The sequence below is a fragment of the Streptomyces sp. NPDC096339 genome (assembly GCF_044762985.1).
GTDB lineage: Bacteria > Actinomycetota > Actinomycetes > Streptomycetales > Streptomycetaceae > Streptomyces.
This window is the reverse complement of record NZ_JBIWFI010000003.1, coordinates 111,872-166,821: the sequence shown is the minus strand read 5'-3', so window position 1 is coordinate 166,821 and position 54,950 is coordinate 111,872. Positions and strand designations below refer to the sequence as shown.

Here is a 54,950-nt window from a genome sequence, read left to right as displayed (position 1 = left end):
CAGTTCCTGAGGGAGCGAACCTCCGCGCCGTCAGGCCCCGAACAAGCCCTGTTGTCCGCTTGATCCACTCCCGCCGTGCTGCGGCGGGACAAGTCCCAGGTGGGCCCATGCGGCGGGGGTCGCGACCCGTCCGCGGGGGGTGCGCGCCAGCAGCCCCTCGCGTACGAGGAAGGGCTCGGCCACCTCCTCCACGGTCTCCCGCTCCTCGCCGACGGCCACGGCGAGGGTGGACAGCCCGACGGGTCCGCCGCCGAACAGCTTGAGCAGCGCCTCCAGCACGGCCCGGTCGAGCCGGTCGAGCCCGCGCCCGTCCACTTCGTACACCTGGAGGGCGGTTCCGGCCACCTCGCGGGTGATCACCCCGTCGGCCCGCACCTGGGCGTAGTCGCGGACGCGGCGCAGCAGGCGGTTGGCGATGCGGGGGGTGCCGCGGGAGCGGCCCGCGATCTCGGCGGCGCCGGCGGTGTCGATCTCGACGTCGAGGAGGCCGGCGGAGCGGTGGATGACCCGTTCCAGCTCCTCGGGGGCGTAGAACTCCATGTGCCCGGTGAACCCGAACCGGTCGCGCAGCGGCGGCGGCAGCAGGCCGGCCCGGGTGGTCGCCCCGACCAGGGTGAACGGCGGCAGCTCCAGGGGAATGGCGGTGGCCCCCGGCCCCTTGCCCACGATCACGTCGACCCGGAAGTCCTCCATGGCCATGTACAGCATTTCCTCGGCGGGCCGGGACATGCGGTGGATCTCGTCGAGGAAGAGGACCTCGCCCTCCTGGAGGGAGGAGAGGATGGCGGCGAGGTCGCCGGCGTGCTGGATGGCGGGGCCGGAGGTGATCCGGATGGGCGCGCCCATCTCGGCCGCGATGATCATCGACAGCGTGGTCTTGCCGAGGCCGGGCGCACCGGAGAGCAGGACGTGATCGGCGGTGGCTCCGCGCTGCCTGGCGGCCTTGAGGACGAGGTCCAGCTGCTGGCGGACCTTCTCCTGCCCGACGAACTCCCCGAGGTCCTTGGGTCGCAGCGCCGCCTCGACGGCGGTGTCCTCGCCGTCCGCTGCGGGCGCGACAATGCGGTCGCTCTCGTCATCCCAGTTCACGGTGTCAGTCTGCCTTCTGCGTCTGTGCGGTGGTCTGTGCGGGGGCTGTGGCTGCGCGTGGGCCGCTGCGCGGAGCTGCTCCCCGCCCCGCCCTTTCTCCGTTTCCCGGGGCTCCGCCCCGGACCCCGGTCCTCAAACGCCGGACGGGCTGAAGTATCCGGCCCCGCCGGCGTTTGAGGCGCGAGGTCCGGGGCGGAGCCCCGGGGTCTTTGAGCCCCGCCGGCGTTTGAGGCGCGGGGTCCGGGCAGAGCCCGGGGAACGGTGGAAGGGCGGGTAGGGGACGGGCCCGTGCAGCGGCGAGCCCGTCAGCGCGCCCGGTTCAGGGACTGGAGTGCGGCCCGCAGGAGCTGCGGCACGGGGGCGCTGCCACCGGCGGCGATGGCGGCCTCCGCCTGCGGCGTCACCGCCGAGACGGCCTCCTCCGCCTCGCGGGAGGCGTAGCCGAGGCCGATGAGCGCGGCCGAGAGCTGCTCCGTCCACGGCGCCGGACCGGCCGCCGGCACCCGCTGGGCGCCGACGACCGCGGGGGCCGCGCCCAGCTTGCCCTTCAGCTCCAGCAGCAGCTTCTGCGCGCCCTTCTTCCCGATGCCGGGAACGGCGGTCAGCGCCTTCTCGTCCCCCGACTCGACGGCCAGGCGAAGCGCGTCCGGACTGTGCACCCCGAGCATCGCCTGCGCCAGCCTCGGCCCGACCCCGCTCGCCGTCTGGAGCAGCTCGAAGACCTGCCGCTCGTCGTCGTCGGCGAAGCCGTACAGGGTGAGCGAGTCCTCCCGGACGACCAGGGAGGTCGCGAGCTTCGCCTGCTCCCCCATGCGCAGGCCCGCGATGGTGTTCGGGGTGCACTGCACGGCCATCCCCACCCCGCCGACCTCGATCACGGCCAGGGTGGGGGTGAGCGCGGCGACGGGGCCGCTGACGAAGGCGATCATCTACATACGGCCTTTCGAGGCGTGCTGGGCGACCGCCTGCTGGAGGCGGTTTTGGGCGGGGGCCCGCCAGATGTGGCAGATGGCGAGGGCGAGGGCGTCGGCGGCGTCGGCGGGCTTGGGCGGCTCGGCCAGCCGCAGCAGCCTGGTCACCATGGCACCGACCTGTGCCTTGTCGGCCCGGCCGCTTCCGGTGACGGCGGCCTTGACCTCGCTGGGGGTGTGCAGGGCGACCGGTATCCCCCGGCGCGCCGCGCACAGCATGGCGACGGCGCTGGCCTGGGCGGTGCCCATCACGGTGCGGACGTTGTGCTGGCTGAACACCCGCTCCACGGCGACGAATTCCGGCTGGTGCGTGTCGAGCCATTCCTCGATGCCGCGCTCGATGGCGACGAGCCGGTGCCCCAGCTCGGCGTCTGCGGGCGTCCGCACGACGCCGACGCCGATCATGGTCAGGGGCCGTCCGGCGACTCCCTCGACCACGCCGACACCGCACCGCGTCAGCCCCGGGTCCACACCCAGTACGCGCACCGCGCGCCCCCCTTTCGCGGCTGAACCGCCGCCGCTCTCGCGGAGGTGGCCGATCGCCATCGTGGCTGCTCAATTGATGGTTGTGGTCCGAAATCGGGCGCACACCCGATTGACGCCGTCAGGCTATCCGCCTCCACTGACAATGCGACGGCGGGCCGACAGGGTGTGTCCTGTCGGCCCGCCGGTTCCGCTCTGCTCGCGGCAGCGTTACGCGTCGACCTTCTCCATGACCTCGTCCGAGACGTCGAAGTTGGCGAAGACGTTCTGGACGTCGTCACTGTCCTCGAGCGCGTCGATCAGCTTGAAGATCTTGCGGGCGCCCTCTTCGTCGAGCTCGACCTGCATGGTCGGGACGAAGCTGGAGTCCGCGGAGTCGTAGTCGATGCCGGCTTCCTGGAGCGCGGTGCGGACCGCGACCAGGTCGGTGGCCTCGCTGATGATCTCCCAGGTCTCGCCGTTGTCGTTGACCTCTTCGGCACCGGCGTCCAGGACCGCACCCAGGACGTCGTCCTCGGTGAGCTCGGCCTTGGGCAGCAGGATGACGCCCTTGCGGTTGAACAGGTACGAGACCGAGCCCGGGTCGGCCATGGAGCCGCCGTTGCGGGTCATGGCGACGCGGACGTCGGAGGCGGCACGGTTGCGGTTGTCGGTGAGGCACTCGATGAGCACCGCGACACCGTTCGGGCCGTAGCCTTCGTACATGATCGTCTCGTAGTCGGCGCCGCCGGCCTCGAGGCCGCCGCCGCGCTTGACCGCGGAGTCGATGTTCTTGTTCGGGACCGACTGCTTCTTGGCCTTCTGAACGGCGTCGAAGAGCGTCGGGTTGCCGTCGATGTCGGCACCGCCCATACGGGCCGCGACCTCGATGTTCTTGATCAGCTTCGCGAAGAGCTTGCCGCGCTTGGCATCGATCACGGCCTTCTTGTGCTTCGTCGTAGCCCATTTAGAGTGGCCGGACATCCGCCTGTCTCCTTCGCGTAACCAACAGTGTTCGTGCCCGATCCTACCGGGACCGGGTCACAGCCCAGCGCGCACCATGTCGACGAAGTACGCGTGAACGCGATCGTCGCCGGTCAACTCGGGGTGGAACGAGGTCGCAAGGACGTTGCCCTGGCGTACGGCGACCGTGTGGCCGTCGTACGTGGCGAGCACCTCGGCGGCGCCTCCGACGGACTCGACCCACGGGGCGCGGATGAAGACGCCCTCGACGGGGCCGCCCTCGATCCCCGCGAAGTCGATCTTCGCCTCGAAGGACTCGTTCTGCCGCCCGAAGGCGTTGCGGCGGACGATCATGTCGATGCCGCCCAGGGTCTCCTGGTCCTCACGGCCGTCCAGGAGCTTGTCCGCGAGCATGATCATGCCGGCGCAGGTGCCGTACACGGGCATGCCGGCTGCCACGCGCTCGCGCAGCGGCTCCAGCATGCCGAACAGCACGGCGAGCTTCGACATGGTCGTGGACTCGCCGCCGGGGATCACCAGGGCGTCGACCTCGGCGAGCTCCTCGGGACGCCGGACCGGCCTGGCCACGGCGTCAGCCGCGGCCAGGGCGATCAGGTGCTCCCGTACGTCGCCCTGGAGTGCCAGGACACCGATCACGGGTGTGTTCGTCATGAGGTGATTACCAGCCGCGGTTGGCGTAGCGCTCGGCCTCGGGCAGCGTGTCGCAGTTGATGCCGACCATGGCCTCGCCCAGGTTGCGGGAGGCGTCCGCGATGATCTTCGGGTCGTCGTAGAAGGTGGTGGCCTTCACGATGGCGGCGGCGCGCTTGGCCGGGTCGCCCGACTTGAAGATGCCGGAGCCGACGAAGACACCCTCGGCGCCGAGCTGGCGCATCAGGGCGGCGTCGGCCGGGGTGGCGACGCCACCGGCGGAGAACAGCACGACCGGGAGCTTGCCGAGCTCGGCTACTTCCTTGACGAGCTCGTACGGGGCGCGCAGCTCCTTGGCGGCGGCGTACAGCTCGTTGTTGTCGAAGCCGCGCAGCTTGGCGATCTCGTTCTTGATCTGGCGCAGGTGGCGGACGGCCTCGACGACGTTGCCGGTGCCGGCCTCGCCCTTCGAGCGGATCATGGCCGCGCCCTCGGCGATGCGGCGCAGGGCCTCGCCCAGGTTGGTGGCACCGCAGACGAAGGGGGTGGTGAACGCCCACTTGTCGGAGTGGTTGACCTCGTCGGCCGGGGTCAGGACCTCGGACTCGTCGATGTAGTCGACACCGAGGGACTGGAGGACCTGGGCCTCGACGAAGTGGCCGATGCGGGACTTGGCCATGACGGGGATGGAGACGGCCTCGATGATCTCTTCGATCATGTTCGGGTCCGACATGCGCGCCACGCCGCCGTCCTTGCGGATGTCGGCGGGGACCCGCTCCAGGGCCATGACGGCCACGGCGCCGGCGTCCTCGGCGATCTTCGCCTGCTCGGCGTTGACCACGTCCATGATCACACCGCCCTTGAGCTGCTCGGCCATGCCGCGCTTGACGCGCGAGGTGCCGATGGCCGACTCAGCGGACTGGGGGGTGGTGGGAAGCGTGCTCACGGATTGACCTCACTCGAAGGGAACTCGAAAAGGGGGCGGGTACTACTGGCAGAGGAAACCCCGGCTGACCAGGCCACTGCAAGGGCCAATATGGAGCAGGTGGCCCCTCGACTGGTCCATTGCGGTCCATTGCGGCCTGTCGCGGCCCGCCGTCACCCTGCTATGCGGGCCGGTCCGCGAGGTCGGCCGGAGGCTCGTCGTCCATCTCGAAGGCGAGCGGGAACGGGGCGTGCCCGGCCAGCCGGAACCAGCGCACCTTGCGGTGCCTGCGCAGGGCGCGTGCGGCCCGTACGGCGTCGTTGTGGAACCGGCGCGCCATCGGCACCCGCCGCACCGCCGCCGCCAGGTCCTCGGCGGCCTCCACGCCCCCCGGGGCCGCCTTCAGCACCTCGACCTGGTCGGCGTCGGAGAACACCGCCCGCAGGGCCTGGCTGAGCTCGCTCTCGGCGACCTCCCGGTTCTCCTCCTCGGCCTGCCGCGCCGCGTGCGCGGCCTCGTACAGCACCAGGGAGGACGCGGGATCCAGGGCCCCGGAGGTCGCCACCTCCAGCACCACGGAGGCCCGCCGTACGAGCTGCGCGTCGAGCGCGGCGCGCGAGGCGTCCATCCGCGAGTGCAGCCGGTCGAGCCGTCCTGCGGTCCAACTGAGGTAGACCCCGACCACTCCGAGAGCGAGGGCAATCCAGACAAGGGTTTCGATCACGGGCGGCGACTTTACCTTTCCTTGCCGCGCTCTCGGACGGGCCGGGTTCCCTCAGGTGACGCAGCGCGCTACCGCGTCCTCGATCTCCTCGGGCGCGGGTACGGGAGGGACACCCTCGGCCGCCCAGTGCGGGGCTGCCGCGGCGAGCTTGCCTGCAAGCTCCGTGGAAAGCGCCCTTCTGCCCGGCGCATCATGCGCCGTGGCGATGCGCCGACCCCATCGCACGGTGTCCACGACAGCGGATTTCACCGCCTCGTAGGCGAGGTAGTAGTCGAGATCGACCCGCCAGTTGCTGCGGCACTCCTCCGGCGCGGACCGGATCCACCCGTCGGTCACCAAGGTCCGTTCGGCCTGGGAGTACGACATCTTGTGGATGTGGTCGGCAAGGTCGTACACCGGATCGCCCCACAGGGAGAGCTCCCAGTCGAGAAAGGCGACGTCGCCTTCGTCGGTCAGGATCATGTTCTTTCGGTGGATGTCCGCGTGCAGGAGGCTAGATCGGCGCTCTGCCAAGCCTTGCGCCCTGTCCCGCAGCGGGCCGCACGGATCGTCGGGGACGCGCAGCGCCTCGTACAGCTCTCCGGCCCCTCGGTGGCCCCTTTGACGGATCTTGCCGAGGAGACCGAGCAGGCGCTCGGCGAAGCCTGCTGTGTCCCCGTCCCCCGGCCAGTGGCCCGGGACCGCGGGCAAAGCGGACAGCGGTACCCGCAGCAGGTCACCGAAGAACGATTCGATGCCCTTGAGCACCGCATCGGGCAGTGGCTTGCCCGGGGGGACGAGTTCGTCGATGCGTCGGCCCGCGACGAACTCGTGGACCTGGATATCGGGGCCGGTGCCCGCATGCAGCAGGCGTGGCGCCGACTTGACCCATGGAGCGATGGCCCTGAGCACCTCGGCTTCGGGCCAGAGTCGGAGGTCCATGGGCTCCGACTCCCCCGCACGGATGCGTACGATCACGGGGCCGGTGTCGGCCTGCACCTTGACATTGCGGTTGTAGTGTCCTGAGAGCTCGGTACCCCGCTCGCAAGCCTCTGCGTACAGTGCGACGGCGTCCACGGTCATCCCTCCCAGGGAGCGAGGATGGCGGCGACCCGGGTCTGAGTCAGATCCGCTGGCGATCCCCACACCCTGCGGGCTGCGTTGGCCTTCTTCGCAAGCCTCCCCAGGAGGAAGTCTCGCTCGGGCCGCGAGGCGGCCGCGAGCTGCTTGGAGTAGCGGACCGTGTCGACGATCGCCGATTTGATCCGCTCGTGAGCCATGTACAGCTCCAGGTCACCGAGGGGACCTGCCGTCGCCTGAGCAGGCAGCTGCTCCCGCCACCGATGGAACACCTCGGCCTGCTGGTCATGGGGATAGTCCATCTTGTGGAAATGGATCCCGATCTCGTACATCGGGTCACCCCACAAGGCGAGCTCCCAGTCGAGGAACCAGGTGACACCGTCGGTCACGATCATGTTCTTGCGGTGGAGATCGGCATGGAGGACGGAGAAGGGGCGCGGCGTGAGTGTGTCCCAGAGCGGCTCGACCACGGCCAGCGGGGTATCGGGGATCCCGAGGTCGGCAAAGGCTTCTCCGTATTCCGCGACGTGGGCCGAATACACCTCTTGGGTAAGGCCCGCCAGCAGTCGTCCGAAGGCACCGCTGTCGCCCGAGACGGGCCAGTGATCCGGTAGCCGAGGAGCCTTCTCCGGCGGCATGCGCACCAGCTGGTCCATCAGCTCGACCACGTCGGCCATCACGTTCGCGGGAACGGAACTGCCCCGTGGTGAGAACGTGTCGAGGACTCGGCCCTCGATGAAGTGATGGACCTGGAACCGCGGCTCTTCGGAAACGTGGCGCAGTTCCGGCACGCGGCCTACATAGGGCCGGATGCAGGCGAGGACGTCCTCCTCCCTCCAGAGCCGCACGTCCATGGTGTCGGCGGCCTCCAGGGGGATACGGACATTGACCTTTCCGTCGGCCGTCCTCACTCCCACATTGCGGTTGTAGTACCCCGCGGCGGCGTCATCCGCGGCGAGTGCCTGGCTGTACAGATCGACCCACGTCACGAGTTCACCTCGATGAACATAGACAGAACCTCTTCGGTGCGCCGTTCCAAGTCCTCTGCCGTGCCCAGAACCCGGAGGGATGGGCGAGCCCGCTCCGCTGCCGCCGCGATCTCCGGATCCGCCGGCCCGATCCGTTCCGATGCACGGTGGATGGCCAGGATCAGCGAAGGATGGACCTCACATTCCTCGAACTCCCGGGCCACGTGACGCAGAAGCTCCCGTGTCGCCTGCCCGTCTCCGCGCCTCAGATGGAGGAACGCCCTGAACGTGTCCGCCCGGGCGCGGCCCGATCGGTATCCGGCACGGTCGAGCGCCGCATTGGCGTTGGCTAAGGACAGCTCCGCCCTGTCCAGCTGTCCGAGCCGGATCTGCGCGGTCCCCATGGCTGTGTACACCTTGCCGATCTCGTGCTGAGCGCCGAGTTCCCTCTGCACTTCGAGCGCCACGCCCGCTTCCTGGACGGCTGCCTCGGGGTCGGTGACCACCAATAGTTCAGCCTGGTTCGTCCTGATGTTGGCGAGGCCGATCACCGCTTCTGCCGTGCGGTACTCGTCCTTCGCCTGTGCCATCAGCGCCTCGGCCCGGGTCTTCCCGATGCCCCCGACTCCTACGACGTTGAGAATCCTCGCGCGTGGCGAGATCCGCGTGAGCTCTTCGTCGTACACGGCGAGCAGGCCCTCACGGTTGAAGAGCTGGCGCTGTAACGGCCGAAACCCGTCGATAGCGCGGCCTGATGGACATGGCGACTCCCCCCGGCATCCCTGCTGTACGAGCTGAGGTTACCCACAGCGGGGAACTGTGCACGCGTCACGGATTTACCCCGAACGACCTTGGGAAGCCAGCCAGTTCACGAGCCGGCGGGAGATGCCCTAATCGCGGGAGAAGCCCAGCCTGGTGCGGAGCGGGACGCGTTCGTCCGTGGCCACCGCCGCCGCGCCGTCCGTGACCGTCTCGTAGACCGCCAGGATGTCCGCCCCGACCGTGGACCAGTCGAAGCGGCGGACGTGGGCCGAGCCGCGGGTGCTGAGTTCCTCGCGGCGTGCCGGGTCGCGCAGGAGGGCGATGGCGCCCTCCGCGAGGGCGTCCGCGTTCTCGTTGGCGAAGAGGTCGCCCGCGCCGCCCTGGTCCAGGACCTGCGCGAAGGCGTCCAGGTCGGAGGCGAGGACCGCCGCGCCCGCCGAGAGGGCCTCGACCAGGATGATGCCGAAGCTCTCGCCGCCCGTGTTCGGGGCGACGTACACGTCCACGCTGCGCAGCAGGCGGGCCTTGTCCTCGTCCGAGACCATCCCGAGGAATTCGACGCGGGAGCGGAGGTCCGCCGGGAGGGTCGCCACGGCCTCCTCCTCATCGCCGCGGCCCGCCACGAGCAGCCGTACGTCCGGGCAGGCCTCCACGATCTTCGGGAAGGCCGCCATCAGGACGGGCAGCCCCTTGCGGGGTTCGTCGATGCGGCCGATGAAGCCCAGGGTCTGGCCGGACCACTCGGGGTTCGGGTCGGCCTTGGCGAAGAAGTCCACGTCGACGCCGTTGGGGATGACGACCGCGTCCCCGCCCAGGTGCTCGACCAGGGTGCGCCGCGCGTACTCGCTCACCGCGATCCGCGCGCTGATCTTCTCCAGCGCCGGCTGGAGGATCGGGTACGCCGCGATCATCGCCCGCGAGCGCGGGTTCGAGGTGTGGAAGGTGGCCACGATCGGCCCCTGCGCCGCCCAGCAGGACAGCAGCCCCAGGGAGGGTGAGGCGGGCTCGTGGATGTGGATCACGTCGAAGGTGCCGTCGTGCAGCCAGCGGCGCACCCGCGCGGCGGAGAGGAATCCGAAGTTCAGGCGGGCGACGGAGCCGTTGTACGGGACGGGGACGGCCCGGCCCGCCGAGACCACGTAGGGCGGCAGCGGGGTCTCGTCGTCGGCCGGGGCCAGGACCGACACCTCGTGGCCGAGGCGGATCAGGTGCTCCGCCAGGTCGCGGATGTGGAACTGGACGCCGCCCGGCACGTCCCACGAGTACGGGCACACGATGCCGATCTTCACTACGGGCGCTCCCCTCGGTCGTCCAGGTCGTCCAACCACAGCCGCTGCAGCATGTGCCAGTCCTCCGGGTGCTCGGCGATGCCCCAGGCGAAGGCGTCCGCGAGCGCCTGCGTCATGGCGTCGGTCTTCTCGACCCGTGTTCCGGTCTTCGGCACCTCCACCTCGGGGTGGATCCGGCCGTACATCTTCGGCGAGTCCCCGTAGTACAGGGTCACCGGGAGCAATATCGCCCCGGTCTGCTGCGCCAGCAGCGCCGGCCCGGCCGGCATGCGCGCCGCCCCGCCGAAGAAGTCCACCTCGACCCCGGAGGCCGACAGGTCCCGGTCCGCGACCAGGCAGATCAGGCCACCGGAGCGGAGCCGGCGGGCGAGGGTGCCGAAGGCGGCGCCGCCGCTGTGCGGCAGCACCTCCATGCCCAGGCTCTCTCGGTAGGCCACGAAGCGGTCGTACAGCGATTCCGGCTTGAGGCGTTCGGCGACCGTGGTGAAGGGGGTGCCAAGGTGGCCGGTGACCCAGGCACCGGCGAGGTCCCAGTTGGCCAGGTGCGGGAGGGCCGCGATGACCCCGCGCCCGGAGGCGATGGCCTCGCGGAGGATGTGGTCGTCCTTGAGCTGGACGTCCTCGCCGAACCGTTTCGGATCCATCGTCGGCAGCCGGAAGGACTCCATCCAGTACCGCATGTACGAGCGCATCCCGGCCCGCGACAGCTCGCGCAGCCGCTCGGGCGTGGCGTCGGGGACCACCCGGGCCAGGTTCGACTCCAGGCGCAGCACGCTCTTGCCGCGCCGCTTCCAGGCGTAGTCGGCGATGCGGCGGCCGAGGGCCACGGCGGCCGGCTCGGGCAGCTTCTTCACTCCGGCCCAGCCGAGCCCGTACACCGCGTCGACCAGCTTGTCCTGTGCCTTGCCCATCAGGCGGCACCGCCCTCTGCGTGGGAGGCCGCCGCGTCCGCCTCCGCCGACTCCCGGCGTACGGTGACCACGCGCTGGATCAGCGTGACGAGCGAGCCCACCGCCACGGCCCACAGCGCGATCGGCAGCAGCACCCCGATCCAGGAGGGCACGCCGAAGGTCTGCAGCCCGGACAGACCGGCCGCGACCAGCGAGATCACCAGGCGCTCGGCCCGTTCGACGAGCCCGTTGACGGCCACCGGCAGGCCGATCGACTCGCCGCGGGCCTTCGTGTACGAGACCACCTGGCCGCTGGCCAGACAGAAGATCGCGACCGCGCACAGCGCGTTGTCGTTCCCGGAGCCCGCGTACCAGAGCGCGAGGCCGCCGAAGATCGCCGCGTCCGCAACCCGGTCGAGGGTGGAGTCGAGGAACGCGCCCCAGCGGCTGGAGATCCCGGCCTGGCGGGCCATGTTCCCGTCCACCAGGTCGGAGAAGACGAAGACGGTGATGGTGATGGTTCCCCAGAAGAACTCTCCCCGGGGGAAGAAGAACAGCGCTCCGGCCACCACACCGGCCGTGCCGATCAAGGTCACCGCATCCGGGCTCACCCCCCGCCGGAGCAGAAAAGCGGCGAATGGCGTGAGAACACGCGTGAAGAATGCACGCGCGTACTTGTTCAGCATGGCCTTCCCGGAGGGTCGCTGGGCCGCGCGGCCACCACGGCCACCGGCTGGCCCATCGTAGCCGGCACGCCGCCCCGGGGACGCCGCGCACCCACCGGTTCCTTCCGCTTCGGGATTCCGTCCCGCCCCGTGCCCCTGACGGGGCCCTCTCGGGTACGACGTATGGACGCGGTGTGACAGCGGTGCAAAGCTCGAAGGACACCCACCTCCTCACCGTCACCACCGGGAGGCACGAGAATCATGGGAGCCACATCACACCAAGCCGGAGCCGCCGGCAGGGCACTGACGGCCGACCGGCCGACCTCCATACGGAACGTCGTGCTGGTCGGCCACAGCGGATCCGGCAAGACCACGCTGGTCGAAGCCCTCGCCCTGACCGCCGGAGCGGTCAACCGGGCGGGCCGGGTCGAGGACGGCGGGACCGTCTCCGACTACGACGAGATCGAGCACCGCCGACAACGCTCCGTCCAGCTCTCCCTCGTCCCCGTCGAATGGGGCGGGATCAAGATCAACATCCTGGACACCCCCGGATACGCCGACTTCGTCGGTGAGCTCAGGGCCGGTCTGCGCGCCGCGGACGCGGCCCTTTTCGTCGTCTCCGCCTCGGACGGCGTCGACGGGGCCACCCGCATGGTCTGGGACGAATGCGAGGCCGTGGGCATGCCGCGCGCCATCGTCGTCACCCACCTGGAGGCGGCCCGTTCCGACTACACCCAGATGACGGCCGTCTGCGGCGAGATCTTCGGCGCCGACGACCCCGATGCCGTCATCCCCCTCTACCTGCCCCTGCACGGCCCCGCCGGCGCCGACGGCCACGCCCCCGTCACCGGTCTGCTCGGCCTGCTCTCCCAGCGCGTGTACGAGTACTCCTCCGGCACCCGCGTGGAACGCGACCCTGATCCGCAGGAGCGCGCCCTCATCGACGGCGCCCGTTCCCGCCTGATCGAGGGGATCATCGCCGAGAGCGAGGACGAGAGCCTCATGGACCGCTACCTCGGCGGCGAGGACATCGACCTCAAGACCCTCGTGGACGACCTGGAGCGGGCCGTCGCCCGCGGCACCTTCCACCCCGTCCTGATGGCGGCCCCCGCCGCCGACGGGGGCAAGCAGGGCCTGGGCACCGTGGAGCTCCTCGAACTGGTCACCGGCGGCTTCCCCACTCCCCCGGAACGCCCCGCCGTGAACGTCACCGCCCCCGACGGCTCCCCCCGCCCCGCCGTCACCTGCGATCCGGACGGGCCGCTCGTCGCCGAGGTCGTCAAGACCTCCTCCGACCCGTACGTCGGCCGCGTCTCGCTCGTCCGCGTCTTCTCCGGCACCCTGCGACCCGAGGCGACCGTGCACGTCAGCGGCCACGGGCTCGAAGACAGGGGCCACGAGGACCATGACGTCGACGAGAAGATCGGCGCCCTGAGCTCCCCCTTCGGCAAACAGCAGCGCGTCCTGAACCACTGCATCGCGGGCGACCTGGCCTGCGTGGCCAAACTCACGCGCGCGGAGACCGGCGACACCCTCTCCGCCAAGGACGACCCGCTCCTGATGGAGCCCTGGACCATGCCCGACCCGCTGCTCCCCCTCGCCATCGAGGCACACAGCAAGGCCGACGAGGACAAGCTGTCCCAGGGCCTGGCCCGGCTCGTCGCCGAGGATCCGACCATGCGGCTGGAGCAGAACCCGCACACCCACCAGGTCGTCCTGTGGTGTCTGGGCGAGGCCCACCAGGACCTCGCGCTGGAGCGGCTGCGCACCCGGTACGGCGTCCAGGTCGACGCCGTACCGCACAAGGTGAGCCTGCGCGAGACCTTCGGCGGGAAGGCCGCCGGCCGCGGCAGGCACGTCAAGCAGTCCGGCGGCCACGGCCAGTTCGCCATCTGCGAGATCGAGGTCGAGCCGCTCCCGCCGGGCAGCGGCATCGAGTTCGTGGACAAGGTGGTCGGCGGCGCGGTGCCCCGCCAGTTCATCCCGTCCGTGGAGAAGGGCGTACGGACGCAGGCCGCGCGCGGGGTGGCCGCCGGCTATCCGCTGGTCGACGTGCGCATCACCCTCCTCGACGGCAAGGCGCACTCGGTGGACTCCTCCGACGCCGCCTTCCAGACCGCCGGGGCGCTGGCCCTGCGCGAGGCCGCCGCCGAGGCCCGCATCGACCTGCTCGAACCGGTCGCCGAGCTCGCGATCCTCGTCCCGGACGAGTACGTCGGCCCGGTCATGAGCGATCTCGCGGGCCGCCGCGGTCGGGTCGTCGGCACCGACCAGGCCGGTCCCGGGCGCACCCGGGTCCGCGCCGAGATCCCCGAGATCGAGATAGGCCGGTACGCGGTCGAGCTGCGCTCCGTCTCGCACGGCACGGGCCGCTTCGCCCGGGCCTACGCCCGGCACGAGCCGATGCCGCCGCAGATCGCGGACAAGGTGCGCGAACAGACCGAGAAGGGAAGCAAACTGACATAGCGTCGGGAAGGGCCGCCCACCAACCCGCTTGCGGTGGGCGGCATTTCCCTGTCCCATGACCATGGGGCGGGAACCGCCGATAGGCTCGTCGGCGCACCAAAGAGCACGAACGCACAGCGATGGGGGCAACGGTGGCGGACGACGGATTCGACTTCAGGCCCGGGGCGCAGATTCCTCTCCAGGGGGGCGGCGGGCAGACGGCGGCGACCAACGCCCTGGCATCGGCCGCGTACCGCGACGGCGGCGGCGACACGAAACTCGAAGCGATCCTCACCGCCAACAGCGAGAACCACCCCGCGACGGTCAAGGCCGGCAAGATATCGCTCTTCGAGCCCAACCTCGGCGAGGCCTTCTGCCGTGCCGTCGAGGCCCGCACGCTCGGCTCCGCCCGCAAGCCGCTCATCCAGTCCTTCGGAGCCGACCCGCAGACGGTCGTCGAGCACTGCCTGGCGGCCACGCGCATCCGCAAGGAGCGCGACGCCAAGCTCCGGCTGATCATGCTGGTCTGCGGCGTGCTGTTCCTGCCGGGCCTGCTGCTGTGGCTGGGGCTCTTCCAGCTCCGCAAGACCCTCGCCAAGAACGAGGGCAAGCGCGCGTCGTGGATGGGCACGGCGGTACTGGTCGGCATCGCCGTGGTGGTGGCGGTCCTGATGTTCCGACTGCCGCTCACCGGCTTCCTCGGCCTCTACCTGCGCGGCATGGTGATCGCCCCGGCCCTCGGCTGGCTGCTCGCCCGCCGGCTGTGCGAGTCCACCGCCGCCGACCTGCGCTCCCGCTGGGACGGACTGCTGGCGGGTGACGGGATCGGCGCGAAGATCCCGGAAGCGGTGCCGGGCAACCCCGACGAGAAGGCCCGCGAGGACCTGCGCCACCAGCTCGCCAAGCTGACCGCGGAGGACCGGAGCAACCAGGTCTTCTACGCGGGCCCCAAGGGCATCCTCGGCATGGGCACCCGCTGGGGCAGCTGGCAGATGGCCGAGGAGCTCGCGCCCACGACCGAGGGCGCCGAGATCCACCCCTTCCGCAGCTGGGACGTCATACGCGCGATCGACACCCAGCTCCGCAAGCTGGAGCGCGGCCCCCTGCACACCGGTGGCTTCCCGACGGCCGCCATCCAGCACTGGATCGTCACGCCGATCGGCGAGGGCGCCGCGGAAGTGGCCCGCCCCGCCGGCGAGAACATCGACAACTTCCTGATCAAGCCGCACGAGATCACCCGGATCTGCAACGAGCAGCAGTTCAGCTCCGGCAACCGGCACTACCTGGGCATCCAGTACCCGCTCTGGGACGGCCAGCTCGTCATCAACATGCTGGTCACCGTCACCGTGCTCTACAAGACGCTGCGCGTGGACGTCACCGCGCACGCGCTGGGGCCCGTACACGGCCTGTTCACGACGAAGTCCAAGCCCCCGGTGGTCGAGGTCCCCAAGAGCATCCGCTTCTGGGAGACCGTCGAACGCCCGCAGCCGCTGGTGGACGCCGGCGAGGTCGTACGCCTCGCCGTCCGGGCACCGCTGACCTGGTTCCCGCCGATCCTGGACTACTTCGGCGGCAAGCTGGTCCTGCCCGAGCCCTTCGGCATCCGGCACGTGTGGGCCGGCTCGATGTGGCGCCACCGCTTCATGGCCGACGACGCCCTGCGCACGGTGGCCCCGGTGCTGCGCGCGGTCCACACCGCGACGTTCAAGGTCCTCGAGGAGAACGGCGTCGACATCGACCGCTTCACCAACCGCTCCTCGATCATGAGCGGCCTCATCCAGGAGCCGGCCCCGCGCAAGGCCGACGTCTACGACGCGTAGCGGGCGCGGGCCGACGGGCAGCGTGCGCGGGGCGACGGGCGGCCGGGCGGCCCGCGGGGCGGCCCGGTGGCACGGCGGCGTGCGGGGCGGCGGTCAGGGCCGCGCGGTGAGGCTCACTTCCGCGATGCGGCCGACCGCGTCGAAGTCGATCCGCACCGCGCCCCCGCCGGGCAGCTCGGCGACGACCCGGTCCCCGGTCTCGTGCACCGCAACTCCGTGGTGGGCGAAGTACCCGGTGACGACGCGGCGCGGGGCGTGCCCGATGAGCGAGGCCCCGGTGATGAGGGTCCGCGGCAGGGAGACCGGGTCCAGGGCGGCCCGGGGGACCTGCGGGTCGTGCGGCAGGAAGTACACACGTGTGCCGGGGCCGGCCTCGACGCCGATGTAGCCGGGTGCCTCGGCCACGCCCATCCCCGCGAACGCCAGGGTCTCCGCCGCGATCCGCGGGTCGGGGAAGCCCGAGAGGTCGAGGGTCTCCTCGGTGAACTCGGCTATGCCGTGGGCCCGTCCGTAGCGCTCGACGGCGGCCGCAAGGGCGACGGATTCGGTGCCGCGCAGCCCCGGATTGGCCCAGCCCCACATCCACGACCGCTCCTGCGAGTCGTAGGTGCCCAGGACCGAGACCCGCAGCGCGAGGCCGCCCTGGCGGTACAGGCAGGCCTCCAGGTCCGCCGTCCAGGGCCCCTCGGGCAGGAAGTCGGTCAGGGCTTGCAGCTGCGCGGCGCCCCAGGCCGCGTGCAGCTCCGCCTCGGACAGGAACTCGTCACCGAATCGCGTGATCATGGTCACCGACCCTACGCGGGCCGGTGCCGGGCGTGGCGGCCTGGGTAGGCTGGAGGTTCCGAGGCCGTCGTTTCCCCGAGGAGGCACCGTGACCGAGCGCAAACCGCCTGGCGTGGACATCGAATCCTGGGTGGACCGGCAGATCAGAGAGGCCTCCGACCGCGGCGAGTTCGAGGAGCTGCCGGGCTTCGGGAAGCCGCTGGCCTCGCTCGACGCGCCCTACGACGAGATGTGGTGGATCAAGGGGAAGATGCACCGCGAGGGCTTCGCCGCCCTGCCGCCCGCGCTGGCCCTGCGCAAGGAAGCCGAGGACGCACTGGCGGCGGCCCGCGCGGCGCGCTCCGAGCGACAGGTACGGGCGATCCTCACCGAGATCAACGAGAAGATCGCCGCGGCCCTGCGCATGCCGCCGCAGGGCCCGCCGCTGAACCTGACCGAGTACGACGTCGAAGGCGTCCTTGAGGAGTGGCGCGCGGCGCGCGCCGCCTGAGCGCTCCGCCCGCGCCCGGCCGCCGTCCGCTGCTCAGCCCGTGGGCCAGGCGTCCGCGAGCATCTGCCGGGTGTCCGCGAGGAGCTGCGGCAGGACGCGGGTGTGACCGACGATCGGCATGAAGTTCGTGTCCCCGCCCCAGCGGGGCACGATGTGCTGGTGCAGGTGCGCGGCGATGCCGGCGCCGGCGGCGCTGCCCTGGTTCATGCCGATGTTGAAACCGTGCGCCCCGGAGGCCTTGCGCAGCGCGACCATGGCCCGCTTTGTGAGGTCCGCCAGCTCGGCGGTTTCGAAGGCGTCCAGATCGGTGTAGTCGGCGACGTGCCGGTAGGGCACGACCATGAGGTGGCCGCCGTTGTACGGGTACAGGTTGAGCACCGCGTAGACGTGCTTGCCGCGCGCGACGATCAGCCCGTCGGTGTCCGACATCTCCGGAATCCCGCAGAAGGGACACCCGTCCCCGGCCTCGGGGCCGGTGGGCTTGTTCTCGCCCTGGATGTAGGCCATCCGATGCGGGGTCCACAGGCGCTGGAACCCGTCATGCGTGCCAACGCCGTTCTGCTGCTCCGGCTCACTCGTCATGGCGGCAAGCATATGACCTTGCCGGTACGGACGAAGAAGGCCCCCGGAAAGTGATCACTCTCCGGGGGCCTTCACAGCTGTCGGATCCGTCAGACCTGGACGCGGTCCGCGACGACCTTGGCCAGCTTGGCCAGTGCCTCGTCCTTCGGGATGCCGTTCTCCTGCGAACCGTCGCGGTAGCGGAAGGAGACGGTGCCCGCGGCCATGTCCTCGTCACCGACGATGATCATGAACGGGACCTTGAGCTTCTGGTGGTTGCGGATCTTCTTCTGCATGCGGTCGGAGGAGGCGTCCACCTCGACCCGCAGGCCCTGCTTCTTCGCCTCGGCGGCGAACTCCTGGAGGTACTCGACGTGCCCGTCGCCGATCGGGATGCCGACCGCCTGGACCGGGGCCAGCCACGGCGGCATGGCGCCCGCGTAGTGCTCCAGCAGTACGGCGAAGAACCGCTCGATGGAGCCGAACAGCGCGCGGTGGATCATGACCGGCCGCTGCCGCGAGCCGTCGGGCGCGGTGTACTCCAGGTTGAAGCGCTCCGGCAGGTTGAAGTCGAGCTGCACGGTCGACATCTGCCAGGTGCGGCCGATGGCGTCGCGCGCCTGCACGGAGATCTTCGGGCCGTAGAAGGCCGCGCCGCCCGGGTCGGGGGTCAGCGGCAGGCCCTGCTTCTCGGCGACCTGCTGGAGGACGGCGGTCGCCTCCTCCCACACCTCGTCCGAGCCGACGAACTTCTCCGGGTCCTTGGTGGACAGCTCCAGGTAGAAGTCGGTCAGACCGTAGTCGCGGAGCAGGTTCAGCACGAAGGTGAGCGTCCGGTCGAGCTCCTCGGCCATCTGCTCACGGGTGCAGTAGATGTGCGCGTCGTCCTGGGTGAAGCCGCGGGCGCGGGTCAGGCCGTGCACCACGCCCGACTTCTCGTACCGGTACACGGTGCCGAACTCGAACAGGCGCAGCGGCAGTTCGCGGTAGGAGCGGCCGCGCGCGTCGAAGATCAGGTTGTGCATCGGGCAGTTCATGGGCTTGAGGTAGTAGTCGGTACCACCGTCGAGCTGCATGGGGGGGTACATGCCCTCCGCGTACCAGTCCAGGTGGCCGCTCTTCTCGAAGAGGGCGCCCTTGGTGGCGTGCGGGGAGTAGACGAACTCGTAGCCCTCCTCCTCGTGCCGGCGGCGCGAGTAGTCCTCCATGGTCCGGCGGATGATGCCGCCGCGCGGGTGGAAGACGGCGAGGCCGGAGCCGATCTCGTCCGGGATGGAGAAGAGGTCCAGCTCGTTGCCGAGCTTGCGGTGGTCGCGCTTCTCGGCCTCGGCGAGGAAGTCGAGGTGGGCCTTCAGCTCCTCCTTCGACGGCCACGCGGTGCCGTAGATGCGCTGGAGCATCGGGTTCTTCTCGCTGCCGCGCCAGTAGGCGGCCGCGTTGCGCATCAGCTTGAACGCCGGGATGTTGCGGGTGGTGGGCAGGTGGGGACCGCGGCAGAGGTCCTTCCAGCACAGCTCGCCGGTCTTGGCGTCGAGGTTGTCGTAGATGGTCAGCTCGCCGCCGCCCACCTCGACGTTCGCACCGTCGTCGGTCGAGGCCGACCCCTTGATCCCGATGAGTTCCAGCTTGTACGGCTCGTCGGCGAGCTCCTCGCGGGCCGCCTCGTCGGTGACCACGCGGCGGGCGAACCTCTGCCCGCGCTTCTGGATCTCCTGCATCTTCTTCTCGATGGTCTTCAGATCATCGGGAGTGAAGGGCTTGGCGACGTCGAAGTCGTAGTAGAAGCCGTCACGGACCGGCGGGCCGATGCCCAGCTTGGCCTCGGGGAACAGCTCCTGCACGGCCTGCGCCATGACGTGCGCGGTCGAGTGGCGCAGGATGTCGAGGCCGTCCTGGGAGGAGATCTCCACCGGCTCGACGGTCTCCCCGTCCTTCACCTCGTAGCTGAGGTCCTTGAGCTCGCCCGCGACGCGCGCGGCGACGATGGTGCGCTCGCCGGCGAAGAGCTCCGCCGCCGTAGTGCCCGTGGCCACCACGCGCTCGTCCCGCTCGGAATCGCGTTGGATGATCACACGGACGTCTGACACCGGTCTCTCCTGACTCAGGGGGTGCGCTAGCGAACACTGCGCATCTGAATCGTACCGAGCGGAGCGGCCGCGCCGCTAAACGGTTACGGGCGGGCCGCCCGGTGCGTCCGCCGGCCCGTGGCGAGGCGTTTGTCCGGAAGCTGTCGAGGGGGCCGGAAGTATCGGTGCCAATCCGTGATCTCAGCCGACGTCCACGGGGCCGCTCACCTCCTAATCTGATCCCGTTCAAAACACCAGGGGGGTAGCAGTGAAGCTCAGCAAGCGTCTGGCCGCGGTCGCCGCGGCCGCGGTGGTCGGCCCGACGGTCCTCATGAGTACGCCCGCGATGGCCGACGAGACCGACCAGCCCGCAGTGACCGTTCCGGACAGCGAGCCGAAGGACGACGCCGCGTCGGCGCAGACGCCCGAGGTCCCGGCTGCTCCCGCGACTGAGGCCGCCCAGAAGCCGGCGGCGCCGGAGCCGGCGGCCCAGGGCCCCGAGACGAAGCAGCCGGAGTCCCAGAAGCCCGCGGGCGGCCAGACGTCGATCAAGGAGGCCGAGAAGCCGGCCGAGGACGAGTACGAACAGCCCAACGGCATCATCTCCGCCCCGGAAGTCACCATCCACGGCATCCCCGAGGGCGGGTTCAAGAAGGACGGCAGCTGGACGAAGCTGACCGTGCAGGTCGACAACTCCGGCAACCGCGCCGTCCCCAACTTCACCCCCAGCCTCAACGTGATGGAGTGGGACGGCGTCTTCACGACCTCCCAGGTCAAGGTCGAGCGGCTGGTCGGCGGCGTCTGGCAGCCCGTGAAGGCCGTCACCGGCGAGACCATGGGGCCCGGGTTCAAGTACTACCTCGGGACCACCGCCTCCGTGGCCGGCGAGGCGGACTACGCGGTGGAGGTGCGGATCGGCTTCGCCGCCGACACCCCCGCGCTCCCCTTCGAGATGTACTCCGACGGCACCAGCCGCAACGGCTCGGCCCTCAACGCCTCTCCCGCGACCTGGTACCAGACCAAGATCGCGGGTGCCAAGGAGGAGGAGGAGGGCCCGACCCAGCCGACGGTCATCGAGGGCCCCGCCCTCACCGTGACCGAGGCACCCGCCTCCATCACCGCCGGCGGCGGCTGGGCCAACATGACCGTACGCGTCGACAACACCGGCAAGGACGACTTGGAGGACTTCGCCCTGGGGATGCTGCTGGAGCGGCTGGAGCCCTCCGGGATGAACAGCGACCAGCTCGAAGTCGAGGTCTACAGCAAGGACGAGAAGGGCGTCCTCGGGTGGCACCCGACCTATGACCGGATCGGGGATCAGGACCACTTCGGCTACGAGATCGCGTCCGGGCCGGTCGGCAGCGGCAAGGCGTTCGACGTCCAGATCCGCATCCGCGCGACGGCCGACGCGCCCAAGGGCGACCTCCGCATCGGCTTCTTCGGCAGCGGGCCGTACGACGAGGAAGCCCACTCGTACGTCAGGTCGCGCTCCAAGGCGCGCCTGACCCAGATCGTCGCCCCGGGCACGAACAACGGTGGCAACACCGGCAACACCGGCAACACCGGCAACACCGGCAACGAGAACGGGACCGGGACCGGGACCGGGAACACCGGCAACCAGCCGAAGCCCAACGGCGGCGGCACGACCCCGATCAGCACCGGCACGGCCACCACCCACACCGGCGGTGAACTCGCCGCCACCGGCGCCGACCCGGCCACCTCCTGGGCCCTCGGCGGAGCCGGTGTGGCCGTCGCCATGGGCGCCGCGCTGATGGCCGGGACCGGCCGCCGGCGCCGCACCACGGCCTGACGCGCACGCCGGTGCCCCTCCGCCTTCCTGCAAGGCGGAGGGGCACCGGCGTGTCCGGGTTCCGCCTAGTCATCGGACGGCAGCACGTCCACCGGGTCGAAGGACTCGTCCAGTGACTTCATCAGCCGGTCCCTCTCGACCTCGTCCAGCGGCACCGGTGTCACGTCCACGGCATCGGCCAACCTCCGGAAGCCGCCGCGCCGCTGCAGGCGCCCGCTGACCCGGATCGGCAGTCCGGCCAGGTGCGCGTGGACCGCCACCCGGTACGACTCCTCGTCGAGGACGGCCCGGACGTACGGGACTTCCGCCCCGGCCAGGACCCGGACCCGGACCGTACCGCCGCCACCCGCCGCCGCCCGGCGCATCCGCACCACCGCCCCCGCGATCCGGACCGCCACGGCCGGCTCGTCGCGGGTGTAGCGGGCGGCCGCCTCCCGCAGCACCGGGAGGTCGCCCGGCGAGAACTCCACCGGCTCCGGCCGGGCCGCGCAGCCCGCCGGGACCCCCGCCGCCGGCGCCCAGGCCAGGGCGATGCTGGCCCCCTCCGAACCCCGCACCAGCGCGATCAGGGCATCGGCGAGCTCCCGGCTGACCCCGGCCTGCACGGCGGCGTCGAAGGCCTCCATGCCGCCCGTGGCCCGCTGGTAGTCCACCGCCTCGCGGGCGGCGTGCAGGGCCTGGTGCAGTCGCGTCACGGTCCCCCGACCGCCGTCCACCGGCACGAAGGCCGTCAACCGCCGCCCGCCCGGGGCCGGCCCCACCAGCACCCCCTCCAGGGCCCGTGCGGCCTGGGCCCGGTGCCGGGCCCCGTAGTACCCGGCCCTGGCCCGGTCGGCCAGCGCGCCCGCCAGCAGCAACTGCCGGGCGGCCGCGCGGAGCTGTTCCTGCACCGTCCACGCCGCGTCGCCGCGCAGCCCGTACGCTCCTCGCGGGATCTCCCGTTCCCAGCGGATCTCGTCGCTCGGCACGCTCAGCCCGTAGAGCACCTCCCGCGCGGACGGCAGCGCGCTGCGCGAGAGCGCGGTCAGCGCCTCCTCCAGCAGGTCGGCGCAGTCGGGGAAGCCGCGGCTCTCGGGGACGAGCAGGCTGGTGCCGGTCTGGCTCGGCGGGGTCCAGCGCCCGTACCGCCCGGCCGCGCCGCCGCGCCGGAGCCACCCGTGCCGGTGCAGCAGGGCGCCCAGCACCAGCGGATCGACCTCCGCCGGATCGGGCGTGCCCGGCGTGAACTCCGGGGACGAGAGCGGTTCGAGGTGCGGCGGGTGCCAGTTCATCAGGGTGTCCCTCCCGACCCGACCCGGGTCATGATCTCGCACAGCGCGCGGTCGTCGAAGATCCGCGTGGTCGGGATCCGTACGGTGGTCCGGCGCCGGCCGGTCACGGGGTGTCCCGCGAGGTTGGTCCAGTAGCAGCAGTGCCGCAGGTCGAGCCGGTCGTGCCCGGCGGCGAGCCACTGGTCGCGCTCCCTGGGGACGAGCATCACGACGAGGATCTTGTGGACGGCGACCGGGGTCCGGGCCAGCTTCACGAGGTGCTCGTTGTCGAGGGTGAAGGCGAAGGTCGGGCCGGCCGGCCGGGGCGGTATCTGGTAGGTCGCCTTCAACTGCACCTTGATGGTGACCTCGTCGTCGACGACGTGCTCGGGAGCGCCGTGGCTGACGTGCCAGTCGATGCCGTTGTCGGGAAAGGGCTGCGAGAGCGAGCAGCCGGCCGCGGCCGCGACGGCGTGCAGGTATCCCACCTGGAGGGTCTCCATGCAGGCGGTGGTGGCGAGTGTGCCGCGCAGCGGTCCGGTCGGCGGACCGGTGTGTCCCTGCAGCACCCCGCCCGGTTCGGGCTGCGCGAGCGCCATGGCCGGCTCCCCATGCCTTCCGGGCTCTGCCGTCTGTGGTGGGTGGGGTGACGACCGGTCATGTGTGCGGTCCCCCTTGGCTGTTGTCTCCGCACCCGGGCCGCCGCAAACGGCGTACACGGCAAACAGCACGGGTATCACCGATGCGGGAGAAGGTGGCACGTCTTCAGGGCACTGCCGGGTGTCGCCCCATCTGCCGACCGGGGACGAGGAGTTCGCCATGACACGCTGGTACGAGGGCCCGCTGGCCGCATTCGACACGGAGACCACCGGAGTGGACGTCGAGCAGGACCGGATCGTGTCCGCCGCGCTCATCGTCCAGGAGTGTGCGGGAGGCCGGGTCCGCACCACGCGCTGGCTGGTCAATCCCGGGATTCCGGTGCCCCCGGGCGCCACGGAAGTGCACGGCCTGACCGACGAGCACCTCCAGCGCAACGGCCGCTGGCCCGCCCCGGTGGTGGAGGAGATAGCCCGCGCGCTCGGCGAGCAGCAGGTGGCGGGCCGCCCGGTGGTGGTGATGAACGCGCCGTTCGATCTGACCCTGCTGGATCGGGAGTTGCGCCGGCACCGGGCGTCCTCGCTGGCGCGGTATCTGGACAACCGGCCGCTGACGGTGCTGGATCCGCGCGTCCTGGACAAGCACCTGGACCGGTACCGCAAGGGCCGCCGGACGCTGACGGACCTGTGCGAGCACTACGGGATCGAGCTGGAGGGCGCCCACGACGCGGCGGCGGACGCGCAGGCCTCGCTGGAGCTCGTACGGGCGGTGGGGCGCCGGTTCGCGGCCCGCCTTGAGCGGCTGACCCCGGCGGAGCTGCACACGCTGCAGGCGGTGTGGCACGCGGCACAGGCGCGCGGCCTGCAGGCGTGGTTCGCGCGCCAGGGGACGCCGGAGGCGGTGGACCCGCACTGGCCGCTGCGGCCGGACCTGTCGACGGCGGCCTAGCCCCGGAAATGCGGAAGGCCGGTCCGTCGCAAGACGGACCGGCCTGTCCCGGTGGGCGATACTGGGATCGAACCAGTGACCCCTTCGGTGTGAACGAAGTGCTCTCCCGCTGAGCTAATCGCCCGGGAACGGACTGAACAATACAGAAGACTTGGGGACGGTTCAAACCGCCTCCGGGCGTCGGGCCAGCAGGGCCGCCAGGCCCCGCCGTCCGGCCCGCATCATCAGGGCGTGGTTGAGCCGGAACACCGGCCGCCCGGGCAGCGCGAGCCGGCGCATCAGCGGTTGCCGCACCTCGACCTCCTGCTCGTACAGGGCCCGGGTCCTCGGGGCTCCCGTCACGGCGCCGCGCGGCCGTACGGTCCACCGCGCCCAGCCGTCGAGATCACCGCGCAGGGCCACCTCCAGGACTCCCCGCCCGGGGTCGCGCAGCAGCTGGGTGGCCGTGACGTGGAGGGAGTAGGGCAGCACCGACCGGATGGTCGCGGTGCCGCTGCGCTCGTCGAGCTCCTCGACCCGGCGGATCTGGGGCCACCAGTGCGGGTACTCGCCGGGGAGTTCCAGTACGGCGAAGACGCGCGCGGGCGGGGCGTCGAGGTCCCACACGCTGCGGAAGCGGTAGCGGTTCCAGCGGTCCCAGTGGCTGCGGTCCATGGATCCAGTGTGGCGCGCGGCGGGTCCGCGCGGGCCCGGTTCGCGCGTACTCAGGGCACATCTGAGTACGTACGCGCATGTCCTGACCGGGTGACCGGCGCCACACTCCGGATATGAACACGCCCCTGCCGCCGGCCGAGGAGCTGGCGCTCATCGACCGCGAGTTGCTCCAACTCGACTCCCGCCGCCAGTACTTGCTGGCCCGCAGGGACTGGCTGCTGCGCCTGCTGTACGCGGCGGGGCCGACGCCCTCCCCGGCCTCCGCGCCGGGGTTCGCTCCGGCGGCCGGGCCCGCGAAGGACGCTTCGGCGCCGAGTGCGCAGAACGTGCTGCTCACCCTGGGCGCCGTCCTGCTGGCCGTGGCCGCGCTGGCGTTCACGCTGGTGAGCTGGGGTTCGCTCGGTATCGCGGGCCGTTCCGCGGTGCTGGGCGTGGTGACCACGGCGGCTCTGGCCACGCCCGTGCCGCTGCTGCGCCGTGGGCTGCGCTCGACGGCGGAGTCCGTCGCGGCGGTGGGGCTGCTGCTGACGGTGCTGGACGCGTACGCGCTGTACGTCGTCGCCGCGGCGGACGTCGACCCCCGGGCCTACACGGCCGTGGCGGCCGCGGTGCTGGCGGCGGCGTGGGCCGGGTACGGGGCGGCCCTGCGCGGCCTGCGGATCCCGGTACCGGCGGCGGTGCTGGCCGCGCAGCTCCCGCTGCCGCTGGCGGCGCTCGCCGCGCAGGCGGGCCCGCCGGCGCTCGCCTGGGCACTGCTGGCGACGGCCGCGCTGGACGCGGCGCTCGCGCTGCGGCTGCGGTGGGCGGCGCTCCCGGCGGCCGCGCTGGGCTCGGCGGCGCTGCTGACCGGGGTGTCCGAGTCCTGGTCGGCGGCTTCGGCGTCCGACGCCCTGGCCCCGGCCGCGCTGCTGCTGGCGGGCGCGGCCCTCGGGGTGGCGGCGGCGTGGCGGGAGCCGCGTGCCTGGGCCGCGGCCCTGGTCGGCGGTCTGGCGGCGGTGGCGGCGCTGGGCGGTGCGGCCCGGCCGGAGCTGTCCCCCGCCTGGTCGGTGGTGGCGTACCTGCTGGTCGCGTCGGCCCTGCTGACGACCGTACGGGTCGACGCGCTCCCGGCGCCGGTCCGGCGCGGGCTGGCCTGGGCCGGGGCGGGTGTGGCCGCGGTGTCGGCGGTGCTGTCCGCGGTTCCGGCGGCCGCGGCCCTGTCGGCGCGGGTCCGGGTCGTGGCGGAGGTGTGGGCCGGGACGACCCCGGGCGCCGGTCCGTACGGGGCGGGGGCGGCGCCCTCGGTGGCGCTGCTGCTGACGGCGGGGGTCGCCTGGTGGCTGTCGCGGACGCTGTCCCGGCCGGAGCCGGCGGCGGTGGCGGCGGTCCTCGCGTGGGCGGGGCTGATCGCGGCCCCGGTGCTGCTCGGCTTCCCGGTGGCGGCCGTGTTCGCCGCGCAACTGGTGGTGACGGTCGCGGCCGGGGTGCTCGCGCTGCGGGCCCGGGCCGGTGCGGCCGGGATCGCGGCGGGTGCCTGCACGCTGGTCGGGGCCTTGAACGTGTCCCTGGGCGCGCTGGACGGCCGCGTGGCGACCTTCGCGGTGTGGGGGCTGCTGGGCGTGCTCGGCGCTGCCGCGGCGGCGTACGGGCCCGCTCCGCGCTGGGCCCGCGCCGGGGCGGCGGTCTGCGCGGTCGGCCATGCCACGGGGCTGCTGGTGGCCTCGGCGGCGCTGACGGACCTCGCGGTGGTGTGGTGGGCGCTCCCGGTGCTCGCGGTCCCGGCGGCGGTGGCCGCGCTCGGGCCCCGGCTGGGCGGCGTCCGGTTGCCCGCGGAGGTCGCGGCGGGGGTGGCGGGCGCCCTGGCGGTGGCCCTGTCGGCCGGGCGGGCCGGGACCCTGGCGCTGGTCCTGGCGCTCCTCGGGGTGGTCTGCGCGGGGGCGGCGGTACGGCCGGAGCGGCGCGTGCTCGGCTGGGCGGCGGGGGCGCTGTTCGTGGCGGCGACCTGGGTCCGGCTGGCCGATGCCGGGGTCACGGCGCCGGAGGCCTACAGCCTGCCGGTGACGCTCCCCGCCCTGGCGGTGGGCCTGCTGCGGCGGCGCAGGGATCCCGCGAGCTCGTCCTGGACCGCGTACGGCCCCGGGCTGTCGGCGACGCTGCTGCCGAGCCTGGCGGCGGCCTGGGCGGATCCGGAGTGGGTGCGCCCGCTGCTGCTGGGCCTGGCGGCCCTGGCGGTGACCCTCACGGGCGCCCGGCGGCGGCTCCAGGCCCCGCTGCTGCTGGGCGGCGGCGTGCTGGCGGTGGTGGCGCTGCACGAGCTGGCCCCGTACGTGGTGCAGGTGACGGGGGCGCTGCCGCGCTGGGTGCCGCCGGCGATGGCGGGACTGCTGCTGCTGGCGGTGGGGGCGACGTACGAGCGGCGGCTGCGCGACGTGCGCCGGCTGCGGGACGCGATCGGCCGGCTCGCCTGACAGCGGCGGGCGCGGACGGGAAACGCCCGAGGCCCGGAGACTGTGAAGTCTCCGGGCCTCGGGTCCGGGTGGGCGATACTGGGTTCGAACCAGTGACCCCTTCGGTGTGAACGAAGTGCTCTCCCACTGAGCTAATCGCCCGGACGCACCGCAAACATTACCGCATGTCAGCGGTGCTCCTTGACCGGCACCTGTCCGTCACTGGTCCTTGATGTTCCAGGGCAGGACGAGCCCGTACTTCCACAGGTAGAAGCCGATCAGCGCGGCCGCGATGACGAGGCCCACGCTGGTCAGGATGATGTTGCGGCGGCGGACCTTGGGGTCGAGCGCCTTCTGGGCGGCCTCGGTGACCTTGCGCTTGGTCCAGCGCAGCACGAGGTGGGCCCAGGCGAACTCGGTGGCCCAGATCGCCAGGCCCGCGAAGATCGCCACCCAGCCGGGGCCGGGCAGCACGAGCATCGCGATGCCCGCGGCGATGATGGCCAGGCCGACGACGAAGACGCCGACCTGCCAGCTCAGGTGCAGGCTGCGGTTGGCCTTGATGAAGGCGGGTGCCTTCGACACGTGCGGCGTCTCTTCGGCGGCTGCGCCTTCGGCGGCTGCGCCGGCTTCGGTCGCCTCGGCGGGCTCACTCGTCCCGCGGTCACTCCCCGTATTCATGGGAACGAATCTACCCGAGCTCCAAGCACACGTGAACGGTGCTTTGGATCCGCCGTCCGAGGGACCCAGAGGTCCGCAAAACGGTCAGAGGGGTTTACAACGGCACCGTAGGTGGCATGTCGATTTCGCCGACGTGCGAATCCCCGAGCGCACACTGAGCGAAAGGCCCTGGCGCTTATGAACACCACGGTCAGCTGCGAGCTGCACCTGCGCCTCGTTGTGTCGAGCGAGTCCTCACTGCCTGTTCCCGCGGGCCTGCGGTATGACACGGCCGACCCCTACGCCGTGCACGCCACCTTCCACACCGGCGCCGAGGAGACGGTCGAATGGGTGTTCGCCCGCGACCTCCTCGCAGAGGGCCTCCACCGGCCCACCGGAACCGGCGACGTCCGCGTCTGGCCGTCCCGCAGCCACGGTCAGGGGGTCGTCTGCATCGCCCTGAGCTCACCGGAGGGAGAAGCACTGCTCGAAGCCCCCGCCCGAGCACTGGAGTCATTCCTCAAGCGGACGGATGCCGCGGTCCCACCCGGGACCGAACACCGGCACTTCGACCTCGACAAGGAGCTCTCCCACATCCTGGCCGAGAGCTGAGCCAGACCTACAGCCGCGCGACACCGTCCGACTCGGGGCGACGGTGTGTGCCGGACAACCGCATACGACGTGTCGGCGCTGTCCCCGCGGGAGCCACCCGCGTGGACGGCGCCGCTGCGCGCGGGAGGGACCCGCTAGAGTCGGCCCCCAGCGGTGACAGAGGTCGTCGCCGCAGGCCCGGCCCTTGAGGGAGACCACCGTGCAGATCCCCCACGACACCCGTCGCGCGCTCGACGTCGTCGTCGCGCTGGTGAACACAGCGGCCGAGGCGAACCAGCCCGACGCGCTCTCGGACCTCGGCGCGCTGCGCGCCTTCGTCCAGGAGTACTCGATCAGCGACGTCGGCGAGCTCGGCGCCCGCGACCTCGCGGGTGTGCGCACGGTGCGCGGCAAGTTCGCGCAGGTCTTCGCCGCCCCGGACCCGCGCGCCGCTTCCGCGCTGATCAACGAGCTGGTCGCGACGGCGGGCACCACCCCGCAGCTGACCGACCACGACGGCTACGACTGGCACGTGCACTACTTCGCGCCCGGCGCCTCGGTCGGCGACCACCTGGCGGCCGACGGCGGCATGGCCCTGGCCTTCATCGTGGTCTCCGGCGAGCAGGAGCGGCTGCGCCGCTGCGAGGCCCCGGACTGCCGGCGGGCCTTCGTGGACCTCTCCCGGAACCGTTCCCGGCGTTACTGCGACAGCCGGACCTGCGGGAACCGGCTGCACGTGGCGGCGTACCGGGCCCGGCGCAAGGGAGCCGACGCGGGCCCGTCAGAGCAGGAAGAGATCGTGTACGGCGGCCAGCAGCAGCAGGACGCCGATCACCGCTAGGAAGATCATCAAGGGCGGCTGGGACAGGGCGAAGAGGCAGCCTCTCGGCTCCTCGGCAACGGAGGCGGGGGCCGGAGCGGGAACCGTCGGCTCACCCTGCGATGTCTCGAGCATGTCGGGGCGATGATGGCGCAGCGCACCGCCGACCACCCTTCAACACGCCAATGTCCGCGCGGGAGTTCGCTCGATCTCGTGGATCACGGCGGGATCCGGGGACCTCGGCTCAGATGCCGTGCTTCTTGAGGATCGCCTCGATGTCCGAGAAGTCGTCGCCGGCGGCCGGGGCCGTCGGCTTCCGGCTGTCGCCCGCCCGTCCGGAGCCGAGGGAGGGCGCGGAGGCTGCGGGGGCGACGGCCTCGGGGGTGCCTCCGGCCTTCTTCCCCAGGCCTCGGCGCTCGACGGCGCGGGTGGTGAACAGGAGCAGCCAGGCCAGCCCGAGCAGCCCGAAGCCGATCCAGACGGTCGGGTTGAAGACGATCCCGGACACCCACTCCACCAGACCCGTCATCACGAGGGCGACCGGCACCAGCGAGTACGCGGCGATCCGCGTGGCGGTGAGGAACCGCTTGCGGTAGGCGGTCACCGCGGCGATGCCCAGCCCCGCCGCGGACACCGCGGAACAAATGGTCTCGGCGAGCATGCGGTCCTCCGGCTGTTCGACGGCTGGGCGATCTGTCCCCATCCATCCTGCACCGGCCTCCGCCCCGGCGGCCAGGCCCGGGGCCGCCGCCGGGCGGATCTCCGGGACATCTCGGGGTCGCGCCTCATCCCTGGGGAGTGGATGCGGGGGAACGGGCTCGTCCGGGGGCTGGGAGACTGGGGACATGACCGATTCCGTGATCCTCGACGTCTGGTGCGAACTCCAGTGCCCGGACTGCCACAGCGCGCTGGACGACGTGCGTGCCCTGCGGGCCCGCTACGGCGACCGGCTGGACATCCGGCTGCGCCACTTCCCGCTGGAGAAGCACAAGCACGCCTTCGCCGCGGCGCAGGCCGCCGAGGAGGCCTTGGAGCAGGGCAACGGCTGGGCGTACGCGGAGGCCGTACTGGCCAGGACCGCGGAGCTGACGGAGCGCGGGGAGTCGGTGCTTCTGGACGTGGCACGCGAACTGGGCCTGGACGTCGAGGAGTTCGACACCGCGCTGATCGACGGCCGGCACATCCTGATCGTCGACGCCGACCAGGCCGAGGGTAAGGCGATCGGCGTGACCGGCACCCCGACGTACGTGATCGACGGCGAGCGCCTCGACGGCGGCAAGAGCCAGGAGGGCCTGCGCGCCCGCATCGAGGAGATCGCCGACCGCCTGCTGGCGGGCTAGGGCCTGTCCGGACCTGACCCGCCGGACACCCCCTAGACCAGCGGCTTGGCCGCGTTGACCGTGCTGTCCCGGTAGCCGAGCGATGCGTACAGGGCCCGGGCCGGGGTGTTGTCCTCGTGGACGTGCAGCCCCAGCAGGCGGGCGCCCGCGGCCAGGGCGGCGTGCTCGGCCAGCAGCATGAGGGTCCGGCCGTGCCCGCGCCTGCGGTGTGCGGCGGCCACGTCCACGTCCCAGACGTACGGGACGGGGCCCACGCCGGGCAGGTCGCGCTCCCCCACCCACAGGGTGCCGAGGGCGGTTCCGTCCGGCGCCTCGAGGACGAGGAAGGCCGTGCCCGGGGTTTCCCGCCCGGCCGGCAGCAGCTCGGCGTGTTCGGCGCGGGAGGCGGCCAGGGCCTGCTCGGCCGTCATGCCGGGGCCGGCGAGGTGGCGGCCGTATTCGACGACGGCCCGCTCCTGCCAGGCGTCGTACTCGGCCTGGGTCATCGGGCGTCCGGCGGCGCCCGGCGGGAGCGCGGGAGGCAGCGCCGGCAGCTCCTTGACCTGGACGCGGCCGGTCACCCGGTAGCCGAGGGTCTCGGCCATCCGCAGCGCCGGCCCCGCGTCCGCCGGCACCGATACGGCGATGCCCGTACAGCCCCAGGAACGCAGTACTTCCTCGGCGGCGAGCGCGGCGACCGTGCCGCGCCCGCGCCGCCGGTCGGGCTCGTCGATCCACAGCCCCCTGATCACCCCGGTACCGGGGTGGGCCGCCGAACGGGTGGCGAGTTCGACGCCGCCCACGCGCCGACTGTTGACCCGCACCTCGTAGGCGCGGGAGCGGGTGCCGTCACTGTTGCGCTGGAGCGGCTGCGCGGGCCGCAGGGTAGTGGTCATCACTTGGTGTTCTACCGGCCCCGCGGCCCCGCGTCACCGGGATTCACGGATCGAGATCCGCACCGGCCTTCGCGTCGAAGATCCGCATGGCCTCGGCCGTGACCGGGCCGGGGGCCGCGCCCAGCTCGCGCGCGTCGATCCGTACGACCGCCTGGACGTCGCGCAGCGAGGAGGTGAGGAAGACCTCCTCGGCCTGTTCCAGGGCCTCGACGGGCAGGTCGGTCTCCTTGGCGCCGGACCATTCGACGACGAGGGCGCGGGTGATCCCGGCCAGGCAGCCGGAGGCCAGGGGCGGGGTGTGCAGCTGCCCGTCGAGGACGACGAAGACGTTGGAGCCGGTGCCCTCGCAGAGCCGGCCGACCGTGTTGGCGAGGAGGGCCTCGGAGGCCCCGGCCCGGTGGGCGGCGGCCAGCGCCACGACGTTCTCCGCGTACGAGGTGCTCTTCAGGCCGGCGACCGCGGAGCGCTCGTTGCGGACCCAGGGCACCGTGACGACAGCCGTGGTGTCGGGGCGGCGGGCGGACGCGGCCAGGGCCACGATCAGCGTGGGACCGCCGTCGCCGCGGTCGGAGCCGAGCGGGGAGACGCCGCCGGTGTAGGTGACGCGCAGCCGCCCGTGTTCCACCGGGTTGGCTTCGAGCACGGCGGCGCAGGCGCGGCGCACCTCGTCGTGGTCGGGGTCGGGCAGGCCGAGGCCGCGGGCGGAGCGGGTCAGCCGCTCCAGGTGGCGGGTGAGCGCGAAGGCGCGGCCCCTCGCCGCCTTGAGCGTCTCGAAGACGCCGTCCCCCACGGTCAGCCCGTGGTCGAAGACGGACACCTTCGCGCTGTCCACGTCCCGAAGTGCTCCGTCGAGCCAGATGCTCACCGTGCGGCCCCTCTCACGATCCCGTTCGGCCTGTCGCCTGATGAGCCCCCGACGCTACCCGGAGCAGCCGGGCGGCCTTGAGCTCGGTCTCCGCCCATTCGCGGTCGGGGTCGGAACCCCAGGTGATGCCGGCTCCGGTGCCGAAGAGCAGGCGGGGGCCGCCGGGGGCTTCGCGGTCGATCCAGAAGGTGCGGATGCCGACGGCGAGCTCGGCGGTGCCCCGGTCGGCGTCGACCCAGCCGATCCCGCCGCAGTAAGGGCCCCTGGGGGCGGTCTCCAGGGCCTCGATGATGCGCAGGGCGGAGGACTTGGGGGCCCCGGTGACGGAGCCGGGCGGGAAGGTGGCCGCGAGGAGCTCGGGCCAGCCCGCGCCGTCGGCGAGTTCTCCGCTGACGGTGGAGACGAGGTGCACCAGGCCCGGGTGCTCCTCGACGGCGCACAGCTCGGGAACGGTGACCGACCCGGTGGCGCAGACCCGGCCGAGGTCGTTGCGCACGAGGTCCACGATCATCACGTTCTCGGCGTGGTCCTTGGGGAGCAGGTCGGCCGCGGTGCGGCCGGTGCCCTTGATGGGGCCGGACTCGATGTGGCGGCCGGCCCTGCGCAGGAACAGCTCCGGGGAGGCCGTGGCGATCTCCACGCCGTGCGCGGGCAGCCGAATCGTTCCTGCGTAGGGAGCGGGGTTGCCGCGCGCCAGGAGCGCCGTGAGGGCGTCGACGTCCGCGCCCTCGGGGTCGGGCAGCGGCGCGGACATCACGCGGCAGAGGTTGGCCTGGTAGACCTCGCCGGCCGCGATGTGCTCACGGATGCGGCGGACGCCGGCCACGTACGCGGCGCGGTCCAGGGAAGAGGTCCACTGGTCGGCGGCGGGGCCGTGCCAGGCGCCGGGGACGGGTGAGGGGACCGGGTCGGGGCGTATGTCCCCGAAGCGCGCGCAGACGAGCCGCCCTTCGAAGTCGGCGGCCACCGCCCAGAAGCCGGTGGAATCGAGGGCACCGGGGTCGCCGGTGACGTCTCGGAGGTCGGTCGCGAGGAGGCCGCCGAAGCGGGCCATGGGAGGCAGGTCGTGCACGGCTGCGAGTCTATGACCGGTGACGCGACGGCGCCGTGGAGGTGACGGCCGCATGACCGCCGGTGATCGGACGGCAGCACGCTGCGGAAACGCGTTTTTGAGCTGGCCCGGGAATCCGCTAGAGTTCAACACGTCGCCAGGGAGCGAAGGGGGAAAACCCCGGAGCGAACACGGTGACCTGCGGACGTAGCTCAGTTGGTAGAGCACCACCTTGCCAAGGTGGATGTCGCGAGTTCGAGTCTCGTCGTCCGCTCGAAGTGGGGGTCTTCTTCCCGAGAACCCCCGCAGCTCCATGGTGGAGTGGCCGAGAGGCGAGGCAACGGCCTGCAAAGCCGTCTACACGGGTTCAAATCCCGTCTCCACCTCCAAGGACGATTAGCTCAGCGGGAGAGCGCTTCCCTGACACGGAAGAGGTCACTGGTTCAATCCCAGTATCGTCCACTGGTCCGCAAGGACCTGGTCCGCAAGGATCCCCGCGCGATTAGCTCAGCGGGAGAGCGCTTCCCTGACACGGAAGAGGTCACTGGTTCAATCCCAGTATCGCGCACGCAGTACCATGCAACACCTGCTTGACCTGCGGCTTTCGAGCCGTGGTGCCCGCGCGATTAGCTCAGCGGGAGAGCGCTTCCCTGACACGGAAGAGGTCACTGGTTCAATCCCAGTATCGCGCACCATCCGGAAGCCCCGGCCGTCTCGACGGCCGGGGCTTTCGCGTTGCCCGGTTCGGGGCGCCTCGGGACCCGGGCGCCCCGGGACCTCAGGAGGAGAAGAGCATCCGGCCGAATCCGCCGCGGTGGTGGTGGCCGTGACCGTGGCCGTGGCCTCCGTGGTGCGGGGCGCCCCAGGCGGGGGCGGCGGCCACGTGCTGGGGCGGGTACGGGGCGGGCGGCGCGGCGGGCGGCGGGACCTGGCCGTACTGCTGGGCGGTGTACTGGGACTCCAGGCGGGTCAGCGCCTCCAGCTCGCCGTAGTCGAGGAAGATGCCGCGACAACCGCTGCACTGCTCTATCTGGACACCGTTGCGGTTGTAGGTGTGCATCATCGCGTGACACTTCGGACACTGCATGGGCGGTTCAACTCCTCGGCTTGGACGTGGCCACCGGATGACCGGATGCATGCCCGGTGGCGCGGAGCTCACCCTACGACGGAGGCTCTCGTTCCAAGTCGGCCGGGAGGGCCGCTATTCGGGCACAGGCGTCCACCATCAACCGCTCCCCCTCGTCCAGCCTGCGCCGCCCCTCCGCCGCCTTGGCCAGCGCGAGGGCCGCCGTCTGCACGGTGAGCGCGCGGGCGGCGAGGTCGAGTTCCGGCCAGGGGTCGCTGCCGGGCGGGCCCGCGGCCGGGCCGCCGGCGGCCCGATAGGCGTCGAGGAAGCGCTGCCAGGCCCCGGGGTCGAGCAGTCCGGCCGCGTACCAGGCGGCGGGGCGGCCCAGGTCCCAGGCGGGGGTGCCGAGGCCCAGGTCGTCCACGTCGATGAGGAACCAGGGGCCCTGCGGGGCGGGGTAGCGGACCAGCTGCCCGAGGTGCAGGTCGCCGTGGCACAGCGTCCCGCCGGGCGGCGCCAGCGCCTCCCCGCGCGCCCAGGCGGGCAGGGTCCCCGCGGCGGCCCGTACGGAGCGCACCTCGCCCGGGTCCGGGCCCGCGGACAGTTTCTCCGCCCTCCCCAGGCGGTCCAGGGCGCGGGCGAGCTTGGCGGGGCCGCGCATCGGCGGCAGCGGGCCGGGGAGGGCGGCGAGCGGTGTCCGGTGCAGGGCCGCCAGCAGCGCGGCGGTCGCCTCCCAGGGGGCCTCCTCGGGGCGCTGCGGGTCGACGGGGGCTCCGTACGGCCACAGGGAGACGGGGCGGTCCTGTACCCGGCCGGGGACGGGGAGCAGCGGCGGGAGCAGTACGCCGCCCAGTGCCTGGTGGCCGGCGATCCGCAGGCGTACGGCGAGGGCCTCGTGGTCGGCGTCCCCGGCGTGGGCCTTGGCCACGACCTCCCCGCAGCGCACCACGGTGCCGTCGTCCCGGTCCGCGAGGAGGGCGTACGGGAGCGGCTGGGCGGTGCAGGCGGCGAGGGCCTCGGGCAGCGAGTCGGTCATGGGAACCCCGGGGTGGGTGTGGCAACGGCGGCCTCCTGGGGATCGTACGCCGGGCCGGCCGGATCGGGGCAGGACATCCGGGCATGAAAAAGGGTGCTGCCCGTCCGACTCCCCAGTCGTACGGGCAGCACCCTTCACCTGCCGTCCGTCGTCGCTCCCCCGTCCCCACGGGGTTCGACAGGCCGATGTCCCTGTCCGGGCCGCTCTCCCGGACCCGGGGCGCCGCTCAGCGCCCCAGCATCACGCCAACGGACGACGCCTGTGCCGCCACCTGGTCGAAGCCTCCGAAGAGGAAGAGCAGGAGGGCGGCCAGGGGGAGGACCATGGCCGCGGCCACCAGAGGATGGCGCGTACCGGACTCATGGCCGTTGAACGCGAATGCCTTGCGTCCCTGCCGCGCGATGTCCGCCATGGTCCTCTCCCTGTAGGTTCGGGCAGCGGCGGGCTTTCGACCTCGGGGGACGAGAGCACTTGCCCGCCGCTTGACTTCAACACTAGGCGCGCGGGGATCCCGTGGCCTCATGCCCTCGTACCCTTTGGCGGGCCTCCAGGAGGATGACGGGCCGCTCCCGGTGTACTCCCCTGGGTGGAGACCGTCCCCCGTAAGTGGGGGTCTTCCCGGAGGGGATGACCGGAGCGTAGTGACTTCGCTCACTTCCGTCACTCCTCGCACACGGGTGTCCGCCCACCGGGTGTCGGCAGGATCGACTCGGTGCGGGGGTCGCACGGGTGCGCCCCGGCGGAGCGGCGTGGCTCCGAACGGCCGGGCCGACGCGCCAATCCCCTTGGCACACAAGCCGTTTGGAGACGGGCCGAACGGAACGGGCGGGTCGGGCAGGGCTCCCTGAGGATCCCTCAAGTGTGTTGTGCCGTACTGACGATCGAATATCCGGGCGAGGGCGCGGCCTCTGAGCGCGCATGCCGGATGGTCCGTAAGCTGTGCCCAGTCAACAGGACGACCGGCCAGCGGGGTGGACATGGCGATGATGCGGCTCCGGCGCGAGGACCCGCGTGTCGTCGGCTCGTTCAGGCTGCACCGACGGCTCGGCGCCGGCGGCATGGGTGTGGTCTACCTGGGATCGGACCGGCGGGGGCAGCGCGTCGCGCTCAAGGTGATCCGGCCGGATCTGGCCGAGGACCAGGAGTTCCGCTCACGGTTCGCCCGAGAGGTGTCCGCCGCCCGGCGGATCCGGGGCGGGTGCACGGCACGGCTGGTGGCGGCGGACCTGGAGGCCGAGCGGCCCTGGTTCGCCACGCAGTACGTCCCCGGTCCCTCGCTGCACGACAAGGTGGCCGAGGAAGGCCCGCTCACGGCCTCGCAGATCGCGGCGATCGGCGCCGCCCTGTCCGAGGGACTGGTCGCCGTGCACGAGGCGGGGGTCGTCCACCGCGACCTCAAGCCCTCGAACATCCTGCTCTCCCCCAAGGGACCGCGGATCATCGACTTCGGGATCGCGTGGGCCACCGGGGCGAGCACGCTCACCCATGTGGGCACCGCCGTCGGCTCCCCCGGCTTCCTCGCGCCCGAGCAGGTGCGCGGTGCCGCCGTCACCCCCGCCACCGACGTCTTCGCCCTCGGTGCCACCCTGGCCTACGCGGCGACCGCCGACTCGCCCTTCGGGCACGGCAGTTCCGAGGTCATGCTGTACCGCGTGGTGCACGAGGAGCCCCACCTCCACGGGGTCCCGGACGCGCTCGCGCCGCTCGTACGGGCCTGTCTGGCCAAGGACCCCGAGGACCGGCCCAGCACGCTCCAGCTGTCGATGCGGCTCAAGGAGATCGCGGCCCGCGAGGCACAGGGGCTCTCCGAGACCCGCCCGCCGGCCCAGCGCGCCCGGACCGACCGGCCGACGGGGCGGCTCCCCGAGCCCGCCGAACCGTACGCCGACCAGCGCGTGGAACGTCGTACCGGTGGCGGCACCGTGCCCCGGGGCAAGGGCGGGGTCCCCAGCGGACCGCACTCGCGGCCCTCGTCCTCCCGTCACCCGCAGGGCTCCGGCGGCCCGTCCTCCCGGCCGACCCAGGGACGCACGGGGGGCCGCCCGGCGCCCCGGACCACCGGCACGGGGCGGCGCCCTTCGCGGCCGGACCCCCGGCTGATGCGGCAGCGGCTGATCGTGTTCGTCGTGGTGACGCTGATCGTGGCGCTGGGCATCGCGGCGGCCCAGAAGTTCTAGCCCTGGGGGCGCCCGCTCGCCACCGCGTAGAAGGCGACGGCGGCCGCGGCGCCCACGTTCAGCGAGTCCACGCCGTGGGCCATGGGGATCCGTACCCACTCGTCTGCCGCGACCAGCGCCGGCGTGGACAGGCCGTCCCCCTCGGCGCCGAGCATCAGCGCGACCCGCTCCAGGGAGTGCGGGGCGGCCACGTCGATCGGCGAGGCCTTCTGGTGCGGGGTGAGGGCGAGCAGCTTGAAACCGGCCTCGCGCACCGAGTCCAGGCCCTTGGGCCAGGTGTCGAGACGGGCGTAGGGGACGGAGAAGACCGCGCCCATGGAGACCTTCACCGAGCGGCGGTAGAGCGGGTCCGCGCAGTCCGGCGACAGCAGCACCGCGTCCATGCCGAGGGCGGCGGCGCTGCGGAAGATGGCACCGATGTTGGTGTGGTCGTTGACCGCTTCCATGATGACCACGCGCCGGGTCGTGGCCAGCAGTTCGTCGGCCGTCGGCAGCGGCTTGCGCTGCATGGAGGCGAGGGCGCCGCGGTGCACGTGGTAGCCGGTGACGCGTTCGGCGAGCTCGGGGGTGACGGCGTAGACCGGGGCCGGGAGCTCGTCGATGACGTCGCGCATGACGTCGACCCACTTGGAGGAGAGCAGCATGGACCGCATCTCGTACCCGGCGTCCTTGGCACGTCTGATGACCTTCTCGCCCTCGGCGATGAAGAGGCCTTCCGCGGGCTCGCGCCGGCGCCGGAGTTCGACGTCGGTCAGGCCCGTGTAGTCGCGCAGGCGCGGGTCGTCGGGGTCTTCGACGGTGATGAGATCAGCCACAGGGTGATACTGCCTTGTCCTGGGTGCGGTGCCAACGGCCTGTCAGGCGTTGGTGGCGGGAAGCGGGTCGCCGGGGGTGTTGACCCGGACGACGTCACCGATCACGATGACGGCCGGCGGGCGGACCTCCTCCGCGCGGACCCGCTCGCCGACGGTGGCGAGGGTGGCGTCCACCCGGCGCTGGGCGGCGGTGGTGCCCTCCTGGACGACCGCGACGGGGGTCTCGGGCGAACGGCCGTGGCGGACCAGCGCCTCGGCGATCAGGCCGATCTTGTCGACGCCCATGAGGATGACGAGCGTGCCGGTGAGCTTGGCGAGGGAGGCCCAGTCCACGAGCGAGCGCGGGTCGTCGGGGCCGACGTGGCCGCTGACCACCGTGAACTCGTGGGCGACGCCCCGGTGGGTGACCGGGATGCCGACGGCGCTCGGGACCGAGATGGAGCTGGAGATGCCCGGCACGACGGTGCAGGGGATGCCGTGCTCGGCGAGGGCCTGGAGCTCCTCCATGCCGCGGCCGAAGACGTACGGGTCGCCGCCCTTGAGGCGCACCACGGCCTTGCCGGCCTTGGCGTGCTCGATCAGGGCGTTGTTGATGGCCTCCTGGGCCATGTAGCGGCCGTACGGGATCTTCGCCGCGTCGATGACCTCGACGTGCGGGGGGAGCTCGTCGAGGAGGTCGCGGGGGCCGAGCCGGTCGGCGATGACCACGTCGGCCTCGGCGAGGAGGCGGCGGCCGCGCACGGTGATCAGGTCGGGGTCGCCGGGTCCGCCGCCGACGAGGGCGACGCCGGGGGTGTGCGGGCGGGCGGCGGTCAGGGAGCCGTCGCGCAGGCCTTCCACGACCGCGTCGCGGACCGCGGCGGAGCGGCGGGGGTCGTTGCCGCTCAGGACGGCGACGGTGACGCCCTCGACGCGGCCGGTGGCCGGGGTCCAGGCGGTGGCGGCGTCGGCGTCGTCGGCACGGACGCACCAGACCCGCTCGCGCTCGGCCTCGGCGGAGGCGGCGTCGTTGGCGGCGCGGTCGCGGGTGGCGATCAGGGCGTACCAGGCGCCGGCGAGGTCGCCGTCCTCGTAGCGGCGGCGCTCCCAGCGGATCTCGCCGGTCTCGGCCATGGCGTCCACGGAGGGGGTGGCGGAGGGGGAGATCAGGAGGACGTCGGCGCCGGCCGCGATGAGCGCGGGGAGGCGGCGCTGGGCGACCTGGCCGCCGCCGATGACGACGACGCGGCGGCCGGCGAGTCGGAGACCGACGGGGTACGCGGGGTGTTCGGCCATGGCGGTGCGGCTCCTGATGCGGCGGTGGTTCTGTCGTGCCGCTGCGGCTTTGGAGCGGCGGGGTGTGTGCGGTGTGCCGTGTGTGCGGGGTGCTGACGTGCGGCTTTCCTGGTGCGGGTCCACCATACGGCCCGGCGGGGGCGGTGGCGCGGGGCGGGCCCTGCGGGCGGCTTTCCCCTACCCGCCCCTTCCCGAAACCGGGGCTCCGCCCCGGACCCCGCTCCTCAAACGCCGGAGGGGCTGGAGATTCCGCCCGGCGGGCTGGATTTGCGCGGCAAATCCCAGCCTCGCCAGGGGGCACCTCCCAGCGGTAGCTGGGGGAGTTTGAGGCGCGGGGTCCGGCGGAGCCCCGAGGAGGCGGCCCGCACGGGCTACTTCTCGGTGACGCCCGCCGAATCGAAGGTGGCGACCTCGTGCATCGCGCGGGCCGCGCTCTGGACCAGCGGGAGGGCCAGCAGGGCGCCCGTGCCCTCGCCGAGGCGGAGGTCCAGGTCGACCAGCGGGCGCAGGCCCAGCTTGTTGAGCGCCGCGACATGGCCCGGCTCCGCGCTGCGGTGGCCCGCGATGCACGCGGAGAGGGCCTCGGGGGCGATGGCGCGGGCCACCAGGGCGGCGGCGCCGGCGCTGACGCCGTCCAGGATCACCGGGGTGCGCAGGGAGGCGCCGCCGAGGAGGAGGCCCACGATCGCCGCGTGCTCCAGGCCGCCGATCGCCGCCAGGACGCCGATCGGGTCCGCCGGGTCCGGCTGGTGGAGCTCCAGGGCACGGCGTACGACCTCGACCTTGCGGGCGTGGGTCTCGTCGTTGATGCCCGTGCCGCGGCCGGTGACCTCGGACGGGTCCACACCCGTGAAGACCGAGATGAGGGCCGCGGACACCGTGGTGTTCGCGATGCCCATCTCGCCGGTGAGGAGGGCCTTGTTGCCGGCCGCGACCAGGTCGCGGGCCGTCTCGATGCCGACCTCGATGGCGGCGACGGCTTCCTCGCGGGTCATCGCCGGGCCGGTGGACAGGTCCGCCGTACCAGGGCGGACCTTGCGCGGCAGCAGGCCCGGCGTGGCCGGGAGGTCGCCCGCGACGCCCACGTCGATCACGCAGACCTCGGCGCCGACCTGGTTGGCGAAGGCGTTGCAGACCGCGCCGCCGCCGAGGAAGTTCGCCACCATCTGGGTGGTGACCTCCTGCGGCCACGGCGTGACGCCCTGGGCGTGGACCCCGTGGTCGCCCGCGAAGATCGCGACGGCCGCGGGCTCGGGGATCGGCGGCGGGCAGACCCGGGAGAGGCCGGCGAGCTGCGCGGAGATGATCTCCAGCATGCCGAGCGCCCCGGCGGGCTTCGTCATGCGCTTCTGCCGCTCCCAGGCCTCGCCGAGCGCCTTCGCGTCGAGCGGACGGATGCTGGCGACGGTCTCGGAGAGCAGGTCGTGCGGCTCCTCGCCGGGCAGCGCGCGGCGTCCGTACGTCTCCTCGTGCACGACCCAGGAGAGCGGGCGGCGCTTGGACCAGCCGGCCTGCGCCAGCTCGGGCTCGTCGGGGAACTCGTCGACGTAGCCGACGCACAGGTACGCGACGACCTCCAGGTGCTCCGGCAGGCCGAGCGCGCGGACCATCTCGCGCTCGTCGAAGAAGCTGACCCAGCCGACGCCGAGGCCTTCGGCGCGCGCGGCGAGCCAGAGGTTCTCGACGGCGAGGGCCGAGGAGTACGGGGCCATCTGCGGCTGGGTGTGCCGGCCGAGGGTGTGGCGGCCGCCGCGGGTGGGGTCGGCGGTGACGACGATGTTCACCGGGGTGTCGAGGATCGCCTCGATCTTGAGTTCCTTGAACTGCTTCGCCCGGGCCTTGGGCAGGGAGTTCGCGTACGCCTCGCGCTGGCGCTGGGCGAGCTCGTGCATCGTCCGGCGGGTCTCCGCGGAGCGGATGACGACGAAGTCCCAGGGCTGGGAGTGGCCGACGCTGGGCGCGGTGTGGGCCGCCTCCAGGACGCGGAGCAGCACCTCGTGCGGGATGGGGTCGGTGCGGAAGCCCTTGCGGATGTCGCGGCGTTCGCGCATCACGCGCAGGACGGCCTCGCGCTCGGCGTCGTCGTACGCCGGAGCCGGGTCGCCTGCGGCGGGCTCGGCGGGGTCGAGTGCCTCGGGCTCGGCCTGGTCGCCTTCGGCGGGCGCGGCCGGGTCGAGTGCCTCGGGCTCGGCGGGGTCGCCGGCGGCGGGCTCGGCCGGGGCGGTCGCCTCGGCCGGCGCTGCGGCGGCCGCGACCGGCTCGGCCGGATCGACTGCGGTCGGCGCGCCCGGGGCGACTGCGGCGGGCTCACCGGGCTGCGGGGCGTCGGCCGCCGCGGGGGCGAGCGGTTCGAGCTGGGGGGCGTCGGCCGTGACCGGCCCGGCCGGGTCGACTGCGGCGGGCCCGGCGGCCTCGGCCTGCGCGGCGGCCGCGAGGGGCTCGACGGGGGCCTGCGCAGCGTCGGCCGGGGCACCGGCGGCGGGCAGGCCGGACTGCGGACCGTCGACCGTGGCCGAGGCGTGCGGATCGGGCTGCGGGGCTTCGCCCGCGGCGGGCCCGGCGGGCTCCGCGGGGTGGGCACCCTCGGGCTGCGGGGCGGCGGCTTCGGCCGCGGCGAGCGGGTCGGTGTGCGGCGCCGCGTCGGCGGCGACGGGCTCGGGCGCCTCGGCGGGTGCCGGGGCGGGCTCGGCCGCGGCGGCCTCCGCCGGGAGCGGCTCCGCCGGTACGGCGGCCGGGGACAGGACCTCGGCGGGAGCCTGAGCTGCGGGCGTCTCGGGGACCGCGGGCAGCGGCTGCAGGAGTTCGGTCTGAGCCGGCAGGGCCTGCGCGGGCGCCGCCTCGGCGCTCTGGAGGGCCTCGGCCGGTACGGGTTCGGCGACCTGGAGGGCCTCGGCCACCGCGGGCGCGGCGGGCTGAGCCGGGGTCTCGGCGGGGGCGGGCAGCGGCTCGGGCTCGACCGGCAGGATCGCGGAACCGTCCGGGAGCTCCACCGCCGCCGGGGCCACCGGGAACGGCACGGGGCCTGCCTGCGCGGGCTCCTGGGCGAAGACGGGCTGCTGCTCGGGGGCCTGGGCGGCGTCCGCCACGGGCTGCGGCTGGTGCTCGGCGAGCGGCGCCTCCGCGGTCCACGGGGCGCCGGCCTGCGGCGGGATCTCGGCCGCGTGGGGGGCCGGGGCCACCGGGAGGTCGAGGTACTCGGGGCCCATGGTCTGCGGGCCGGGCTGCTGCAGGGGGGCCGGCGCCGCGGCCGGGCCGCGGTCGGCGAGGGAGCGCACGACCCCGCCGGTGGCCTCGGGCACGGGCGGACCCATGTGCAGCGGGCGGCGGACCGGGGCCGGGGCGGCGGGCGGCGGGACGTTCAGTCCGCCGAGGTCGAGCGCGCCGGAGTCACGGCCGCCCGCCTCGTGCACGCCGGCGCCGTAGGAGGGGTACTCGGGGTACGCGGCCGGCTCGGTGTACACCGGGGCCTCGGAGTACTGCGGTTCGATGCCGTAGGCCGGGAACTCGGGGGCCTGTGGGACGACCTGGGGGTCGCTCCACGCGCCCTGGCCGCTCGGCATCAGCAGCAGTTCCTCGTCCTCCGGCTCCGCCGGGTCGTCCACGAGGTCCTGGAAGGCGTAGCCGGCGGGAATCGGTGCCGGGATCTGGACCGGAGCGGGGATGCCCTGCTGATCCACCATGCCCGCGTTGTCCGGGTGACCCTCGCCCGGGACCTGGCCGGTGTCAGTCATGCGTACCCCTCGCCCATCGGTTGTGCCTCTTCGATCGCCCGGCGTCCACGTGACGAACGAACGGTCCGCGCGACAACCAGTAAGCATTGTCGCGCCCGTTAGCCCTCGTGACGGCCATAACCGCCGCGGTCCTCTGTGGACTGCGCCACGTCGCCGCGCAGACTGTGCCGCGATGCCCGAATCGTCCTGGGCGGTACGACGATCGGCCAGCCTACCCCGGCCTCCGGGTCAGCGGTTCACCGGGCGCTGAGCTGCCAGCAGGAACACCACGGAACGGTCCTGTTCGGCCCAGGTACGGGTGTCCAGGCCCACGGACTGCAGCAGCGCGCACTCGACGGCGTACCCGTGTTCGGCCAGTACCCGGCCGATGGCTTCCGCCTCGTCGCGGGTGGAGGCGTGGCTGACGATCCGTTCGGGACGGCGGTCGGCGACGGCCTCGACGACCGCGGCGCCGCCTCCGCCGACGCGGACGACGTCCGGCTCGGGCAGGTTCTCCAGTACGTGCGGCGCCCGGCCGGGGACGACCTGTACCTGCACGCCCCGCTTGCGGGCGGCGGCAGTTACCCGTTCGCAGGCGTCGGGGTCGGCGTCGACGGCGATGACGGCCGCGCCGAAGGCGGCGGCGTCCACGGCCACTCCGCCGGTGCCGGCGCCGATGTCCCAGACGAGGTCGCCGGGGCGGGGACCGAGCCGGGCGAGTTGGGCGGCCCGCAGCTGTGCGGACTGCCCCTCCCCCGCTTCCGCCTGCGGCCGGGCCCAGCCGCGTTCGCCGGCCGGGGCGGGGCGCTGCCCGAGCAGCCAGCCCGGTTCGGCTTCGGGGGCCTGCCCCGCGCCGCCGATGACGATGACGACGTTCGGGTCACGCCAGTTGTGGTCGGCGGCCCTGTCGGAGGTGAGGACGCTCACCTGTTCGCGTTCGGTGCCCAGTTCCTCGCAGACGACGAAGGTGCGGTGCACCCCTTCGAGGAGCAGCGCGAGTTCGGCGGGCCCGGCGCCGGGCGAGGTGAGGACGGCGACCTTGGGGTGGGCGCGGCAGACGTTGACGGCGCGGCGCAGGGTGCGGCGGTGGGCGACGACGACCTGGGCGTCGTCCCAGGGCATGCCGGCGCGGGCGAAGGCCGCGGCGACGGAGGAGACGGCCGGTACGACTTCCACCTCCAGGCCGTGCTCCGGCGCGCGCAGGGTGCGTACGACGCCGAAGAAGCCGGGGTCGCCGTCCGCGAGGACGACGGCGGTGCCGCGGTGGCCGGCGATGCGGCGGGCGGCGAGGCCGAGGCTGCCGAGGCGGATGCGTTCCGCGGTGGGCGGCACTTCGGGGAGTGCGAGGTGGTGGGCCGCGCCGGCCACCAGGGTGGCGGCGGAGAGCGCGGACCGGGCCGCCGCGGTCAGGGGGGAGCCGTCCCAGCCGATCACCGTGACCCGGTCGGACATCGTCGTCAGTCTCCTGGGGTGGGGGCAGGCGAATGGTGCCGTTTCGCCAGGCGGGGGGAGGGCCGGGGGCCGGGCACGGTGAGACTACCGGGTCGGTCGGTCAGCTCCAGTCCGCGCCGACGGCGTAGCCGTTCGCGCCCGCCCGCTGCCCGAAGGAGTAGGCGTCCTCGTATCCGTAGGCGCTGTCGTACTCGTCGCCTTCGTCGAGGTCCTCGGGCAGGAGGCTCCAGACGATGAGGTCGGTGCGGGTGTCGGTCCAGGTGCCGTCGGGGTTCTGCGTACGGACTATCCACGCGTTGCGCAGGACGCCCTCGCTGATGCAGCCGATCTTCTGGGCCACCTGCTGGGAGGCGGTGTTGTCGGCCGCGGTGCGCAGTTCGAGGCGTTCGAAGCCCTGGTCGCGGAAGAGCCACTGGGAGACGGCGAGCACGGATTCACTGGCGTAGCCCTCGCCGCGGGCCCAGGGGGCGGTGACGTATCCGACCTCGGTGGCGCGGGTGCGCCAGTTCGTGTTCTGGAGGTGGACGATGCCGACGAGGCGCTGGGTGAGGAACTCGGTGACGGCGAAGACGATGCCGCGGCCCTCGGTGCGTTCGGCGTGGGACTGCCGGGTGGCCCACGCGTGCGCGTCCGCGTGGGTGTAGGGGTGCGGTGCCGTGGTCCACGCGGTGATGTTCTCGTCGTTCATCATCTCGGTGAGCGCGGTGACGTCGTCTTCCTCGAAGGGGCGCAGCACCAGCCGGTCCGTGCTGATGGTGACGTCCGGGAAGGTGGTAGTCATGCGCAGCTCCATCGCCTTTGCTGGACCGTTTGCGTGGGTCGTAGGCCACAGCATGCAGCATGGGTCGCGAGAAGCGCATGGCCGGGTTGCCCGGAAGCGGGCAGAAGTCGGCCCCGCACGCCCACCCGGGGGTGCGGGGCCGGATCACAGCGGGGTGATCGGGACTTCGGGTCAGGACTTCGGGGCGCCGAAGGCCGGGATGACCGAGCCCTGGTACTTCTCCTCGATGAACTTCTTGACCTCGTCGGTGTTCAGGAGCTTGGCGAGCTTCTGGATCCGCGGGTCGTCCTGCTTGCCGTCCTTGACCGCGAGGAAGTTGGCGTAGGGGTTGCCCTCGGCCTTCTCCAGGACCAGCGCGTCCTTGGCGGGCGACAGCTTGGCCTCGATGGCGTAGTTGCCGTTGATGACGGCGGCGTCCACGTCGTTCAGGGCGCGCGGGACCGTGGCGGCCTCCAGCTCCTTGAACTCCAGGCCCTTCTTGTCGGTGATGTCGGACAGCTTGGCGCCGGTGCCGACACCCTCCTTGAGGGTGATCAGGTTGTTCGCGGCGAGGAGCTGGAGGGCGCGGCCCTCGTTGGTGGTGTCGTTGGGGACGGCGACGGTCTGGCCGGCCTTGATGTCGGAGAGGGCCTTGACCTTCTTGGAGTAGAGGCCGAGGGGCTCCAGGTGCACGTTCACGACGGGCACGATGTGCGTGCCGTTCTTCTTGTTGAAGTCGTCGAGGTACGGCTTGTGCTGGAAGAAGTTGCCGTCGACCTGGCCCTGCTCGGTGGCGGTGTTCGGCAGGACGTAGTCCGTGAACTCCTTGACCTCCAGCTTGAGGCCTTCCTTGGCGGCGAGCTTGTCCTTGACGAAGTTCAGGATGTCGGCGTGCGGGCTCGGGGAGGCCGCGATGACGAGGGGCTTGCTCTCGTCGGTCTTGCCCCCGTCGGCCTTGGCGGTGGACGGGTCGGAGGAGCTGCCGCAGGCGGTGAGGCCGAGCGCGAGCGCGGAGGCGGTGGCGGCGAGGGCGGTGAGCTTGACGTTCTTACGCACGAAGAGTGCCTTTCTGACATTTTCTCGGGGATGTGGCCCAAGCACGACAAGTGCGGGCTTTTCGAGGGGGGAAGTCTGTTCAGGCCGTCCGGCCGCGGCGGGCCAGGAGGCGGACCACTCCGTCGCCGATCAGCTGGATCACGGTGACGAGGACGATCAGCACGACGACGGTGGCGACCATGAAGCCGGTCTCGAAGCGCTGGAAGCCGTAGGTGATGGCCTTGGATCCGAGCCCTTCGCCGCCGACGGCGCCGGCCATCGCCGAGTAGCCGACCAGCGTGATGACGGTGGTGGTGACGCCGGCGACCAGGGAGGGCAGGGCCTGGGGCAGGAGCACCTTGCCGACCAGGGTGGGGATGCCGCCGCCCATGGACTCGACGGCTTCGATCAGGCCGTGGTCCACCTCGCGGACGGCGGTCTCTACGAGCCGGGCGAAGAAGGGGATCGCACCGATGGCGAGCGGGACGATCATGGCGGTGGGGCCGATGAAGGTGCCGACGACCGCGGTGGTGACCGGGATCAGGAAGATCAGCAGGATGATGAACGGGAGCGAGCGGCCCATGTTCACGATCACGCCGAGGACCTTGTTGAGCGGCCGGTTCTGCAGGAGGCCGCCCTTGTCGGTGAGGACGAGCAGGATGCCGATGGGCAGCCCGCCGAGAACGGTCACCAGGGTGGACCACAGCACCATGTAGAGGGTGTCGTAGGTGCCCTGGGTGAGCAGGGGCTGCATCTCGGACCAGGTCACTTGGCACCATCCTTGACCAGTGCGGCGAGTTCGCCGTCGACCGCGTCGACGAGTTCGACCTGGAGGCCCTGCTCGCGCAGGAAGCCCACCGGGACGACGTTCTCCTCGTATCGGCCGGGCAGCTCGATGCGCATCCGGCCGATCTGTTTGCCCGCGACGGTGTCCATCGCGGCGCCGAGGATCGAGATGTCGATGTTGTAGGTCCGCGAGAGCTGGGAGATGACCGGCTGGGTGGCGGCGTCGCCGTGGAAGGTGACGTCGACGACGGTGCGGTCGGGGCCGGTCGCGTAACCGGTGACGGGGAAGAGTTCGGCGGCGAGCTCGGAGCCGGGGGTGGCCAGGAGCTCGGAGACGGTGCCGGATTCGACGATCCGGCCCCGCTTCATCAGGGCGGCCGAGTCGCAGACGGACTTGACCACGTCCATCTCGTGCGTGATGAGCAGGACGGTGAGGCCGAGCTGCCGGTTGAGGTCGCGCAGCAGCTGGAGGACGGAGCGGGTGGTCTCCGGGTCCAGGGCGCTGGTGGCCTCGTCGGACAGCAGCACCTTGGGGTCGCCGGCCAGGGCGCGGGCGATGCCGACGCGCTGCTTCTGGCCGCCGGAGAGCTGGGTCGGATAGGCCTTGGCCTTGTCGGCGAGGCCGACCAGGTCGAGGAGTTCGAGGGCCTTGCGGGCGCGGTCGCGTCCGGAGACGCCGAGGATCTCCAGGGGCAGTTCGACGTTGGCCTGGACCGTGCGCGAGGACAGCAGGTTGAAGTGCTGGAAGACCATGCCGATGCGGCTGCGGGCCCGGCGCAGTTCCTTGCCGGCTCGCCGGCCGCGGCCGGCGAGCGCGGTGAGGTCGACGCCGTCGACGGTGACGGTGCCGCTGGTGGGGCGCTCCAGCAGGTTCACGCAGCGGATCAGGGAGGACTTGCCGGCGCCGCTCTGGCCGATGACTCCGTATACCTCGCCCTCGCGGACGTGCAGGTCGACGCCGTCCAGGGCGGTGACCTCGCGGTCACGGGATGGGTAGACCTTCGTGAGGCCCGATGTGGTGATCACAGGAATTCCGTCGCTGTCGAGTGCACGGCGCGTGCGGGTGCCGTGTACGGGGCAAACATCTGGGGACGCGATACGGGCTGAAACCGGGATGAATCGGCGGTCTCGACGCGTGCGCGGGGCAGGAGCGGTCCGGGATGCGTGGACGGGCTCGGCCGGTCTCGCTTCGGGGCGCGAGGCTTGCGGAGGGGGCCCTCAGAAGGCGCACATTCGACACATACAACGAGCACCGGGCGTCATCGTCGCCTCGGTCGCAAGGGTGCGGCTGCTCGTCGTGGTCATGGGCCCCAGTAAAGCAGACATGTCGCTTCACCGATCAACGGCGTCCGGATAGCGGACGGAATTCGATCGCATTCCGGACGACATCGGTCGGGTTCGGCCGTCCGTCCCGACCGTCGGGATCCCGTCGCCCACCTGCACGGACACGGCGGACAGGTCCCGTACGACCACGTCCGCGTCGGGTTCGTCGGCGGTGTGCGTTGTGGTCAAGACCACGGTCCGCAGGGCCGGCCCCGCTCAGCGGGCCTCGCTCAGCGGGCCTCGGCGAGCGGCCGGGTGGCGAGGCCCGCGAAGAGGGGCGCGCGCATCGGATCTTTCGGCCCGTAATACCCTCGCAGCATGCTCGACGCCCTGACGGTCGCCATCGGCGTGGCCGCACTCGCCCTCGCCGCCTGGTGCGGTCACGCCGCATGGCGGGACACGCCGACCAAGGACTGGCACTTCATCGGCATGGCCGTGGTGACCCTGCTGGTCCTGGCCCAGCTGGTCATAGGCCTGGTGCAGCTGGCCCGGGGCGAGAAGCCCGACGAGGGCAACGTGATCTTCGTGGCCTACCTGATCGGCGCGTTCGCCGCGGTACCGGCCGCCGGGATGCTGTCGCTGACCGAGCGCACCAAGTGGGGTTCGGTGACGGTGGCCGCGGGCGCCTTCGTCCTCGCCGTCCTCGAAGTACGGCTCTACGACATCTGGGGGACCCCCGGTGCCTGACACGACGACGACCGCCGCACCGGCGGCCCGCAAGCGGCTGGTCTCCGGCCCCGGGACGCTGCTCGTGTGGCTGTACGGGGTGATGGTGGTGGGCGCGCTCTCGCGTTCGGCCTACCAGATCTCGACCCAGTTCGACCGGGCGCCGCTCGCGATCTCCCTGTCCGCGGTGGCCGCGGTGGTCTACGCGTTCATCACGTACTCGCTGGTGCGCGGCGGGGAAACGGCCCGCCGGGCGGCGCTGGTGTGCTGCGCCGCCGAGCTGACCGGCGTACTGGTCGTGGGCACGTGGACCCTGCTCCGCCCGGAGGAGTTCCCGGAGCCGACCGTGTGGTCGTCCTTCGGGATGGGCTACCTGTTCATCCCGGTGATCCTTCCGGTCACCGGGATGCTGTGGCTCCGCGGCAGGCGCTGAACGGGACTACGCGCTGACCGTGAACTCGGTCGGGTCCTTGGCTTCCTTCTCCAGGATCACCAGGCGTACGCCGTCCGAGGCCGTGCGGCCGCCGACCTGGGTGTAGCCCGCCTTGCGGTAGAGCCGCAGGTTGGACTCGCTCTTGTGGCCGGTGTGCAGGCGGAAGCGGGCGGTGGCGCCGCGGCCCGAGAGGGCCTCTTCCACGGCGCGCAGCAGACGGCCGCCGAGTCCGTGGCCCTGCAGCCGGGGGTGGACGCAGAGCTTCGCGATCCTGCCGGTGCCGTCCTCGTCGACGGTGCCGCGGACCGCGCCGACCACCTCGTCGCCGAGACGGGCCACCAGGACGGTGTCCGTCGCCAGCTCCCCCTTGAGGGAGTCCAGGGACTGGGTGAGCGGCTGGATGAGGTAGTTGCCGTACAGCTCGGCCTCGCTCTGGAAGGCCAGGTACTGCAGTTTGAAGATCTGCTCGGCATCCTCGGCAGCCGCCGCCGAAATGGTCACGCTCATGCCCATGTGCGCATGCCTCCCGCTCACCTGGTAGCCCGATGGTCTACCGCTCCTTTCCCCACAGGCCAGGAGCCGCAACCTCTGCAGCCAGCATTCTGCGCAGACATCCCAGGCAACGGGAACGGACGGGCCCTAAACTTCCTTGTGAGATACCCAACTCTCCTGCGATTTCACGGTAAGTGAGGTCTCTGGGCGAAAGAAGTGCCTTCATCAGCTCGGGACACCGTCCGGGCAATCGGGCGACGGCCGACCGCAGGACCCGGTTCTCCTCCCCGTGCAGGAGGGCGTCTTCCGGTCCGGAGGCGGCGGGTGAACCCTGACGGCAGTCATAGGGGATCTCGCGGCGGGCACGGCGCCGGGCGCGGCGGGCCTCCGCGCGCACCGCCCGGCGGAGCCAGCGGGCCGGCTCGGCGGGTCCGGGGGTGCGTCCTCCCTGCTCCAGCAGCCTGACCCAGACGGCTTGTTCCAGGTCGGCCGCGTCCACTCCGGTGCCCGGAGCCTCGGCGGCCGCTTCTGCGGAGAGCAGCGGGCCCAGTTCGTTCAGCAGGTCCATGCCGGGCGGGACGAGTGGGCCGGGCCCGGTGGTTTCCCCACCGGGCCCGGCCCACTCGTACGGGAAGCTCCGCTCAGCGGTTGACGGGGCGTCGGCCGGGACGGAAGGCCTCCGCCGCGAGCAGCCCGGTGTCCGGATTGTCGGTGAAGATTCCGTCGATGCCCTGTTCGAAGTACGTCTTGAAGGCGCCGAAGGCGTCCCCGTACGCGGTCGGGTCGGTGCCCTTGCGGTACTCGGCGGGCAGGAAGTTGTTCTCGTTGCGCGCGGTGTAGGGGTGCAGCAGGAGTCCCCGGGCGTGCGCGTCCTTCACCAGCGTGGTCGGGGCGCCGAGCCTGCCGTCCGCGCCGCGCGGGAGGATCAGGTCCATGGTGGGGCCGATGCCCTGGGCGAAGCCGGCGATCCACTTCAACCCTTCGGGCTTGACCAGGTCCGCGACCGTACGCGGGTCCTTGGCCTGTTCGAAGTCCCAGGGTCGGGTTCCCGCCGCGGACAGCAGCACCACGCGGGGCGCGGAGACCAGCCGGGAGAGCCGCTGGATGCTGGAGGGCTCGAAGGACTGGAGGAACACGGGCGCGGTGCGGCCGTCGCGCCCGTAGCGGCGCAGCAGCCGGGCGAGGGGCTCTTCCAGGCCGAGGCCGAGTCCCCGGAAGTAGGTGGGGTGCTTGGTCTCGACGTGCAGCCAGACCCTGCGGCCGCGCCGCTTGCCCTCGCGGTCGGCCCAGCGCAGCACTTCCTCGAAGGTGGGTACGGCCCACCGGCCGTCGTAGAGGGTGTTGCGCTGGCGCAGGGCGGGGATGCGTTCCTTCGCGCGCAGGGTCTGCAGTTCGGCGAGGGTGAAGTCCTCGGTGAACCAGCCCGTCACGGAGACCCCGTCGACGGACTTGGTGGTGCGCCGCGAGGTGAACTCGGGGTGGTCGGCGACGTCGGTGGTCCCGCCGATCTCGTTCTCGTGACGGCAGACCAGGTGGCCGTCGCGGGTGGGCACCAGGTCCTGCTCGATGACGTCGGCGCCGAGGTCCAGGGCGAGCTGGTACGAGCCGAGGGTGTGCTCGGGCCGGTAGCCGCTGGCCCCGCGGTGCCCGATGACCGTCGGATGGGGGAGGTCGTCCTTGTGGCCCGCTCCGCTCTCGGATGCCGAGGCGGACCCCGCCGAGAGTCCGGCGATACCCGTCCCGGCCGCCAGTACCGCCGCCCCGAGGACCGTGCGCCGCGCTGCCCCACCCTGCGTCATGAGTGCCACTCCCCGCTCGTGAAAAGGCCCGGAATTGCGTGCCGATGGTAGGCGGGCGGAGGTGTCGGGAAGACCGGCGCGCGGGGAACATGGCGGAAACGTGCGTCAACACTGCGTATCCGATGCGTGAACCCGATGTGCGATCAGGGCGGGCCCGCGAGTATCGTCCTCACCTGCACCACCGCCGTACCGCCGTGTGGTGCACCGCCGCTTTTCGATGCCGGAGGGCTCACGTTGTTCCGTACCAGGCTCCTCAAAGCCACTGTCGGACCGGTCATTCGTCTGATCATCCGCACCCGTGTGGAGGGCATCGAGAACATCCCGGGCTCCGGACCGGTGATTTTGGCGGGCAATCACCTGACCTTCATCGACTCGATGCTCCTGCCGCTGGTGTGCGACCGCACGGTCCACTTCATCGGCAAGGACGAGTACGTGACCGGCAAGGGCATCAAGGGCCGGGCGATGGCCTGGTTCTTCACCGCGGCCGGCATGATCCCGGTGGACCGTGACGGGGCCAACGGCGGCGTCGCTGCCCTGATGACCGGGCGCAGGATCCTCGAAGAGGGCAAGATCTTCGGCATCTACCCCGAGGGCACCCGCTCCCCCGACGGCCGGCTCTACCGCGGTCGGACCGGCATCGCCCGCCTGACGCTGATGACCGGCGCGCCCGTGGTCCCGTTCGCGGTGATCGGCACCGACAAGCTCCAGCCCGGCGGCGCCGGCATGCCGCGCCCGGGCAAGGTCACCATCCGCTTCGGCGAGCCGCAGGAGTTCTCCCGCTACGAGGGCATGGACCGCGACCGGTACGTGCTGCGCGCCGTCACCGACTCGGTGATGGCCGAGGTCATGCGGCTCTCGGGCCAGGAGTACGTGGACATGTACGCCACCAAGGCCAAGGCCGCGTAGCTCCTACTGACGCTGGAGTGACCGGCTGACGCCCGCCAGTGTGGTCGTGGCGAGGATCCAACCGGTCACGATCAGCAGGTATGACAGCCACTGGTACCAGCCGGCGGGCGCGAAGGCCTGTTCCTGGCCGAAGCCGATGATCGGCAGCATCAGGTCGATCGTGTAGAAGACCGGATTGAATTCCGGCGCCTCCCCCGTCTTCAGCTCCCTCGGCGGGTGGATCCCGTACGCGAGCGATCCGATCAGCAGCAGCGCCAGCAGCCAGCCCGCCGCGCGCAGCGGCCGGAAGCCGTAGCCGACGGTGGCGTCCTGGAGGATTCCCCAGAACCGGGCGTGCCGGGGCAGGGTCCGGCGGTGCCTGCGCAGCTTGGCGAGCTGCACGGTCCGGGCGCCGGCCTCGTCGCCCACCGTGCGGTAGGCGGCGGCGAGCTGCTCGTAGGCGTACGGGAGGTAGCCGGTCTCCTCGCGCTCCAGGGCGGGCAGCCGCTCCTCGGCGGGCAGGTGGGGGGCGAGGGTGCGGTAGGTCAGGCCGTCGATGCGGATCTGCTCGGGCCAGGTCCCGGGCGGCATGTGCAGCAGGTCGAACTGGGAGCGGCGCAGGTTCACCCCGCCCTCGATGGTCTCGCAGGCCCTCAGCCACACCTCGCCGATCACGCAACTGGAGGCGCGCAGGGCGACCGCGCCCGGATTGCCGAAGACGGCGCGGCCGAGGTAGAGCTGGCCCGGTATGCGGGAGCCCGTGAGGTTGAACATGCCCTGGGCCTCCAGCCGGTGGCCCCGGACGTCGGTACCGACGGTCAGGTTCTCGGCGTGCAGCGCGATGCCTCCGGGAGCCAGCAGGCGGGCGCCGTCGAGGTTGATCTGACCGCCGACGACGGCCCCGTTGATCCGGGTCTGGCCGTGGACGGTGAGTCCCATGGCGATGACGTCGGTGCCGATGCCGGCGTGGTTGATCTGCAGCGGCGGCTCCGCGGCCTCCTCGGCGGCGTCGGGCGTGCCGATCACCGCCCGCTGGAGGAAGAGCCCGCCGGCTATCTGGGCTCCGGCCAGGCGTACGGGACCGGTGATCCGGCAGCAGGCCATCCGCAGCTCGACCTCGACGCGGAGGGTTCCGGCGGTGAGTCCCGGGAGGACCGAATCCGTGAGGTTGAGCGTGCGCAGCCGGGCTCCGAACAGCGTCGGAGGACGCTCGAACCAGCAGCTGCGCAGCCGCATCGGGGCATCGATCACGGCGTACCTGAGGTCTGTTCTGCCGCTGATCCGTGCACCCTTGACGTCGAGACCGGCGATCTGGCCGGGCACCGACGGGCTGGTGGCGAGAAGCGCCTGGAGGGCTTCGGCGCGCACGGTCCGCTCGGGCCCCCACGAGGCCCCGTCGGCGGGGTCCTCGTCGGGGCTCTCGCGGAAGTCGACGCCCTCGCCGCGCGGGAAGGCGTCCCATACGCGGCGTTCGGCCGGGGTCAGATCGTTGATCTCCATCGCCGGGATGGTGTCCCGCGCTTCGACGAACTGTCAACTCTCAACGGGACACCCTCCCTTGGCGGGACGTCAGTGTTCGACGCCCTCCTGGAGCTCCTGGCCCTTCAGCAGGAACCACGCGGCGACGGCGGTGGCCAGCAGGACGGCCGCGCCGACGCCCGAGGCGAACCGCAGGCCGTCCACGAAGGCCACCTGGGCGGCCTCCACCATCGGTCCGGCGGTGGCCGAGTCCAGGCCCTTGGCGACCTCGACGGCTCCGCCGAGGGACTC

General features: G+C 72.2%; 53 protein-coding genes, 7 tRNA genes and 1 pseudogene (1 of these 61 cut by a window edge). 18 read left to right on the top strand and 43 right to left on the bottom strand.

Going from position 1 to position 54,950, the window contains the following annotated elements; translation table 11 throughout:
• Positions 1–30 precede the first annotated feature (30 nt).
• The 13 genes from ruvB to pgsA all read right to left on the bottom strand — a co-directional run bounded on the left by ruvB (position 31) and on the right by pgsA (position 11,439).
• On the bottom strand, positions 31–1,089 hold the full coding sequence (gene ruvB / locus ACIQ5Y_RS07380) for a Holliday junction branch migration DNA helicase RuvB (RefSeq protein ID WP_384736966.1): 1,059 nt from the start codon (positions 1,087–1,089) through the stop codon (positions 31–33).
• A 305-nt stretch (positions 1,090–1,394) separates the two neighbouring features.
• Complete coding sequence (gene ruvA / locus ACIQ5Y_RS07375; protein ID WP_403876094.1) at positions 1,395–2,018, bottom strand: Holliday junction branch migration protein RuvA; 624 nt, start codon at positions 2,016–2,018, stop codon at positions 1,395–1,397.
• Positions 2,019–2,546: a crossover junction endodeoxyribonuclease RuvC gene (gene ruvC / locus ACIQ5Y_RS07370; RefSeq protein WP_403876091.1), complete on the bottom strand. Its 528-nt coding sequence runs from the start codon at positions 2,544–2,546 to the stop codon at positions 2,019–2,021.
• 207 nt (positions 2,547–2,753) lie between these two features.
• The gene (locus ACIQ5Y_RS07365; RefSeq protein ID WP_403876088.1) at positions 2,754–3,506 is read right to left on the bottom strand and encodes a YebC/PmpR family DNA-binding transcriptional regulator; all 753 of its coding nucleotides are present in this window, start codon (positions 3,504–3,506) and stop codon (positions 2,754–2,756) included.
• A gap of 57 nt (positions 3,507–3,563) precedes the next feature.
• Positions 3,564–4,157, bottom strand: coding sequence for a pyridoxal 5'-phosphate synthase glutaminase subunit PdxT (gene pdxT / locus ACIQ5Y_RS07360; protein WP_366680354.1), 594 nt, complete (start codon positions 4,155–4,157; stop codon positions 3,564–3,566).
• A 7-nt stretch (positions 4,158–4,164) separates the two neighbouring features.
• Positions 4,165–5,082: a pyridoxal 5'-phosphate synthase lyase subunit PdxS gene (gene pdxS / locus ACIQ5Y_RS07355; RefSeq protein ID WP_365033999.1), complete on the bottom strand. Its 918-nt coding sequence runs from the start codon at positions 5,080–5,082 to the stop codon at positions 4,165–4,167.
• A 160-nt stretch (positions 5,083–5,242) separates the two neighbouring features.
• Positions 5,243–5,785, bottom strand: coding sequence for a hypothetical protein (locus tag ACIQ5Y_RS07350; protein ID WP_376659693.1), 543 nt, complete (start codon positions 5,783–5,785; stop codon positions 5,243–5,245).
• 51 nt (positions 5,786–5,836) lie between these two features.
• Positions 5,837–6,847 carry an aminoglycoside phosphotransferase family protein gene (locus ACIQ5Y_RS07345; RefSeq protein ID WP_403876083.1) on the bottom strand — a complete coding sequence of 337 codons (1,011 nt, stop codon included), beginning with the start codon at positions 6,845–6,847 and terminating at the stop codon, positions 5,837–5,839.
• Positions 6,844–7,833 carry a phosphotransferase family protein gene (locus ACIQ5Y_RS07340; protein ID WP_403876080.1) on the bottom strand — a complete coding sequence of 330 codons (990 nt, stop codon included), beginning with the start codon at positions 7,831–7,833 and terminating at the stop codon, positions 6,844–6,846. Before ACIQ5Y_RS07340 ends, ACIQ5Y_RS07345 begins: the two co-directional genes overlap by 4 nt.
• Complete coding sequence (locus ACIQ5Y_RS07335) at positions 7,830–8,498, bottom strand: hypothetical protein (protein ID WP_403876077.1); 669 nt, start codon at positions 8,496–8,498, stop codon at positions 7,830–7,832. The genes ACIQ5Y_RS07340 and ACIQ5Y_RS07335 overlap by 4 nt, the downstream gene beginning before the upstream one ends.
• 204 nt (positions 8,499–8,702) lie before the next feature.
• Positions 8,703–9,863 carry a glycosyltransferase family 4 protein gene (locus ACIQ5Y_RS07330; protein WP_403876074.1) on the bottom strand — a complete coding sequence of 387 codons (1,161 nt, stop codon included), beginning with the start codon at positions 9,861–9,863 and terminating at the stop codon, positions 8,703–8,705.
• Entirely contained in the window at positions 9,863–10,774 is a 912-nt protein-coding gene (locus ACIQ5Y_RS07325) for a phosphatidylinositol mannoside acyltransferase (protein ID WP_403876071.1), read from the bottom strand. Before ACIQ5Y_RS07325 ends, ACIQ5Y_RS07330 begins: the two co-directional genes overlap by 1 nt.
• Positions 10,774–11,439 (bottom strand): phosphatidylinositol phosphate synthase, encoded by a 666-nt coding sequence (pgsA, locus tag ACIQ5Y_RS07320; protein ID WP_403876068.1) that lies wholly within the window; start codon positions 11,437–11,439, stop codon positions 10,774–10,776. The genes ACIQ5Y_RS07325 and pgsA overlap by 1 nt, the downstream gene beginning before the upstream one ends.
• 240 nt (positions 11,440–11,679) lie before the next feature.
• Between pgsA and ACIQ5Y_RS07315 the strand changes: the two genes are divergently transcribed.
• Both ACIQ5Y_RS07315 and ACIQ5Y_RS07310 read left to right on the top strand, forming a co-directional pair.
• On the top strand, positions 11,680–13,884 hold the full coding sequence (locus ACIQ5Y_RS07315) for an elongation factor G-like protein EF-G2 (protein ID WP_403876065.1): 2,205 nt from the start codon (positions 11,680–11,682) through the stop codon (positions 13,882–13,884).
• Between the two features lie 131 nt (positions 13,885–14,015).
• A complete protein-coding gene (locus ACIQ5Y_RS07310) occupies positions 14,016–15,683 on the top strand; it encodes a hypothetical protein (protein ID WP_403876062.1) in 1,668 nt (555 codons plus the stop codon).
• Positions 15,684–15,776: 93 nt separating this feature from the next.
• Here the strand turns inward: ACIQ5Y_RS07310 and ACIQ5Y_RS07305 are convergent, their stop codons facing one another.
• Entirely contained in the window at positions 15,777–16,466 is a 690-nt protein-coding gene (locus ACIQ5Y_RS07305; RefSeq protein WP_403876059.1) for a DUF6882 domain-containing protein, read from the bottom strand.
• 88 nt (positions 16,467–16,554) lie between these two features.
• Here ACIQ5Y_RS07305 and ACIQ5Y_RS07300 point away from each other — a divergent pair, with 88 nt between their 5' ends.
• Positions 16,555–16,956 carry a DUF1992 domain-containing protein gene (locus ACIQ5Y_RS07300; RefSeq protein WP_403876056.1) on the top strand — a complete coding sequence of 134 codons (402 nt, stop codon included), beginning with the start codon at positions 16,555–16,557 and terminating at the stop codon, positions 16,954–16,956.
• Between the two features lie 33 nt (positions 16,957–16,989).
• Here the strand turns inward: ACIQ5Y_RS07300 and ACIQ5Y_RS07295 are convergent, their stop codons facing one another.
• A complete protein-coding gene (locus ACIQ5Y_RS07295) occupies positions 16,990–17,550 on the bottom strand; it encodes an HIT family protein (protein ID WP_403876053.1) in 561 nt (186 codons plus the stop codon).
• Positions 17,551–17,627: 77 nt separating this feature from the next.
• Complete coding sequence (thrS, locus tag ACIQ5Y_RS07290) at positions 17,628–19,604, bottom strand: threonine--tRNA ligase (RefSeq protein WP_403876050.1); 1,977 nt, start codon at positions 19,602–19,604, stop codon at positions 17,628–17,630.
• 247 nt (positions 19,605–19,851) lie between these two features.
• Between thrS and ACIQ5Y_RS07285 the strand changes: the two genes are divergently transcribed.
• Positions 19,852–21,393: a hypothetical protein gene (locus ACIQ5Y_RS07285; protein WP_403876047.1), complete on the top strand. Its 1,542-nt coding sequence runs from the start codon at positions 19,852–19,854 to the stop codon at positions 21,391–21,393.
• Between the two features lie 65 nt (positions 21,394–21,458).
• On the opposite strand, the gene ACIQ5Y_RS07280 is transcribed toward ACIQ5Y_RS07285, so the two are convergent.
• Positions 21,459–22,664, bottom strand: a complete 1,206-nt coding sequence (locus ACIQ5Y_RS07280; RefSeq protein WP_403876044.1) for a hypothetical protein — start codon at positions 22,662–22,664, stop codon at positions 21,459–21,461.
• On the bottom strand, positions 22,664–23,242 hold the full coding sequence (locus tag ACIQ5Y_RS07275) for a DUF4365 domain-containing protein (protein ID WP_403876041.1): 579 nt from the start codon (positions 23,240–23,242) through the stop codon (positions 22,664–22,666). Before ACIQ5Y_RS07275 ends, ACIQ5Y_RS07280 begins: the two co-directional genes overlap by 1 nt.
• A gap of 220 nt (positions 23,243–23,462) precedes the next feature.
• Here ACIQ5Y_RS07275 and ACIQ5Y_RS07270 point away from each other — a divergent pair, with 220 nt between their 5' ends.
• A complete protein-coding gene (locus ACIQ5Y_RS07270; protein ID WP_403876038.1) occupies positions 23,463–24,188 on the top strand; it encodes a 3'-5' exonuclease in 726 nt (241 codons plus the stop codon).
• A gap of 52 nt (positions 24,189–24,240) precedes the next feature.
• On the opposite strand, the gene ACIQ5Y_RS07265 is transcribed toward ACIQ5Y_RS07270, so the two are convergent.
• Both ACIQ5Y_RS07265 and ACIQ5Y_RS07260 read right to left on the bottom strand, forming a co-directional pair.
• Positions 24,241–24,312: transfer RNA gene (locus ACIQ5Y_RS07265), tRNA-Val, on the bottom strand.
• 38 nt (positions 24,313–24,350) lie between these two features.
• Positions 24,351–24,842, bottom strand: coding sequence for an SRPBCC family protein (locus tag ACIQ5Y_RS07260; protein WP_403876035.1), 492 nt, complete (start codon positions 24,840–24,842; stop codon positions 24,351–24,353).
• Between the two features lie 113 nt (positions 24,843–24,955).
• Here ACIQ5Y_RS07260 and ACIQ5Y_RS07255 point away from each other — a divergent pair, with 113 nt between their 5' ends.
• Positions 24,956–27,289, top strand: a complete 2,334-nt coding sequence (locus tag ACIQ5Y_RS07255; RefSeq protein WP_403876032.1) for an SCO7613 C-terminal domain-containing membrane protein — start codon at positions 24,956–24,958, stop codon at positions 27,287–27,289.
• A 69-nt stretch (positions 27,290–27,358) separates the two neighbouring features.
• Here ACIQ5Y_RS07255 and ACIQ5Y_RS07250 read toward each other — a convergent pair.
• Together ACIQ5Y_RS07250 and ACIQ5Y_RS07245 are read right to left on the bottom strand one after the other, a co-directional pair.
• A tRNA-Val gene (locus tag ACIQ5Y_RS07250) sits at positions 27,359–27,430 on the bottom strand.
• A 57-nt stretch (positions 27,431–27,487) separates the two neighbouring features.
• The gene (locus ACIQ5Y_RS07245; RefSeq protein ID WP_403876029.1) at positions 27,488–27,949 is read right to left on the bottom strand and encodes a TIGR02611 family protein; all 462 of its coding nucleotides are present in this window, start codon (positions 27,947–27,949) and stop codon (positions 27,488–27,490) included.
• A gap of 177 nt (positions 27,950–28,126) precedes the next feature.
• Here ACIQ5Y_RS07245 and ACIQ5Y_RS07240 point away from each other — a divergent pair, with 177 nt between their 5' ends.
• Positions 28,127–28,540, top strand: coding sequence for an SsgA family sporulation/cell division regulator (locus ACIQ5Y_RS07240; protein ID WP_030011909.1), 414 nt, complete (start codon positions 28,127–28,129; stop codon positions 28,538–28,540).
• Positions 28,541–28,739: 199 nt separating this feature from the next.
• On the top strand, positions 28,740–29,360 hold the full coding sequence (locus ACIQ5Y_RS07235; protein WP_403876027.1) for a CGNR zinc finger domain-containing protein: 621 nt from the start codon (positions 28,740–28,742) through the stop codon (positions 29,358–29,360).
• Between the two features lie 223 nt (positions 29,361–29,583).
• Here ACIQ5Y_RS07235 and ACIQ5Y_RS07230 read toward each other — a convergent pair whose 3' ends face one another.
• A complete protein-coding gene (locus tag ACIQ5Y_RS07230; RefSeq protein ID WP_403876546.1) occupies positions 29,584–30,000 on the bottom strand; it encodes a hypothetical protein in 417 nt (138 codons plus the stop codon).
• A 184-nt stretch (positions 30,001–30,184) separates the two neighbouring features.
• Between ACIQ5Y_RS07230 and ACIQ5Y_RS07225 the strand changes: the two genes are divergently transcribed.
• Complete coding sequence (locus ACIQ5Y_RS07225) at positions 30,185–30,679, top strand: DsbA family protein (RefSeq protein ID WP_403876024.1); 495 nt, start codon at positions 30,185–30,187, stop codon at positions 30,677–30,679.
• A 32-nt stretch (positions 30,680–30,711) separates the two neighbouring features.
• Here ACIQ5Y_RS07225 and ACIQ5Y_RS07220 read toward each other — a convergent pair whose 3' ends face one another.
• Genes ACIQ5Y_RS07220 through ACIQ5Y_RS07210 form a run of 3 tightly spaced genes read right to left on the bottom strand, consistent with a single transcriptional unit; the run spans position 30,712 to position 33,491 of the window.
• Entirely contained in the window at positions 30,712–31,554 is an 843-nt protein-coding gene (locus tag ACIQ5Y_RS07220; RefSeq protein WP_403876021.1) for a GNAT family N-acetyltransferase, read from the bottom strand.
• 43 nt (positions 31,555–31,597) lie between these two features.
• A complete protein-coding gene (locus ACIQ5Y_RS07215; protein ID WP_403876018.1) occupies positions 31,598–32,419 on the bottom strand; it encodes an aminotransferase class IV in 822 nt (273 codons plus the stop codon).
• 13 nt (positions 32,420–32,432) lie between these two features.
• Entirely contained in the window at positions 32,433–33,491 is a 1,059-nt protein-coding gene (locus ACIQ5Y_RS07210; protein ID WP_403876015.1) for a chorismate-binding protein, read from the bottom strand.
• Between the two features lie 180 nt (positions 33,492–33,671).
• Between ACIQ5Y_RS07210 and ACIQ5Y_RS07205 the strand changes: the two genes are divergently transcribed.
• The 5 genes from ACIQ5Y_RS07205 to ACIQ5Y_RS07185 all read left to right on the top strand — a co-directional run bounded on the left by ACIQ5Y_RS07205 (position 33,672) and on the right by ACIQ5Y_RS07185 (position 34,165).
• Positions 33,672–33,744 (top strand) — tRNA-Gly (locus ACIQ5Y_RS07205).
• A gap of 41 nt (positions 33,745–33,785) precedes the next feature.
• Positions 33,786–33,859: transfer RNA gene (locus tag ACIQ5Y_RS07200), tRNA-Cys, on the top strand.
• A gap of 1 nt (position 33,860) precedes the next feature.
• Positions 33,861–33,932: transfer RNA gene (locus tag ACIQ5Y_RS07195), tRNA-Val, on the top strand.
• 34 nt (positions 33,933–33,966) lie between these two features.
• A tRNA-Val gene (locus ACIQ5Y_RS07190) sits at positions 33,967–34,038 on the top strand.
• A 52-nt stretch (positions 34,039–34,090) separates the two neighbouring features.
• Positions 34,091–34,165 (top strand) — tRNA-Val (locus ACIQ5Y_RS07185).
• 83 nt (positions 34,166–34,248) lie between these two features.
• Here ACIQ5Y_RS07185 and ACIQ5Y_RS07180 read toward each other — a convergent pair.
• The 3 genes from ACIQ5Y_RS07180 to ACIQ5Y_RS07170 all read right to left on the bottom strand — a co-directional run bounded on the left by ACIQ5Y_RS07180 (position 34,249) and on the right by ACIQ5Y_RS07170 (position 35,984).
• Positions 34,249–34,557, bottom strand: coding sequence for a zf-TFIIB domain-containing protein (locus tag ACIQ5Y_RS07180; RefSeq protein ID WP_384588586.1), 309 nt, complete (start codon positions 34,555–34,557; stop codon positions 34,249–34,251).
• A 73-nt stretch (positions 34,558–34,630) separates the two neighbouring features.
• On the bottom strand, positions 34,631–35,572 hold the full coding sequence (locus ACIQ5Y_RS07175) for a phosphotransferase family protein (protein WP_403876011.1): 942 nt from the start codon (positions 35,570–35,572) through the stop codon (positions 34,631–34,633).
• A 226-nt stretch (positions 35,573–35,798) separates the two neighbouring features.
• Positions 35,799–35,984: a hypothetical protein gene (locus ACIQ5Y_RS07170; RefSeq protein ID WP_037797219.1), complete on the bottom strand. Its 186-nt coding sequence runs from the start codon at positions 35,982–35,984 to the stop codon at positions 35,799–35,801.
• Between the two features lie 565 nt (positions 35,985–36,549).
• On the opposite strand from ACIQ5Y_RS07170, the gene ACIQ5Y_RS07165 reads away from it, so the two are divergent.
• Positions 36,550–37,749, top strand: a complete 1,200-nt coding sequence (locus tag ACIQ5Y_RS07165; protein ID WP_403876008.1) for a serine/threonine-protein kinase — start codon at positions 36,550–36,552, stop codon at positions 37,747–37,749.
• Here the strand turns inward: ACIQ5Y_RS07165 and ACIQ5Y_RS07160 are convergent.
• From ACIQ5Y_RS07160 to ACIQ5Y_RS07120, 9 genes and pseudogenes are all read right to left on the bottom strand, one after another.
• Positions 37,746–38,564, bottom strand: coding sequence for a TrmH family RNA methyltransferase (locus tag ACIQ5Y_RS07160; protein ID WP_403876005.1), 819 nt, complete (start codon positions 38,562–38,564; stop codon positions 37,746–37,748). The two genes, ACIQ5Y_RS07165 and ACIQ5Y_RS07160, sit on opposite strands and share 4 nt — an antisense overlap.
• Positions 38,565–38,606: 42 nt before the next feature.
• Positions 38,607–39,839 carry a uroporphyrinogen-III C-methyltransferase gene (gene cobA / locus ACIQ5Y_RS07155; protein ID WP_403876002.1) on the bottom strand — a complete coding sequence of 411 codons (1,233 nt, stop codon included), beginning with the start codon at positions 39,837–39,839 and terminating at the stop codon, positions 38,607–38,609.
• A gap of 371 nt (positions 39,840–40,210) precedes the next feature.
• Positions 40,211–43,570, bottom strand: a complete 3,360-nt coding sequence (gene cobT / locus ACIQ5Y_RS07150) for a nicotinate-nucleotide--dimethylbenzimidazole phosphoribosyltransferase (protein WP_403875999.1) — start codon at positions 43,568–43,570, stop codon at positions 40,211–40,213.
• 228 nt (positions 43,571–43,798) lie between these two features.
• Positions 43,799–45,001: a precorrin-6y C5,15-methyltransferase (decarboxylating) subunit CbiE gene (cbiE, locus tag ACIQ5Y_RS07145; protein ID WP_403875996.1), complete on the bottom strand. Its 1,203-nt coding sequence runs from the start codon at positions 44,999–45,001 to the stop codon at positions 43,799–43,801.
• Positions 45,002–45,101: 100 nt separating this feature from the next.
• Positions 45,102–45,782 (bottom strand): GNAT family N-acetyltransferase, encoded by a 681-nt coding sequence (locus tag ACIQ5Y_RS07140; protein ID WP_403875993.1) that lies wholly within the window; start codon positions 45,780–45,782, stop codon positions 45,102–45,104.
• A 171-nt stretch (positions 45,783–45,953) separates the two neighbouring features.
• Positions 45,954–46,817, bottom strand: a complete 864-nt coding sequence (locus ACIQ5Y_RS07135) for a MetQ/NlpA family ABC transporter substrate-binding protein (protein WP_403875990.1) — start codon at positions 46,815–46,817, stop codon at positions 45,954–45,956.
• A 79-nt stretch (positions 46,818–46,896) separates the two neighbouring features.
• Positions 46,897–47,565 (bottom strand): methionine ABC transporter permease, encoded by a 669-nt coding sequence (locus ACIQ5Y_RS07130; RefSeq protein ID WP_403875987.1) that lies wholly within the window; start codon positions 47,563–47,565, stop codon positions 46,897–46,899.
• Positions 47,562–48,608, bottom strand: a complete 1,047-nt coding sequence (locus ACIQ5Y_RS07125; RefSeq protein WP_403875984.1) for a methionine ABC transporter ATP-binding protein — start codon at positions 48,606–48,608, stop codon at positions 47,562–47,564. Before ACIQ5Y_RS07125 ends, ACIQ5Y_RS07130 begins: the two co-directional genes overlap by 4 nt.
• A 399-nt stretch (positions 48,609–49,007) precedes the next feature.
• Positions 49,008–49,109: pseudogene (locus tag ACIQ5Y_RS07120) on the bottom strand (HAD family hydrolase); the annotation flags it as partial.
• 114 nt (positions 49,110–49,223) lie between these two features.
• On the opposite strand from ACIQ5Y_RS07120, the gene ACIQ5Y_RS07115 reads away from it, so the two are divergent.
• Positions 49,224–49,592, top strand: a complete 369-nt coding sequence (locus ACIQ5Y_RS07115) for a hypothetical protein (protein ID WP_384587812.1) — start codon at positions 49,224–49,226, stop codon at positions 49,590–49,592.
• Positions 49,585–50,004 carry a hypothetical protein gene (locus ACIQ5Y_RS07110; protein ID WP_403875981.1) on the top strand — a complete coding sequence of 140 codons (420 nt, stop codon included), beginning with the start codon at positions 49,585–49,587 and terminating at the stop codon, positions 50,002–50,004. Before ACIQ5Y_RS07115 ends, ACIQ5Y_RS07110 begins: the two co-directional genes overlap by 8 nt.
• A 6-nt stretch (positions 50,005–50,010) precedes the next feature.
• Here ACIQ5Y_RS07110 and ACIQ5Y_RS07105 read toward each other — a convergent pair whose 3' ends face one another.
• From ACIQ5Y_RS07105 to ACIQ5Y_RS07095, 3 genes are all read right to left on the bottom strand, one after another.
• On the bottom strand, positions 50,011–50,517 hold the full coding sequence (locus tag ACIQ5Y_RS07105) for a GNAT family N-acetyltransferase (protein ID WP_403875977.1): 507 nt from the start codon (positions 50,515–50,517) through the stop codon (positions 50,011–50,013).
• Positions 50,518–50,554: 37 nt separating this feature from the next.
• Positions 50,555–51,064 carry an RNA polymerase sigma factor gene (locus tag ACIQ5Y_RS07100; RefSeq protein ID WP_403875975.1) on the bottom strand — a complete coding sequence of 170 codons (510 nt, stop codon included), beginning with the start codon at positions 51,062–51,064 and terminating at the stop codon, positions 50,555–50,557.
• A gap of 73 nt (positions 51,065–51,137) precedes the next feature.
• Positions 51,138–52,295 carry a glycerophosphodiester phosphodiesterase gene (locus tag ACIQ5Y_RS07095; RefSeq protein WP_403875972.1) on the bottom strand — a complete coding sequence of 386 codons (1,158 nt, stop codon included), beginning with the start codon at positions 52,293–52,295 and terminating at the stop codon, positions 51,138–51,140.
• 135 nt (positions 52,296–52,430) lie between these two features.
• Here ACIQ5Y_RS07095 and ACIQ5Y_RS07090 point away from each other — a divergent pair, with 135 nt between their 5' ends.
• Positions 52,431–53,201: a lysophospholipid acyltransferase family protein gene (locus ACIQ5Y_RS07090; RefSeq protein WP_403876543.1), complete on the top strand. Its 771-nt coding sequence runs from the start codon at positions 52,431–52,433 to the stop codon at positions 53,199–53,201.
• 3 nt (positions 53,202–53,204) lie between these two features.
• Here the strand turns inward: ACIQ5Y_RS07090 and ACIQ5Y_RS07085 are convergent, their stop codons facing one another.
• The gene (locus ACIQ5Y_RS07085; RefSeq protein ID WP_403875969.1) at positions 53,205–54,680 is read right to left on the bottom strand and encodes a membrane-associated oxidoreductase; all 1,476 of its coding nucleotides are present in this window, start codon (positions 54,678–54,680) and stop codon (positions 53,205–53,207) included.
• 69 nt (positions 54,681–54,749) lie between these two features.
• Positions 54,750–54,950, bottom strand: the 3' portion of a protein-coding gene (locus ACIQ5Y_RS07080; RefSeq protein WP_403875967.1) for an MFS transporter. 1,350 nt of this gene lie beyond the right edge of the window; only the last 201 of its 1,551 coding nucleotides appear in the window; its start codon lies beyond the right edge, outside the window; the stop codon is at positions 54,750–54,752.

Coding starts and splice junctions, on each gene's coding strand:
- ACIQ5Y_RS07180 (WP_384588586.1), bottom strand. CDS start 34,557: ATGCAGTGTCCGAAGTGTCACGCGATGATGCACACCTACAACCGCAAC.
- ACIQ5Y_RS07140 (WP_403875993.1), bottom strand. CDS start 45,782: ATGACTACCACCTTCCCGGACGTCACCATCAGCACGGACCGGCTGGTG.
- ruvA (WP_403876094.1), bottom strand. CDS start 2,018: ATGATCGCCTTCGTCAGCGGCCCCGTCGCCGCGCTCACCCCCACCCTG.
- ACIQ5Y_RS07245 (WP_403876029.1), bottom strand. CDS start 27,949: ATGAATACGGGGAGTGACCGCGGGACGAGTGAGCCCGCCGAGGCGACC.
- ACIQ5Y_RS07240 (WP_030011909.1), top strand. CDS start 28,127: ATGAACACCACGGTCAGCTGCGAGCTGCACCTGCGCCTCGTTGTGTCG.
- ACIQ5Y_RS07270 (WP_403876038.1), top strand. CDS start 23,463: ATGACACGCTGGTACGAGGGCCCGCTGGCCGCATTCGACACGGAGACC.
- ACIQ5Y_RS07255 (WP_403876032.1), top strand. CDS start 24,956: ATGAACACGCCCCTGCCGCCGGCCGAGGAGCTGGCGCTCATCGACCGC.
- ACIQ5Y_RS07105 (WP_403875977.1), bottom strand. CDS start 50,517: ATGGGCATGAGCGTGACCATTTCGGCGGCGGCTGCCGAGGATGCCGAG.
- ACIQ5Y_RS07095 (WP_403875972.1), bottom strand. CDS start 52,295: ATGACGCAGGGTGGGGCAGCGCGGCGCACGGTCCTCGGGGCGGCGGTA.
- ACIQ5Y_RS07280 (WP_403876044.1), bottom strand. CDS start 22,664: ATGAACTGGCACCCGCCGCACCTCGAACCGCTCTCGTCCCCGGAGTTC.
- ACIQ5Y_RS07295 (WP_403876053.1), bottom strand. CDS start 17,550: ATGCTTGCCGCCATGACGAGTGAGCCGGAGCAGCAGAACGGCGTTGGC.
- ACIQ5Y_RS07175 (WP_403876011.1), bottom strand. CDS start 35,572: ATGACCGACTCGCTGCCCGAGGCCCTCGCCGCCTGCACCGCCCAGCCG.
- cobT (WP_403875999.1), bottom strand. CDS start 43,570: ATGACTGACACCGGCCAGGTCCCGGGCGAGGGTCACCCGGACAACGCG.
- cobA (WP_403876002.1), bottom strand. CDS start 39,839: ATGGCCGAACACCCCGCGTACCCCGTCGGTCTCCGACTCGCCGGCCGC.
- ACIQ5Y_RS07325 (WP_403876071.1), bottom strand. CDS start 10,774: ATGGGCAAGGCACAGGACAAGCTGGTCGACGCGGTGTACGGGCTCGGC.
- pdxT (WP_366680354.1), bottom strand. CDS start 4,157: ATGACGAACACACCCGTGATCGGTGTCCTGGCACTCCAGGGCGACGTA.
- ACIQ5Y_RS07220 (WP_403876021.1), bottom strand. CDS start 31,554: ATGACCACTACCCTGCGGCCCGCGCAGCCGCTCCAGCGCAACAGTGAC.
- cbiE (WP_403875996.1), bottom strand. CDS start 45,001: ATGTCCGACCGGGTCACGGTGATCGGCTGGGACGGCTCCCCCCTGACC.
- ACIQ5Y_RS07090 (WP_403876543.1), top strand. CDS start 52,431: ATGTGCGATCAGGGCGGGCCCGCGAGTATCGTCCTCACCTGCACCACC.
- ACIQ5Y_RS07225 (WP_403876024.1), top strand. CDS start 30,185: ATGACCGATTCCGTGATCCTCGACGTCTGGTGCGAACTCCAGTGCCCG.
- ACIQ5Y_RS07305 (WP_403876059.1), bottom strand. CDS start 16,466: ATGATCACGCGATTCGGTGACGAGTTCCTGTCCGAGGCGGAGCTGCAC.
- ACIQ5Y_RS07100 (WP_403875975.1), bottom strand. CDS start 51,064: ATGGACCTGCTGAACGAACTGGGCCCGCTGCTCTCCGCAGAAGCGGCC.
- ACIQ5Y_RS07170 (WP_037797219.1), bottom strand. CDS start 35,984: ATGGCGGACATCGCGCGGCAGGGACGCAAGGCATTCGCGTTCAACGGC.
- ACIQ5Y_RS07345 (WP_403876083.1), bottom strand. CDS start 6,847: ATGACCGTGGACGCCGTCGCACTGTACGCAGAGGCTTGCGAGCGGGGT.
- pgsA (WP_403876068.1), bottom strand. CDS start 11,439: ATGCTGAACAAGTACGCGCGTGCATTCTTCACGCGTGTTCTCACGCCA.
- ACIQ5Y_RS07165 (WP_403876008.1), top strand. CDS start 36,550: ATGGCGATGATGCGGCTCCGGCGCGAGGACCCGCGTGTCGTCGGCTCG.
- ACIQ5Y_RS07365 (WP_403876088.1), bottom strand. CDS start 3,506: ATGTCCGGCCACTCTAAATGGGCTACGACGAAGCACAAGAAGGCCGTG.
- ACIQ5Y_RS07315 (WP_403876065.1), top strand. CDS start 11,680: ATGGGAGCCACATCACACCAAGCCGGAGCCGCCGGCAGGGCACTGACG.
- ACIQ5Y_RS07275 (WP_403876041.1), bottom strand. CDS start 23,242: ATGGCGCTCGCGCAGCCCGAACCGGGCGGGGTGCTGCAGGGACACACC.
- ACIQ5Y_RS07085 (WP_403875969.1), bottom strand. CDS start 54,680: ATGGAGATCAACGATCTGACCCCGGCCGAACGCCGCGTATGGGACGCC.
- ACIQ5Y_RS07115 (WP_384587812.1), top strand. CDS start 49,224: ATGCTCGACGCCCTGACGGTCGCCATCGGCGTGGCCGCACTCGCCCTC.
- ACIQ5Y_RS07260 (WP_403876035.1), bottom strand. CDS start 24,842: ATGGACCGCAGCCACTGGGACCGCTGGAACCGCTACCGCTTCCGCAGC.
- ACIQ5Y_RS07230 (WP_403876546.1), bottom strand. CDS start 30,000: ATGCTCGCCGAGACCATTTGTTCCGCGGTGTCCGCGGCGGGGCTGGGC.